Source organism: Mesorhizobium sp. Primo-A (assembly GCF_003997175.1).
Lineage (GTDB): Bacteria > Pseudomonadota > Alphaproteobacteria > Rhizobiales > Rhizobiaceae > Mesorhizobium > Mesorhizobium ciceri.
The window spans coordinates 1-51,274 of record NZ_RZTG01000026.1 but is presented as its reverse complement, the minus strand read 5'-3'; the positions used below and the strand labels follow the sequence as shown (position 1 = coordinate 51,274).

55 protein-coding genes and 2 pseudogenes are annotated in these 51,274 nt (G+C 61.1%); 32 read left to right on the top strand and 25 right to left on the bottom strand.

The genetic code is table 11. The features are described from left to right. On the bottom strand, positions 1 to 430 hold a 430-nt coding region (locus tag EOC83_RS31030; RefSeq protein ID WP_164762430.1), incomplete at its 3' end, for an alpha/beta hydrolase. Between the two features lie 147 nt (positions 431 to 577). Then, on the bottom strand, positions 578 to 1,348 hold the full coding sequence (locus EOC83_RS31025) for an alpha/beta hydrolase (protein WP_063170717.1): 771 nt from the start codon (positions 1,346 to 1,348) through the stop codon (positions 578 to 580). Between the two features lie 213 nt (positions 1,349 to 1,561). On the opposite strand from EOC83_RS31025, the gene EOC83_RS31020 reads away from it, so the two are divergent. The 14 genes from EOC83_RS31020 to EOC83_RS30955 all read left to right on the top strand — a co-directional run bounded on the left by EOC83_RS31020 (position 1,562) and on the right by EOC83_RS30955 (position 15,233). Beyond that, positions 1,562 to 2,524, top strand: coding sequence for an AraC family transcriptional regulator (locus EOC83_RS31020; RefSeq protein ID WP_063170889.1), 963 nt, complete (start codon positions 1,562 to 1,564; stop codon positions 2,522 to 2,524). A gap of 248 nt (positions 2,525 to 2,772) precedes the next feature. Beyond that, positions 2,773 to 4,770, top strand: coding sequence for a conjugal transfer protein TraG (locus EOC83_RS31015; protein WP_063170716.1), 1,998 nt, complete (start codon positions 2,773 to 2,775; stop codon positions 4,768 to 4,770). A gap of 53 nt (positions 4,771 to 4,823) precedes the next feature. Continuing rightward, on the top strand, positions 4,824 to 5,222 hold the full coding sequence (locus EOC83_RS31010; RefSeq protein ID WP_063170888.1) for a hypothetical protein: 399 nt from the start codon (positions 4,824 to 4,826) through the stop codon (positions 5,220 to 5,222). 213 nt (positions 5,223 to 5,435) lie between these two features. Further along, entirely contained in the window at positions 5,436 to 6,434 is a 999-nt protein-coding gene (trbB, locus tag EOC83_RS31005) for a P-type conjugative transfer ATPase TrbB (RefSeq protein WP_127274084.1), read from the top strand. Further along, a complete protein-coding gene (locus tag EOC83_RS31000) occupies positions 6,397 to 6,747 on the top strand; it encodes a TrbC/VirB2 family protein (protein ID WP_063170714.1) in 351 nt (116 codons plus the stop codon). Before trbB ends, EOC83_RS31000 begins: the two co-directional genes overlap by 38 nt. After that, positions 6,747 to 7,010 (top strand): VirB3 family type IV secretion system protein, encoded by a 264-nt coding sequence (locus EOC83_RS30995; RefSeq protein WP_063170713.1) that lies wholly within the window; start codon positions 6,747 to 6,749, stop codon positions 7,008 to 7,010. Before EOC83_RS31000 ends, EOC83_RS30995 begins: the two co-directional genes overlap by 1 nt. Positions 7,011 to 7,020: 10 nt before the next feature. Then, entirely contained in the window at positions 7,021 to 9,567 is a 2,547-nt protein-coding gene (gene trbE / locus EOC83_RS30990; RefSeq protein WP_063170712.1) for a conjugal transfer protein TrbE, read from the top strand. A 32-nt stretch (positions 9,568 to 9,599) separates the two neighbouring features. After that, on the top strand, positions 9,600 to 10,313 hold the full coding sequence (gene trbJ, locus EOC83_RS30985) for a P-type conjugative transfer protein TrbJ (protein WP_063170887.1): 714 nt from the start codon (positions 9,600 to 9,602) through the stop codon (positions 10,311 to 10,313). 8 nt (positions 10,314 to 10,321) lie between these two features. After that, a complete protein-coding gene (trbK-alt, locus tag EOC83_RS30980; RefSeq protein WP_082826777.1) occupies positions 10,322 to 10,687 on the top strand; it encodes a putative entry exclusion protein TrbK-alt in 366 nt (121 codons plus the stop codon). Further along, a complete protein-coding gene (trbL, locus tag EOC83_RS30975; RefSeq protein WP_063170711.1) occupies positions 10,684 to 12,051 on the top strand; it encodes a P-type conjugative transfer protein TrbL in 1,368 nt (455 codons plus the stop codon). The genes trbK-alt and trbL overlap by 4 nt, the downstream gene beginning before the upstream one ends. Further along, positions 12,048 to 12,734 (top strand): conjugal transfer protein TrbF, encoded by a 687-nt coding sequence (gene trbF, locus EOC83_RS30970; protein WP_063170710.1) that lies wholly within the window; start codon positions 12,048 to 12,050, stop codon positions 12,732 to 12,734. The genes trbL and trbF overlap by 4 nt, the downstream gene beginning before the upstream one ends. Then, positions 12,731 to 13,798 (top strand): P-type conjugative transfer protein TrbG, encoded by a 1,068-nt coding sequence (gene trbG / locus EOC83_RS30965; RefSeq protein ID WP_063170709.1) that lies wholly within the window; start codon positions 12,731 to 12,733, stop codon positions 13,796 to 13,798. The genes trbF and trbG overlap by 4 nt, the downstream gene beginning before the upstream one ends. Beyond that, complete coding sequence (locus EOC83_RS30960) at positions 13,795 to 15,009, top strand: TrbI/VirB10 family protein (RefSeq protein WP_063170708.1); 1,215 nt, start codon at positions 13,795 to 13,797, stop codon at positions 15,007 to 15,009. Before trbG ends, EOC83_RS30960 begins: the two co-directional genes overlap by 4 nt. After that, a complete protein-coding gene (locus tag EOC83_RS30955; RefSeq protein WP_063170707.1) occupies positions 15,006 to 15,233 on the top strand; it encodes a DUF2274 domain-containing protein in 228 nt (75 codons plus the stop codon). The genes EOC83_RS30960 and EOC83_RS30955 overlap by 4 nt, the downstream gene beginning before the upstream one ends. Here the strand turns inward: EOC83_RS30955 and EOC83_RS30950 are convergent. The 5 genes from EOC83_RS30950 to hisC form a co-directional block, all read right to left on the bottom strand. Next, positions 15,225 to 15,644 carry a LysR family transcriptional regulator gene (locus EOC83_RS30950; RefSeq protein ID WP_063170706.1) on the bottom strand — a complete coding sequence of 140 codons (420 nt, stop codon included), beginning with the start codon at positions 15,642 to 15,644 and terminating at the stop codon, positions 15,225 to 15,227. The genes EOC83_RS30955 and EOC83_RS30950 overlap by 9 nt on opposite strands. A gap of 121 nt (positions 15,645 to 15,765) precedes the next feature. After that, positions 15,766 to 16,374: an acyl-homoserine-lactone synthase gene (locus EOC83_RS30945; protein ID WP_063170705.1), complete on the bottom strand. Its 609-nt coding sequence runs from the start codon at positions 16,372 to 16,374 to the stop codon at positions 15,766 to 15,768. 74 nt (positions 16,375 to 16,448) lie between these two features. After that, complete coding sequence (locus EOC83_RS30940; protein ID WP_063170704.1) at positions 16,449 to 17,186, bottom strand: LuxR family transcriptional regulator; 738 nt, start codon at positions 17,184 to 17,186, stop codon at positions 16,449 to 16,451. Positions 17,187 to 17,241: 55 nt separating this feature from the next. After that, positions 17,242 to 18,012 carry a TetR/AcrR family transcriptional regulator gene (locus EOC83_RS30935; RefSeq protein WP_063170703.1) on the bottom strand — a complete coding sequence of 257 codons (771 nt, stop codon included), beginning with the start codon at positions 18,010 to 18,012 and terminating at the stop codon, positions 17,242 to 17,244. Positions 18,013 to 18,030: 18 nt separating this feature from the next. Beyond that, on the bottom strand, positions 18,031 to 19,146 hold the full coding sequence (gene hisC / locus EOC83_RS30930) for a histidinol-phosphate transaminase (RefSeq protein WP_063170702.1): 1,116 nt from the start codon (positions 19,144 to 19,146) through the stop codon (positions 18,031 to 18,033). A 341-nt stretch (positions 19,147 to 19,487) separates the two neighbouring features. Here hisC and EOC83_RS30925 point away from each other — a divergent pair, with 341 nt between their 5' ends. From EOC83_RS30925 to EOC83_RS30885, 9 genes are all read left to right on the top strand, one after another. After that, positions 19,488 to 20,672 (top strand): serine hydrolase domain-containing protein, encoded by a 1,185-nt coding sequence (locus EOC83_RS30925; protein ID WP_063170701.1) that lies wholly within the window; start codon positions 19,488 to 19,490, stop codon positions 20,670 to 20,672. 53 nt (positions 20,673 to 20,725) lie between these two features. Beyond that, positions 20,726 to 22,312 carry an ABC transporter substrate-binding protein gene (locus EOC83_RS30920; RefSeq protein WP_063170700.1) on the top strand — a complete coding sequence of 529 codons (1,587 nt, stop codon included), beginning with the start codon at positions 20,726 to 20,728 and terminating at the stop codon, positions 22,310 to 22,312. A 12-nt stretch (positions 22,313 to 22,324) separates the two neighbouring features. Then, positions 22,325 to 23,251, top strand: coding sequence for an ABC transporter permease (locus EOC83_RS30915; RefSeq protein ID WP_063170699.1), 927 nt, complete (start codon positions 22,325 to 22,327; stop codon positions 23,249 to 23,251). Continuing rightward, positions 23,248 to 24,099, top strand: a complete 852-nt coding sequence (locus EOC83_RS30910; protein WP_063170698.1) for an ABC transporter permease — start codon at positions 23,248 to 23,250, stop codon at positions 24,097 to 24,099. Before EOC83_RS30915 ends, EOC83_RS30910 begins: the two co-directional genes overlap by 4 nt. Continuing rightward, positions 24,096 to 25,055, top strand: coding sequence for an ABC transporter ATP-binding protein (locus tag EOC83_RS30905; protein ID WP_063170697.1), 960 nt, complete (start codon positions 24,096 to 24,098; stop codon positions 25,053 to 25,055). Before EOC83_RS30910 ends, EOC83_RS30905 begins: the two co-directional genes overlap by 4 nt. Beyond that, positions 25,052 to 26,002 carry an ABC transporter ATP-binding protein gene (locus EOC83_RS30900; protein ID WP_063170696.1) on the top strand — a complete coding sequence of 317 codons (951 nt, stop codon included), beginning with the start codon at positions 25,052 to 25,054 and terminating at the stop codon, positions 26,000 to 26,002. The genes EOC83_RS30905 and EOC83_RS30900 overlap by 4 nt, the downstream gene beginning before the upstream one ends. A 21-nt stretch (positions 26,003 to 26,023) precedes the next feature. Then, entirely contained in the window at positions 26,024 to 26,740 is a 717-nt protein-coding gene (locus tag EOC83_RS30895) for a M15 family metallopeptidase (protein WP_063170695.1), read from the top strand. A 135-nt stretch (positions 26,741 to 26,875) separates the two neighbouring features. Continuing rightward, complete coding sequence (locus EOC83_RS30890) at positions 26,876 to 27,229, top strand: RidA family protein (protein WP_063170694.1); 354 nt, start codon at positions 26,876 to 26,878, stop codon at positions 27,227 to 27,229. Positions 27,230 to 27,236: 7 nt separating this feature from the next. Further along, positions 27,237 to 28,475: an FAD-dependent oxidoreductase gene (locus EOC83_RS30885; RefSeq protein ID WP_063170886.1), complete on the top strand. Its 1,239-nt coding sequence runs from the start codon at positions 27,237 to 27,239 to the stop codon at positions 28,473 to 28,475. Between the two features lie 161 nt (positions 28,476 to 28,636). On the opposite strand, the gene EOC83_RS30880 is transcribed toward EOC83_RS30885, so the two are convergent. Together EOC83_RS30880 and EOC83_RS30875 are read right to left on the bottom strand one after the other, a co-directional pair. Continuing rightward, on the bottom strand, positions 28,637 to 29,776 hold the full coding sequence (locus EOC83_RS30880) for an NAD(P)/FAD-dependent oxidoreductase (protein ID WP_063170693.1): 1,140 nt from the start codon (positions 29,774 to 29,776) through the stop codon (positions 28,637 to 28,639). 322 nt (positions 29,777 to 30,098) lie between these two features. Then, on the bottom strand, positions 30,099 to 30,683 hold the full coding sequence (locus EOC83_RS30875) for an amino acid synthesis family protein (RefSeq protein ID WP_063170692.1): 585 nt from the start codon (positions 30,681 to 30,683) through the stop codon (positions 30,099 to 30,101). Positions 30,684 to 30,881: 198 nt separating this feature from the next. Here EOC83_RS30875 and EOC83_RS30870 point away from each other — a divergent pair, with 198 nt between their 5' ends. From EOC83_RS30870 to EOC83_RS30830, 9 genes are all read left to right on the top strand, one after another. Next, complete coding sequence (locus EOC83_RS30870) at positions 30,882 to 32,687, top strand: helix-turn-helix domain-containing protein (RefSeq protein ID WP_063170691.1); 1,806 nt, start codon at positions 30,882 to 30,884, stop codon at positions 32,685 to 32,687. A gap of 191 nt (positions 32,688 to 32,878) precedes the next feature. Continuing rightward, positions 32,879 to 33,871: a flavin reductase gene (locus EOC83_RS30865; protein WP_027161918.1), complete on the top strand. Its 993-nt coding sequence runs from the start codon at positions 32,879 to 32,881 to the stop codon at positions 33,869 to 33,871. Then, positions 33,868 to 35,379 carry an aldehyde dehydrogenase gene (locus EOC83_RS30860; protein WP_063170690.1) on the top strand — a complete coding sequence of 504 codons (1,512 nt, stop codon included), beginning with the start codon at positions 33,868 to 33,870 and terminating at the stop codon, positions 35,377 to 35,379. Before EOC83_RS30865 ends, EOC83_RS30860 begins: the two co-directional genes overlap by 4 nt. Before the next feature lie 39 nt (positions 35,380 to 35,418). Next, a complete protein-coding gene (locus EOC83_RS30855) occupies positions 35,419 to 36,492 on the top strand; it encodes an LLM class flavin-dependent oxidoreductase (protein WP_063170689.1) in 1,074 nt (357 codons plus the stop codon). Beyond that, on the top strand, positions 36,492 to 37,322 hold the full coding sequence (locus tag EOC83_RS30850; protein ID WP_063170688.1) for an alpha/beta hydrolase: 831 nt from the start codon (positions 36,492 to 36,494) through the stop codon (positions 37,320 to 37,322). The genes EOC83_RS30855 and EOC83_RS30850 overlap by 1 nt, the downstream gene beginning before the upstream one ends. Continuing rightward, positions 37,315 to 37,701: a carboxymuconolactone decarboxylase family protein gene (locus EOC83_RS30845; RefSeq protein WP_063170687.1), complete on the top strand. Its 387-nt coding sequence runs from the start codon at positions 37,315 to 37,317 to the stop codon at positions 37,699 to 37,701. The genes EOC83_RS30850 and EOC83_RS30845 overlap by 8 nt, the downstream gene beginning before the upstream one ends. Positions 37,702 to 37,832: 131 nt before the next feature. Beyond that, positions 37,833 to 38,666, top strand: a complete 834-nt coding sequence (locus EOC83_RS30840) for a transporter substrate-binding domain-containing protein (RefSeq protein WP_063170686.1) — start codon at positions 37,833 to 37,835, stop codon at positions 38,664 to 38,666. 59 nt (positions 38,667 to 38,725) lie between these two features. Then, entirely contained in the window at positions 38,726 to 39,700 is a 975-nt protein-coding gene (locus EOC83_RS30835) for an amino acid ABC transporter permease (protein WP_013525195.1), read from the top strand. Continuing rightward, on the top strand, positions 39,697 to 40,440 hold the full coding sequence (locus EOC83_RS30830) for an amino acid ABC transporter ATP-binding protein (RefSeq protein WP_063170685.1): 744 nt from the start codon (positions 39,697 to 39,699) through the stop codon (positions 40,438 to 40,440). The genes EOC83_RS30835 and EOC83_RS30830 overlap by 4 nt, the downstream gene beginning before the upstream one ends. Before the next feature lie 150 nt (positions 40,441 to 40,590). Here EOC83_RS30830 and EOC83_RS32945 read toward each other — a convergent pair whose 3' ends face one another. From EOC83_RS32945 to EOC83_RS30760, 16 genes and pseudogenes are all read right to left on the bottom strand, one after another. Then, positions 40,591 to 40,854, bottom strand: coding sequence for a hypothetical protein (locus EOC83_RS32945; RefSeq protein ID WP_063170684.1), 264 nt, complete (start codon positions 40,852 to 40,854; stop codon positions 40,591 to 40,593). A gap of 40 nt (positions 40,855 to 40,894) precedes the next feature. Beyond that, entirely contained in the window at positions 40,895 to 41,023 is a 129-nt protein-coding gene (locus EOC83_RS33645) for a hypothetical protein (RefSeq protein ID WP_275955654.1), read from the bottom strand. Positions 41,024 to 41,098: 75 nt separating this feature from the next. Then, positions 41,099 to 41,314, bottom strand: a pseudogene (locus tag EOC83_RS30820) (IS1 family transposase); the annotation flags it as partial. Positions 41,315 to 41,436: 122 nt separating this feature from the next. Further along, a complete protein-coding gene (locus tag EOC83_RS30815) occupies positions 41,437 to 42,243 on the bottom strand; it encodes a hypothetical protein (protein ID WP_244514473.1) in 807 nt (268 codons plus the stop codon). A gap of 342 nt (positions 42,244 to 42,585) precedes the next feature. Further along, positions 42,586 to 43,074 carry an SRPBCC family protein gene (locus EOC83_RS30805; RefSeq protein WP_013525198.1) on the bottom strand — a complete coding sequence of 163 codons (489 nt, stop codon included), beginning with the start codon at positions 43,072 to 43,074 and terminating at the stop codon, positions 42,586 to 42,588. After that, positions 43,071 to 43,388, bottom strand: a complete 318-nt coding sequence (locus EOC83_RS30800) for a metalloregulator ArsR/SmtB family transcription factor (RefSeq protein WP_063170682.1) — start codon at positions 43,386 to 43,388, stop codon at positions 43,071 to 43,073. The genes EOC83_RS30805 and EOC83_RS30800 overlap by 4 nt, the downstream gene beginning before the upstream one ends. Positions 43,389 to 43,588: 200 nt before the next feature. Next, positions 43,589 to 44,797: a glycosyltransferase family 9 protein gene (locus EOC83_RS30795; protein ID WP_063170681.1), complete on the bottom strand. Its 1,209-nt coding sequence runs from the start codon at positions 44,795 to 44,797 to the stop codon at positions 43,589 to 43,591. 181 nt (positions 44,798 to 44,978) lie between these two features. Continuing rightward, on the bottom strand, positions 44,979 to 45,512 hold the full coding sequence (locus EOC83_RS30790) for a hypothetical protein (RefSeq protein WP_245441853.1): 534 nt from the start codon (positions 45,510 to 45,512) through the stop codon (positions 44,979 to 44,981). 20 nt (positions 45,513 to 45,532) lie between these two features. Beyond that, complete coding sequence (locus tag EOC83_RS30785) at positions 45,533 to 46,420, bottom strand: hypothetical protein (RefSeq protein ID WP_245441852.1); 888 nt, start codon at positions 46,418 to 46,420, stop codon at positions 45,533 to 45,535. Between the two features lie 36 nt (positions 46,421 to 46,456). Beyond that, the gene (locus tag EOC83_RS33445) at positions 46,457 to 47,218 is read right to left on the bottom strand and encodes a response regulator (protein ID WP_164774409.1); all 762 of its coding nucleotides are present in this window, start codon (positions 47,216 to 47,218) and stop codon (positions 46,457 to 46,459) included. 161 nt (positions 47,219 to 47,379) lie between these two features. Continuing rightward, positions 47,380 to 47,877 carry a histidine kinase dimerization/phospho-acceptor domain-containing protein gene (locus EOC83_RS33640; RefSeq protein WP_063170678.1) on the bottom strand — a complete coding sequence of 166 codons (498 nt, stop codon included), beginning with the start codon at positions 47,875 to 47,877 and terminating at the stop codon, positions 47,380 to 47,382. Then, positions 47,873 to 47,959: pseudogene (locus EOC83_RS33635) on the bottom strand (hypothetical protein); the annotation flags it as partial. The pseudogene EOC83_RS33635 and the gene EOC83_RS33640, both read right to left, overlap by 5 nt. Beyond that, on the bottom strand, positions 47,959 to 49,044 hold the full coding sequence (ugpC, locus tag EOC83_RS30775; RefSeq protein ID WP_063170677.1) for a sn-glycerol-3-phosphate ABC transporter ATP-binding protein UgpC: 1,086 nt from the start codon (positions 49,042 to 49,044) through the stop codon (positions 47,959 to 47,961). The pseudogene EOC83_RS33635 and the gene ugpC, both read right to left, overlap by 1 nt. Before the next feature lie 11 nt (positions 49,045 to 49,055). Beyond that, on the bottom strand, positions 49,056 to 49,988 hold the full coding sequence (locus EOC83_RS30770) for a 3-keto-5-aminohexanoate cleavage protein (RefSeq protein ID WP_063170676.1): 933 nt from the start codon (positions 49,986 to 49,988) through the stop codon (positions 49,056 to 49,058). Between the two features lie 29 nt (positions 49,989 to 50,017). Further along, positions 50,018 to 50,668, bottom strand: a complete 651-nt coding sequence (locus EOC83_RS30765) for a carbohydrate ABC transporter permease (RefSeq protein WP_245441368.1) — start codon at positions 50,666 to 50,668, stop codon at positions 50,018 to 50,020. A 195-nt stretch (positions 50,669 to 50,863) separates the two neighbouring features. Then, positions 50,864 to 51,274: sugar ABC transporter permease (locus tag EOC83_RS30760; protein ID WP_164762429.1), on the bottom strand; the 411-nt coding region annotated here is incomplete at its 5' end.

The window sequence follows — 51,274 nt, the reverse complement described above, 5'->3', positions numbered from 1 at the left end:
CTCCGCCTCTCGGAGCCGTGCCGACGAGGATGAGCTTGCGCACCAGCCGTCCGTGCTCGGCAGCGATCTGCTGGGCGACGCAGCCGCCGAGGGAAAAGCCAAGAAGGTCGACTTCGGAGAGGCCGAGCAGTTTGATAAAGGCGACCGCGTCTCGGGCCATCGCTTCGATATTGTCCGGCGTTTGTCCTGTCGAGCGGCCGACCCCGGCGTTGTCGAAAGCGATCACCGGTCGATCGGCGGCCAAGACATTCACGACGGCGGGGTCCCAGGCGTCGATGTTGCCCGAGAAATGCTGCAGGAGAACCAGCGCCGTTCCGGTCGATGGGCCGAGGCGGCGATAGGCGAAGCGGATTCCGCTGCCTTCGATGTAAAGGGTGGGTGCCGTTTCGAGCGTGGCGGCGTCCTGGCTCGGGGTGTCGAACTCAGTCATGTCATCCTCCGGATGCTTGGCATTAGAAATCGAGTGGGTGCAACTGGTGCGGTTTCAGCCAGGTCTGAGCCGTTCGCGGCTCAAGGCATGCCGTAGTTCGCCCAGCACGCGCGGCGCTCCCGGCACGAAGTGCCGGGAGCGGTATCGTCACTTCACGAGCGCGGCCTTTTCAATCACCGCGGCGACTTCCTTCGCGTGGACGACGAGGGAGGAATGGCTCCCGGCGACCTCCGTCGTCTCAGCCTTCATCCTGTTGGCGAAGATCTTCTGGACCTCGGGTGCGATGACCTTGTCCTTGGTGCTGATCACATAGAATGTCGGCTTGTCGTGCCAAGCTGCCTTGTCGACGGGAGCCTCGAACGCGGTGTGGTTCAACGGGAGCTGATGGTTTGCCAAGGACTCGGCGATCTCCGGAGGAAGGTCGGCCGCGACTGCCGAAGGAAACACTTTGGGATCGATGTAGAGGTTGCCCTTTTCGTCGGGATGAATCGCCGCGGCGCCTTCGGTTGCCGGGCCGCTCTTGGCTAAGCTCGCCAGAGATTCTCCCACGTCAGGCGCGAATGCGGAGACGTAGACGAGCGCCGAGACGTTGGGATCGTCACCTGCCTGCGTGATAACCACACCGCCCCAGGAGTGGCCAACGAGAACGGTCTTGCCGTTCTGTTTGGCGAGCGCCTGTTTGGTGGCCTCGACGTCCGCCGCCAGGGAGGTGAGCGGGTTTTCGACGAGCGTTACATTGTAGCCCTTCTTCGTGAGGATATCGGCAACCGGCTTCCAGCTCGTCTGGTCGACGAAAGCGCCGTGGACGAGCACGATATTGTGGGCCGGCCCCTTGGGCAGCTGAGCTGATTGGGCGGGGGCGGCAACTGCTGCTCCGGCCATGAGGACGGTGGCGACGGTGAGTAAAAGATTTCGCATTGGTTGCTCCTGTTGAGATGACGGACGACGCGGGTCCGGGGAAGGGCAGGCGTGTCGGCAACAGCCGCGGTTCTCCCATCTGCCGTTCGGGTGATGGTTGCCGCGCGAACCGTTGGCTCGACTTGCGATCAACTAGTACGTGGAGCATTTGGACGTTAGGCCTCAATCGTCCGAATATTGTGTCTGACCGTCCGCCGTACTACCATCGGGACGATGGACATCCTCGCTGAAGTGCTCGATCGCGTTCGCCTGGGCGGAACCTTGCTGTTCCACTTCGAGCTCGGCCATCCCTGGAATCTTGCGTTGGCAAAGCGCCCCTACGCCCTGTTCCACTATCTCAGCCGTGGCTCGGCCACCCTCGCGCTCGAAAGTGGACGAGAATTCCACATGACCGAGGGCGACTTTGTTGTCGTCACGCGTGGCGAGCCCCATGTGATCTACTCGGACAGCCGGATCGAACCGTTACCGATTCTCCATATCGATCGACTGGACGGGCGTCTTGGGCTCATTCGTCACGGAGGCGGCGAGCAGCCGCACGCGACGATGATTTGTGGCAATTTCACTGTGGCACGGCCCTCGCGCGGTAGTGTTTTGGAGTTGCTTCCGCCACTGCTTCTCCTCAAGCCGACGGAAGACGGAGGATGGCTCGAGGCGATTCTGCAACGCATGGTGAGCGAGGCGGCGCACGCGCGTCCCGGACAAGGCGTTGCACTGTCACGACTGACAGAAGTGCTCTTCGTCGAGGTGTTGCGAAGCTGGATCAAGTCTCTCGGCCCCGGGGAAGGCGGTTGGCTGGGGGCGATGGCGGACCCGCACATAGGACCGGCACTTCAGTTGATCCATGAACGACCGGACCGACCTTGGACGCTTGGCGACGTCGGGCAAAGCGTGGGGCTTGGTCGGTCGGCGTTTTCGGCTCGCTTCACCAAGCTCGTTGGAGAGCCGATGTATCGTTATCTGATCGCACGCCGAATGTCGGAGGCCGCATTTCTTCTCGAAACAAGCGACGAGGGGATTGCACGGATTGCGAGTCGCGTCGGCTACGAGACCGCAGCCGCGTTTTCGAAGCTGTTTCATCGACATCATGGCCTATCGCCTGGCCGTTATCGAGCAGTTCGGCGGTCTGACGGTGGCCGAAGGCGAGGGGGCGTTTCGGAAGCAGAAGTCGCCGATTGACCTCGACCACGCTGGCTTATGGAAGGTCTGGCGACAGTCATTCCGGAACTCCCACCATGGCGAATTCCGATATCAAGCGGCACAGCCGTGTCTGCTCAGCCAGTTCTCGATCAGCAGAAACAGCACTGCAACGAACAAGTCCGTGTAGGTCGGACTACCCGGCGGTTCCGTAAACTGTCTTGTGTTCTTGCGTATGCGGAAATTCGATATTTCTGTGGGCGCCCCAAGCCTCAGCAAAGAGACGATAAATGCCGGCGACCAGGATATTGTGGGGGCAACTCGTTGCCGTGCTTCTGATCGTGCTGGTCACTACTTGGGGCGCGACGCAGTGGACCGCATGGCGGCTTGGATTCCAGCCGCAGCTCGGGGATCCATGGCTCGAGCTTGCCGGCCATTCCATCTATCCGCCGCCGGCCTTTTTCTGGTGGTGGTTTTTCTACGATGCGTATGCGCCAGAGATTTTTCTGGAGGGTGCGCTGATCGCGGCGAGCGGCAGCTTTATCGCGATCGCAGTGGCCATCGGTATGTCGGTGTGGCGGGCACGGGAGGCGAAGAATGCCGCCACATATGGTTCTGCACGCTGGGCGACCAGCAAGGAGATCAAAGCCGCTGGGATAGTCGGTCCGGACGGGGTGGTGCTGGGAAAGCTAGAGGGCGACTATCTCCGCCACGACGGCCCAGAACACGTTCTGTGCTTCGCGCCGACCCGAAGCGGCAAGGGTGTTGGCCTTGTCGTCCCGTCTCTGCTGACTTGGCCAGGTTCGGGGATAGTTCACGATATCAAGGGCGAGAACTGGGAGCTGACGGCCGGATGGCGCGCTCGCTTTGGCCGTGTCCTGCTGTTCGATCCAACCAATGCGTCCTCTGCCGCCTACAACCCTTTGCTGGAAGTGAGACGCGGCGAATGGGAGGTCCGCGACGTGCAGAACGTTGCCGATGTCCTGGTCGATCCCGAAGGCTCGCTGGAACGCAGAAACCATTGGGAGAAGACCAGCCACGCGCTGCTGGTCGGTGCCATCCTGCACGTTCTCTATGCCGAAACGGACAAGACGCTTGCCGGAGTTGCGAATTTCCTTTCCGATCCCCAAAGGCCGATCGAGATGACACTGCGCACCATGATGGTGACGCGGCATTTGGGGGAGGGCGGGCCGCATCCGGTGGTGGCCTCGGCAGCTCGCGAACTGCTCAACAAGTCGGAGAATGAACGCTCCGGCGTGCTCTCGACAGCAATGAGCTTTCTGGGTCTCTACCGCGATCCGGTGGTGGCGAAGGTGACGTCCCGCTGCGACTGGCGTATCGCCGATCTGGTCGAGGACGAGCGGGCAGCGACACTCTATCTGGTCGTGCCGCCCTCCGACATCAGCCGTACCAAGCCGCTCATCCGGCTCGTGCTGAACCAGATCGGGCGAAGGCTGACGGAAGACCTTCATGCGAAGGATCGACGGCATCGTCTGCTTATGATGCTCGACGAGTTTCCGGCGCTCGGCCGGCTCGATTTCTTCGAGTCGGCCCTCGCTTTCATGGCGGGCTACGGCATCAAGTCCTTCTTGATTGCACAGTCGCTCAACCAGATCGAAAAAGCGTACGGTCCGAATAACTCCATCCTCGACAACTGCCATGTGCGGGTGAGCTTTGCCACCAACGACGAGCGCACGGCCAAACGCGTCTCCGATTCGCTGGGAACGGGAACCGAGATGCGGGCCATGAAAAACTATGCCGGTCACAGATTGTCGCCCTGGCTCGGGCATCTGATGGTCTCGCGGCAGGAAACGGCGCGTGCGCTGATGACGCCCGGCGAGATCATGCAACTACCACCGAGCGATGCCATCGTCATGGTTTCGGGCCTGTTCCCGATCCGGGCCAAGAAAGCACGCTATTTTGCCGATCCACGTCTCGCAGGGCGCGTCCTGCCGCCACCGAACCCTGAAACGGCCTCAGGACCACCGCGCCCGGATGACTGGACCGGCGCTACAGTCCCTCCGGTGCCGAAACGCAATCCTCTGCAATCCGGGCTCTCTGCGGACCCGCAGGACGGGGATCCGGAAAATGGCGGCATCCGCCGTCAGCCTGAGCTCCCGGAACACGAGGATATCGCGCCGGAACCGCAGGCACAGCTCAATGAAGAGTTCGATCTGGACTGGGACGAATCCGATGATGACACGGTGCGTCGGCGGGCGGCCGATCAGGCTATGCGGCGCGCTGCACGGCAGGCCACCCTCGATCCTGATGACGGCATCGGGCTTTGAACGTGAAGGATGCCAAGAAGAGAAGGCTTTCGGCCTATCTCGATCCTGACGTCATGAACGCGCTTGCCGACTACTCGGCACGCCGCGATGTGTCGCTGTCGCTGATCGCCGAGGCCGCGATCGCCTCGTTCCTTTCACCGGATGCCGAGGAGCGGAAGGAGGCGGCAATCACCCGTCGTCTCGATCAGATCGACCGGCGTGTGCAGCGTGTCGAGCGCGATGTCGGCATCGCCATCGAGACACTGGCTCTGTTCGTGCGCTTCTGGCTCAACTCGACCCCGGCATTGCCCGAATCCGCGCAGGCGGAAGCCCGTGCGAAAGGCCTGCAGCGGTATGACGCGTTCGTTGACGCGCTTGGCCGCAGGCTGAGCAAGGGACCAAAGTTCAGACAGGAAATCGCTGATGAAGTCCCGGCGTCACCAACCGGCGCGGATGATTCCCCGTCGCGGTAGATGGCAGCGCCAGGCCGCGAGATCGCCGTACCGCATTCGGCAAGTCTCTGCACGCCGCGCTACGCTCACCGATTTTGCCTGTTGCAAGGTCGGTATTCATGCCTCTTCTAATCATCCCCGACCGCGGCACGAACAGGCTCGCCGCAGCGAACGGGGACCATCGTGGCAGGCAATCATCATTCTGGCAGGGAAGCGGTGTCGCGCGGCGCGCGCATGCTGCGCACGGCGCTTGGACCGGCCATCGCCCGCTTCCTTGAGGATCCCGAGATCGTTGAGGTGATGCTGAACCCGGATGGACGCATCTGGGTCGACCGGCTGGGCAAAGGGCTCTGCGCCTCCGATGAACTGCTGGTCCCGGCCGACGGCGAGCGCATCATCCGCGTGGTGGCCCACCATGTCGGAGCGGAAGTGCATGCGGGTGCGCCGCGCGTATCGGCCGAACTGCCGGAGACAGGCGAACGTTTCGAGGGGCTGCTGCCGCCGGTCGTCATGGCGCCGACCTTCGCCATCAGGAAGCCGGCGGTCGCCGTATTTGCCCTCGGGGATTACGTCACTGCGGGGATCATGACCGTGGGCCAGGCCGACGTGCTGCGGCTTGCCGTCGAAAAAAGGAAAAATGTTCTGGTCGCCGGTGGAACGTCGACTGGCAAAACGACGCTGGTCAATGCGCTGCTGGCCGAGGTTGCCAGAACCACCGACCGCGTGGTCCTGATCGAGGATACGCGCGAACTGCAATGTGCCGCGCCCAACCTGGTGGCGCTGCGCACCAGGGATGGTGTCGCCTCGCTGTCCGACCTGGTCAAGTCCTCACTGCGGCTTCGGCCCGACCGTATCCCGATCGGTGAGGTTCGCGGCGCGGAAGCGCTCGATCTGCTGAAGGCCTGGGGCACCGGCCATCCAGGCGGCATCGGCACCATTCACGCTGGTTCTGCTACTGGCGCATTGCTGCGGCTCGAGCAACTTGTGCAGGAGGCCGTGGTCACGGTCCCGCGCGCGCTGATTGCGGAGACCATCGACCTCATTGCTGTCCTCGCTGGCCGGGGTGCTGCCCGCCGTCTCGTCGAGATCGCGTGGGTCGAAGGTCTTGATCCCGCCACCGGTGATTATCGCACGCTCGAAGCCAGGCTTGAGAGTGCCACAGCCACAGATCCCCAGTCCCCATTGGAGCTTCAGAATGAACCCGATCCGCTTCACTTCGTCATCTATCCCTAAGCCTGTTGTGCTGGTTACGCGTGTCGCAGTGGCGGCTGCCATCGTGGCCATGAGGATTGTGCCTGCCCACGCCGCAGGCTCGTCCATGCCGTGGGAACAACCCCTTCAGCAGATCCTCGAATCTGTCGAGGGGCCGGTCGCCAAGATCGTGGCGGTGATCATCATCATCGTCACCGGCCTGTCGCTCGCCTTCGGCGACACGTCCGGGGGCTTCAGACGCCTGATCCAGATCGTGTTCGGCCTGTCGATCGCTTTCGCGGCGAGTTCTTTCTTCCTGTCGTTCTTCTCTTTCGGCGGCGGAGCGCTGATCTGATGGAGGAGGAAGTGCGCGGCTTTTTCGCACCGGTGCATCTTGCCCTCACCGAGCCGATCCTGCTCGGCGGCGCGCCGCGCGCGGTTGCCATCGCTAACGGCACGCTCGCCGGTGCGGTCGGGCTTGGTCTGCGTCTTTGGATTGCAGGTCTCGCCATCTGGGCGATCGGTCATTTCGCCGCCGTCTGGGCGGCCAAGCGCGACGCGCAGTTCGTCGACGTCGTTCGCCGGCACCTTCGCTATCCCGCGCATTTCGGCTGCTGAGGGTTTGTGAATGATGAATCTCGCCGAATACCGCAGACGCCCGTCCAGCCTCGCCGACTATCTTCCCTGGGCAGCACTGCTTGCACCAGGCGTGGTGCTCAACAAGGATGGCAGCTTCCAGAGAACCGCCCGGTTCCGCGGTCCCGATCTGGATTCTGCCACGCCGGCGGAACTCGTCGGCACAACCGCTCGGCTGAACGGCGCTCTCCGCCGTCTAGGCTCGGGGTGGGCGATCTTCATCGAAGCGCAGCGCAACCCCGCTGCCACATATCCGGACAGCCGGTTTCCGGATTCCGCATCGGCGCTTCTCGACATCGAACGGCGCGAGCAGTTCGAAAGTGCCAACGGCCGGGGATCGTTGCAGTGGAGCCGTCAACCAAACGGAGAGCTGTTCGAGAGCAGCTATTTTCTCAGCTTCGTTTGGCTTCCGCCGGCCGAGGATGTCTCGCGGATGGAGAACTGGCTTTACGAAGGCCGGGAAAAGACCGGCGTCGATCCACGGGAACTGCTAAAGAGCTTCGTCGACCGTACTGACCGTGTGCTGGATCTGGTCGAAGGCTTTGTTCCGGAAGCTGCATGGCTCGATGACGGCGAGACACTGACCTACCTGCACTCGACGGTCTCGACCAGGCGTCATCGTGTCCGTGTTCCGGAAACACCGATGCATCTCGACGCACTTCTGGTCGACCAGCCGCTTGCCGGTGGACTGGAGCCGCGACTGGGCGACACACATCTGCGCACGCTGACCATCATCGGGTTCCCGACTACCACCTTTCCGGGGATCCTCGACGATCTCAATGCGCTTGCCTTCCCCTACCGCTGGTCTACGCGGGCGATCCTGCTCGACAAGACCGATGCGACCAGGCTGCTGACGAAGATCCGCCGCCAGTGGTTTGCAAAGCGGAAGTCCGTCGCCGCGATCCTCAAGGAGGTGATGACCAATGAGGCATCCGTGCTCGTAGACACAGACGCGGCCAACAAGGCAGCCGATGCGGACGCGGCCTTGCAGGACCTCGGCTCCGACCAGATCGGCCAGGCTTACGTCACGGCCACACTGACGGTGTGGGATGCCGACCCGTCGATCGCGGACGAGAAACTCCGGCTGGTTGAGAAAGTGATCCAGGGGAAGGATTTCACGTGCATCGCCGAGAGGGTCAACGCCATCGAAGCCTGGCTCGGCAGCATTCCCGGTCACGTCTACGCCAACGTCCGCCAGCCGCCGCTATCTACCTTGAATCTCGCTCACATGATCCCCCTCTCGGCAGTCTGGGCGGGACCCGTCGAGGATGACCATTTTCGCGCGCCGCCGCTGTTCTTCGCCAGGACAGAAGGCGCAACGCCGTTTCGTTTCAGCCTCCATGTCGGCGATGTCGGTCACACCCTCGTCGTAGGCCCGACCGGGGCCGGCAAGTCGGTACTCCTGGCACTTATGGCGCTGCAGTTCCGGCGCTACGGGAACAACCAGATCTTTGCCTTCGATTTTGGTGGCTCGATCCGCGCCGCCATGCTCGCCATGGGCGGCGACTGGCACAATCTCGGCAGCAGTGCGTCGAGTGGCCAGGGAGCGGAAGATCCGCTTGCCCTTTTGACCTTGGCAGATCTGTCGGACGACATCGACGCAGTTTCGCTCCAGCCGCTTGGCCGTATTCACCACGTTCCGGAGCGTGCCTGGGCAGCCGACTGGCTCGTCGACATTCTTCTGCGCGAAGGCGTCCCGGTCACGCCGGACGTAAAGGAACATCTCTGGTCAGCGCTGACGTCACTGGCCAGCGCACCTGTTCAGGAGCGGACGCTCACTGGCCTGACGGTGCTCCTCCAGTCCTCGTCGCTGAAGCAGGCCTTGCAGCCCTATTGCGTCGGCGGTCCCTATGGCCGGCTGCTCGATGCCGAACAGGAACGCCTGGGCGACAAATCCGTACAGGCGTTCGAGACCGAAGGGTTGATCGGCACCGGTGCGGCTCCGGCCGTGCTTGCCTATCTCTTCCACCGCGTCGAGCAGAGAATGGATGGCCGACCGACACTGCTGATCATCGACGAAGGCTGGTTGGCGCTCGACGATGGCGGGTTCGCCGATCAATTGCGTGAATGGTTGAAGACGCTGAGGAAGAAGAATGCTTCCGTTATCTTTGCCACGCAATCACTCTCCGACATTGACGGCAGCAGGATCGCGCCAGCCATTGTCGAAAGCTGCCCGACGCGGCTGTTCCTGCCGAACGAACGCGCCATCGAGCCGCAGATCACCCAGATTTATCGGCGCTTCGGTCTCAACGATCGCCAGATCGAGATCGTCGCACACGCGACGCCGAAGCGCGACTACTACTGCCAGTCCCGGCGCGGCAACCGGCTGTTCGAGCTGAGCCTCGGTCCGATTGCGTTGGCGCTCTGCGCTGCGTCCTCGAAGTCGGACCAGGCGGCGATCGACCAGATCATTGCCGAGAGAGGCACAGATCAGTTCCTCAAGGCCTGGCTTGCCGATCGCGGACTCTCGTGGGCGGCCCACCTCATCCCCGATCTCACCAATGTCATCGACCATTCCGCGAAGGAGGTTTCCTCATGATGTCTATTCCTGCACGTTGCCGCATCCGGCGCATGGCCGCCGCCGGCGCATTGGTTGCCGCTGTTGCACTGTCATCGGTGCCGGCATTCGCATTCATCGTGTTCGATCCCAGGAATTACGCCGAAAACCTGCTTTCGGCCTCGCGGGCCCTTGAGCAAATTCAAAACCAGGTCACCTCGCTTCAGAACGAGGCGCAGATGCTGATCAACCAGGCGAAGAACCTCACTTCGCTGCCAACCTCCATGCTTGACCAGATCGAGGGCAATTTCTCGCAGATGAAGAGCCTGCTCGGCGAAGCCAACAAGCTCGCCTACAACGTCCAGGACATCGACAGTCAGTTTACGTCCGCTTATGAGAATTTTGGCACCGACCTTTCGAGCCAGCAGCTTGTCGATGGCGCGCGTGAGCGCTGGCGGACATCGGTGTCGGCTTTCGAGCACTCATTGAAGGCCGGTGCTGTTGCCGTGGACAATATCGACGGGACGCAGCAGCAAACCAGCGCGCTCGTCGACGCCAGCCAATCGGCGGTCGGCGTGCTGCAGGCAACGCAAGCCGGCAACCAGCTTCTCGCCGTGCAGGCAAGACAGGTCGCCGACCTCACCGCAATGCTGGCGGCGCAGGGCAGGGCTGCTGCGCTGGAGCAGGCAAGGACGGCCGCTGCACAGGAGCAGGCGCGAGAACAGTTCAGCCGCTTCATGACGGGCAGCAGATACACCGCGTCATCCGTCAAAATGTTCCACGACTGAGGCGGGTCATGGATCTCAAGATCGCCGCCCGGATAACAGCCGTTATTGCACTTGGCGCCGCCATGACCGCCGCCTTTATGGCGTTGCGCGGCAACGGCTCGCAGGACGTGTCCTCCCCGCGTTCTGAGTATCCGGGCGGCGAGCCGGCCAGCGTTGAACTCGAGCGATGCCGGGCAGTTGGCATGGCTGCAATTGCAGACGAGGCCTGCAGGAAGGCTTGGGCCGAGAACCGCCGGCGTTTCCTGCGGCCATCCCGACCCGTGGCACCATACGCCGCTCCACCGATCGAGAAGGATCAGAGCCGGCTGCAGCCGCTGACCCCTTCGACCCCGGCCGATACCCAAGATACCCGTTCGAACACGGTGGCGCCATGAACGACACGGGCGTAATCGACCGCTTCCTGGAAACCTTTACCCGCTATATCGATTCCGGATTCGGCCTGCTCGGCGGCGAAGTGGCATTTCTCACCTCCACGCTGATCGTCATCGACATCACGCTTGCCGGCCTTTTCTGGGCATGGGGCGCTGACGAGGACATGCTGCATCGGCTGGTGAAGAAGACGCTCTATATCGGCTTCTTCGCCTTCATCATCGGCAACTTCAATCGCCTCGCCGGCATCGTCTTCGAGAGTTTCTCGGGGCTTGGACTGAAGGCAGGAGGATCAGCGCTCTCGGGCCCCGCACTCCTGCAGCCGGGCCGCGTCGCGCAGGTCGGCATCGATGCCGGCAATCCGATCCTCGAAGCCGCCAGCCAGCTGATGGGCTACGTCTCGTTCTTCGAAAATTTTGTCCAGATCGCAGTGCTTATGACCGCCTGGGCGATCGTGCTGATCGCGTTCTTCATTCTGGCCGTCCAGATCTTTGTCACGCTCATTGAGTTCAAGCTGACGACACTGGCAGGCTTCGTGCTGATCCCGTTTGCGCTGTTCAGCCGGACAGCCTTCCTCGCCGAGAAAGTCCTCGGCAACATCGTCGCGTCCGGCGTGAAGATCCTCGTCCTCGCTGTCATCGTCGGCATCGGCTCGGGTCTCTTCGGCGAGTTCACTCGCGGTTTCGGCGCCGAACAGCCAACAATCACGGATGCGCTGTCGCTGGTGCTGGGCGCACTGTCTCTGATGGGGCTGTCGATCTTCGGCCCCGGCATTGCAACGGGCCTTGTTTCCGGAGCCCCGCAGCTTGGTGCGGGTGCCGCTGTGGGGACGAGCCTCGCCGCCGCGGGTCTTGGCGTCGCCGGCGCCATGGGTGCCCGTGCCGGATTCGGCAGCGCAGCGGGTGCGGTCAGTGCTGGGGGGCGGATGTCGGCTGTCGCTGCCCGTGGCGGCGCGCATCTTGCCGGCAGTACTTCGACGGCTTTCGGCCTCGCCGCCGCAACGTCCGGACAGAGCGGCGCGGGCTCGATCGCCGCCGGTCTTGCTGGGGTCGCCAGGGCCGGCGTTGGCGCTGCTGCCCAGCCGGTGAGACAGGCAACGTCGCGCGCGGCTTCGGCCCTGTCTTCCAGCCAGCAGGCTGGCCGCTCGGCCGCATGGAGTGCGACCGGTGGAGAGCAGCCATCGGGAGCTGCTTCAGGGCGAACTTCAGGCGGCGAAGCCAGTGCGGGATCCCCGCCGGAATGGGCCACCCGCATGAAGCGCGGCCAGGCCATGAGCCATGGCGCCAGCACGGCCGCACATTCGGTCCGATCGGGCGATCACGGCGGCGGCTCGATGAATGTTTCCCTCAGTCAGGACGAGCGCCGATGAACCTCTTCAGACGACCTTCCGTTCGTTACGGAAAAACACCGCTGCCCGAGACGCCCTACCAGCGTGCAGCACAGGTCTGGGACGAGCGCATAGGCTCGGCTCGTGTGCAGGCGAAGAACTGGCGGGTGATGGCCTTCGGCTCGCTCGTCCTGGCGGCTGGTTTCGCCGCAGCACTGGTCTGGCAATCCACACGCGGAACCGTGGTTCCCTGGATCGTTCAGGTCGATAAACTTGGCGAGGCCCAGGCGGTCGCTCCAGCTGTTGCCGACTATCGGCCGACCGATCCGCAGATCGCATGGCATCTCGCTCGGTTCATCGAGCAGATTAGAAGCGTGCCGGACGATCCGGTCATTGTCCGCCAGAACTGGTTGCGCGCCTATGACTACACCACCGACCGCGGCGCTGTATCTCTCAACGATTACGCCCGGGTGAACGATCCCTTCGCCAAGGTCGGCAAAGTCCAGATCGCAATCGAGGTCTCCAGCGTCATCCGCGCCTCGCAGGATTCGTTCCGCGTCGCCTGGATCGAACGCCGCTATGAGAACGGCAGTCTGACCAGCACCGAGCGTTGGACTGCCATCCTCACAATCATCATCCAGCCACCCCGCGATGCCGACCGGCTGAAGGCCAATCCACTCGGCGTCTACATCAATGCCATCAACTGGTCGAAGGAGCTTTCATGATGGGTGCGGCACGAACCCGCGATACGACGAGGCAGACTGCCCGCAACATCCCAAAGGCCCATCTTCTGGCCGTGGCATTGCTATCTGCGACGGCGCTCGCCGGCTGCGCCTCCAAAAAATACATTCCGCCGGAGGTCCAATATGACGATGCTGCTATGCCTGCCGTGAAGAAGATCGATCCACCTGGTCCGATTAAGGTGGTGGAACTGCCGAAACCTCTTCCGCTTCCCGGCCAGTTGAAACCAGTCGACACCGGAAAGGCGAAGGCAGAACTGACCGACCCTAAACAGCGGATCAGTCAGGCCAATGAGGCGGCACGAATGCAGCCCGTCCGCAACGGCTTTATCAACGCCATCCAGCTCTATCCCTGGAGCGAAGGCGCGCTCTATCAGATCTATGCCGCACCCGGACAGGTCACCGACATCGCCCTGCAGCCGGGAGAGCAGCTGGTCGGCTCGGGCCCCGTTGCCGCCGGCGACACCGTGCGCTGGATCATTGGCGATACCCAGAGTGGGGCAGGGGAACGGCAACAGGTCCATATTCTCATCAAGCCGACGCGCCCCGACCTCCAGACCAACCTTGTCATCAACAGCGACCGTCGCACCTATCATCTCGAGCTGCGATCGACCGAAAAGACCTATATGGCCTCGGTATCATGGCAGTATCCGCAGGATGAGTTGATCGCGCTGCGGCGCCAGAACGCACAGGCGTCCGCAGCACAGCCAGTCGCTGCCGGCGTCGACATCCAGAAACTCAATTTCCGCTATCGCATCGAGGGTGACGCCGCACCCTGGAGGCCGCTGCGCGCCTTCGACGATGGCGCGAAGGTCTACATCGAGTTTCCGTCTGGCATTGGCCAGGGCGAGATGCCGCCGCTCTTCGTCATCGGCCCGTCAGGGGGCTCCGAGCTGGTCAACTACCGCGCCCGGCAGAATTACTACGTCGTCGACCGCCTCTTTGCCGCTGCCGAACTAAGACTCGGCGGCAAGACGAGCGAGAGGCGCGTCCGCATCGTGCGCACCGATGGGAGCCGGCCCCGGCATAGCGCAGGATTGTTCAGATGAGCGACCCAACGAATGGCTTGAACCGGGACATCCGCGCTGAACTGCGTCTGCGGCCCGAACCTGCCAAGGTGGCGCGGCTTTCGCGCAAGGTGCTCATCGGCTTGGGAGGTGTTGCCAGCATCGCGGTCCTTGGCAGCCTGATCTGGGCGCTCGACACCAGGCGTCGTGCCAACGACCAACCTTCCGAGCTCTTCACCACGGAAAACCGCTCGACCGCCGACGGCCTGCAGACCTTGCCGAGGGACTACGCCGGCGTCCCAAAACTCGGGCCCGCGCTGCCTGGCGATCTCGGCCGACCGATCCTGCGCGCGCAAGAGCAGGGCAGGTCCGTCATTGCGCCCGACATCAGCACGCCTCGCATCGATCCGGAAGAACAGCGCCGCCTGGCCGAGATCGAGGCCGCGCGCGTCGCAAAGCTCTTCACGGAAACCAACGCGCGGACAGCTCCGTCGCGACAGGGTACCGGCGCTGGAACCGCCATCGCGGACACCAGGTCCGATTTGACGCCGCCGGCCGAACCGACGGAGCCTGATGCAGGCTCCACTCAAGATACGCAGGACCGCAAACTCGACTTCGTCAACGCCAAACCGGACCGCCGTACGGTTAGTCCCGATCGGCTGGCGGCGAAGGCCTCGCCCTATGTCGTCCAAGCTGGCACCGTCATACCCGCCGCTCTCACTACCGGCATCCGTTCCGACCTTCCCGGCCAGATCACCGCTCAGGTCACTGAGAATGTCTACGACAGCCCATCGGGGGTATATCTCCTGATCCCCCAGGGCGCAAAACTGATTGGTCAATATGACAGCCAGGTCGCCTTCGGTCAGTCTCGCGTACTCCTGGTCTGGAACCGGCTCATCATGCCGGACGGCACCTCGATCGTGCTGGAGCGCCAGCCGGGCGCGGATGCGCAAGGGTTCTCCGGGCTGGAGGACGAGGTCGACCATCACTGGGGCCAGTTGTTCAAGGCCGCCGCACTCTCGACCCTACTCGGTGTTGGGACGTCGCTTGGTTCCAGCGACGACGAGGGTGACCTCGCCAAGGCGATCCGCGAGAGTGCGCAGGATTCGGCCTCCAATGTCGGTCAGCAGATCGTGCGCAATCAGCTCAACGTCCAGCCGACACTCACCGTCCGGCCGGGGTTCCCAGTCCGTGTCATCGTCAATCGCGACCTTGTCCTGGCGCCTTACGGCGTGCCGAAGGAACCGTCATGAGCAAGCTGAAACTCTCTGCAATTCCGGATGATCGGCCAGTCAAGATTACGGTCGAGTTGCCTGCCGCCGTTCATCGCGATCTTGTCGCCTACGCCGAAGTGCTGGGCAGCGAGACGGGCCAGACGATCGCCGATCCCGTAAAGCTGATTGCGCCGATGCTGGTGCGGTTCATGGCGACGGACCGCGCGTTCAGCCGGGCCCGGCGCGACACGAAATCAGGATAAGCGGGTCGTGGCGCGCTTCGTTTCCACGAAACGCAGGGCGACGTCGGGCCTGCTGCGAATGAAGTCGGCAACCGCATCGAGAAGCTCGGTAGCATGCACCGCCATTTCAAAGCCGCCCGGCAGCATGCCGGCCTGTTCTCTTCGGTCCGTTTCCTCCATGGCGAGTGTGCCGTCGAGATCAGTCAGAACGCGGCGAAGATCGCGTAAGAGTCGTGCGCCGGCCAAGGTCGGTCGGACTCCGCCTGCGTGGCGTTCGAAAAGAATTGTTCCCACCGCGTGCTCAAGGCTACGGATGCGCCGGCTCAGTGCAGAATGGTGGATTCCCATGCGTCGGGAGGCGCCGAGGAAACTGCCTTCCTCGGATACGATGAGTGCGCATTCGAGCGTGATGAGTTGGACGCGTCGCCGCATGGCGCTTCCTCCACCTGGAACTGTTTGTGGCCCCCACCCACGCACGGGAACTGTCCAGTCGCCCGCCTATCTGCCCCATTGAAGTACCTGCTCAAAGCCCGCTCGGTTTGGGCGCGAGCGTTCAGTTCTCAATCGCACCAGTCGGCGGGCTCGCCTTCCGCGTTTCATACAATCGGGCGAGTGTGCGTTCATCGAAGCTCGCCGTCACCGCCACTGTCTCTTCACCGCCTATGATCTTCGGCAACCCCAGCGGCGTCACCCTGAAATGCAGTTGGACCAGGCGCAGCAGCCAGAGAGGGTTCATCTCGATGATGATCGTATCGATGCTTCTGTCCAGGCCCCACTCGACGATGCCTGACAAAAGCGCATTCGCCACCGGGCTCAGCATTCTTCCCCGTTCTCGGTACTGCGGCTCGACGCAGTAGCGCGTCCATTCCCAGATGTTTTCGCCCACTGGGCGTTGGCCTTCGCAAAGCTCCGACAGGACCTCCGAGAGCAAGTGGGGGCGGGTCGAAGGCAGCATGCGCTGGTAGCCGACAACGCGCTCCTCAGCCGTAAAGAGCATGTGGACTGCGTGCTCATTGTCGAACCGGTCGATTTCACGACCATCTGCGCGTCGCAGATCCGTCCAGCCCTTTTCTTCGACAAAGACCTTGTGGCGAAGGCGGAACGCCTGTTCCAGCTCCGCCTGATATTCTTCTGAATTCTGCGATGTAACCACAAGAAGCATCTCGGTTATCCTCCAGTTTGGAGGTCAACCAATGGTCGCTTCCTGTAGAAGGCGGCATCACGCGATTGCGTGAGCTAGGCGATCAGACCGTGACGAAAGGCTTCCGCGACAGCATGCACTGTGCTTGCTACTCCGAGCCTCTCGCGCGCCGCCCGCAGGTGAGTGTCTGCCGTGTTGCGACTGACAGCGAGACGGTCAGCGATCTCATCGACAGTCAAGCCTTCCGCTGCCCAGCGCAGAACGTCCCTTTGTCTCGGAGATAAACGTGCCGGCCGGATATTGCGTTTTGCATCAGTGATAACAGCCGCGCAGCCGAAAGCGTAAGCTGCAACCAACTGAAAGGCGAGACGGTCGTGGGGATCCGGATCCAGCTTTTCTCCCGCGACGGAAAACCCGACCGGCTGCCCATCCAATGTGGCAAACGGGACTGTCAAACCCTCGCATAATCTGAAGTCGGTTGCCTCGTCCATGATCCGGCGGCCGAAAGGACAGACCTTGCATAGGTTATCGATCTCGCTCCAGAGGAAGGGCGTGCTGCCCCGGTTCACAAGTTGAATCGTTGGATCGCGATATAGGTAGCCCTTTGAAAAATATCGCTCGGACCATTGTTCTGGCCAGGCATGCAGAATGACATGCGAAGCTTGATCATGTTTCAGGGCTTGGGGTGGGGGAATTAGTCCTGCCAGAAGATTGGTCGCGCCAATGCGTCCGGCGTAACCAAGGATGTGTCGGCATATTTCCTGTTGAGATGAGCTCTTACCGACATTGTTCAGAAGCTCGTACGTGTCGTCGATGCGTTTAAACCATGCCATATGTACTCCTGCGTCCAGTACTAGGCCGGGACGCGCGCTGCGCCCGTATATCTGGTCATCTATCCGTGGTCTGCTCGCCAGCGTCCTTATCCCTGTTTCGGCCAGGTTTGGCCTGCGCCTCCAGTCCCAGGATCAGGGTTTCGATCAGGAAGTCGTAACCATCCTCGAGCGGGGCGACGTTCCCGCTTTTCCAGCGCATCACGAACGACCGGTTGTACATTTGCGGCAGGTATCGCGTAACCAACGGAAACCGCGCTGGGTCAAGCGCATCAAGGCCTGCGTTGAATGTTTCGACCCATTCCGAGTCTTCGGTAGCGCCGTCTGCGGCGAGTTCCATCGTGATATAGCCTTCCAGGGCGCCAACCACTGAATTGAAGGCATTGATCAAAGCCTGATCCTCGAATCCGGCTTGGGTGAGCGCAGTCAGAATGATCTCGACCCAAGGTGCATTCGGCGCGCCGTTGGAGCGGATATGCGGACCGAGCAGGGGGGCGGCCCTGGGGTGCTCGTGGACGCGCGCGCGAAACCGGCGGAATAGAAGCCGGATCGTGTCGCGCCAATCGTCCGGCAGATCAGAGGGTGTCATCAGGCTTGCAATCAGCGCGCCCGAAATTTCGGCAAGCAGATCCGACTTGGCGCCGCCCGCATGCCAGTACAGGGCGGCCGGATAGACGTTGAGCCGGCGGGCGAGAGCGCGGACTGAGAATCCGGCTATTCCTTCGTCGTCGATCAGGGTAATGGCGGCCTCCACGACGCGCTCCCGCGTCAAGCCGATAGCGCCTGCTCTACCGACCGAGCGCTTCTTGGTGGAAGACTGTGTGTTCAAGGCAGCTTTCCGTCGCCACTATGCGAGGCCGAGGATGTGCCCGAGTTCTGTCGCAAATCGTTCATTGTCCCCTGCTGTCCCGATGCTCACCCGCAGAAAGTGACGATAGCCGGCCTCCATCCATGGCTTGACGACTATGCCTTTTTTGATCAGGGCGCTAGCCACAGGGGCAGCTTGGGTCGCCAAGTCGAGGAACAGGAAGTTGGTCTGGGACGGGACAACGCGGACACCCAATCCGGCCAGGCGATCGGCGAGGATGTTTCGGTCGTGCCGTATCTTGGCCGTGGTCTGCAGCATCCATGCTTCGTCCTGGAGCGCGGCAATGGCGGCAGCCTGCGCGGCCGCGTTGACGTTGAACGGGGTCATGCATGAACGCATCACCCTGGCAATGCCTTCATCCGAGGCGATGCCGTAGCCCGCACGCAAGCCAGCGAGACCATAGGCCTTGGAGAAGGTGCGTAGCACAACCCAGGAAAGATCCGAGCGACCGCTCAGCACCTGCAGGCCATCCGGATAGCTGGAGTCGATCATCTCGAAATAGGCTTCATCCAACACGAACAATGTCGTGGGATGCACCGCGTCAAGCAGCCGGTCGAGTGCCCTGCGCGACAAGGCCCGCCCCACCGGATTGGAAGGCGATGAGACGAAAACGATCTTTGGTCTGCGTGTGAGCTCATCCGCCAACCCGTCCACGTCATAATCGAGTGCTGGTGTCATCGGCACCTTGAGCACTTGTGCACCGGCCGCCATGGGCTCGATCTCGTGCAAGCCGAAGCACGGTGAGACGGTCAAGACCGAATCACCCTTTTGCAGATACGCGCGGCAAAGTGCTGCAATCAACTCCTCCGACCCATTGCCGCAGACGATCTGATCAGAGGAGGTGCCGAGCTTTTCCGAAAGCACGTGCCGCAGCGCAGCCGACGCCGGGTCGCTGTAGCGCGATGGGACAAGTGATGCCAGGGCGGCGGACACTGCCGGCGATGAACCGTAAGGATTCTCGTTGCTTGCCAATGCCGCAATGTCTTGCAGGCCACTGACCCGCCGCGCGGCAACTGCCGATATTCCAGCGTTGTAAACGGGAAGAGAGGCGATTTCCTGCCGAGGGCAGATGGCGTCGTTCGGAAATGACTGCATGATCCTACCTTCACCTTTTTCTCGCTATTCGCGTCGGTTGCCGCCCGCCAGGGAGGAGGCCAATCCGGGCAAAAAATGTCGTTGACACGGCAAAGGTATATACATAATGTTTTTATTGTCCACTGAACAATAAATGTCAAAGCGGCGGACACTGAGACACTGCACCGACCATCGTAGGTGGCTTCGATGGGCACATGCAGTGTGGGAAAGGGATGGAACAATTCGCACCGGGCGACTTGGTCGCCAGAGTGCCGGCGGATAGGCGTGCAACCTGGTTCGTATCAGCGAAGGCCTCGTGCGCAGGCCGCAAATCCGAAAATGTCCAGGAAGGGAAATCCATTATGATCTCGACCCGACGTTCGTTGCTCAAGATGGGTTTGGCGGGGCTGCTTGTTCCCCAGGGGCGCGTTGCATCCGCAGACGAGAAGAAGGGGCAGTCGTTCGAAGCCTGGCGACACGATTTCGAAGCCTCCCTTCCAGCACGCATGGCGGCCGCCAAGGTCTCAGGAGCCGCCGTCGCCATCGCCTCCAGAGACAGCGCGACGCGCTACACCGCGGCCTTCGGGTTTGCCGATCTGGCGCAAAACCGCAAATTGACCGCGGACACGCCAATGCATTTGGCTTCGGTCAGCAAACTGGTCACCGCCACGGCCCTGGTCCAGTTGTTTGAGCGGAAGGGCTACGATTTGCACGATGACATCAACAAGTTCATCGACTTTCGGATCAAGAACCCTCGCCACCCGAGCTTGCCGATCACGCCGCATCAGCTGATCACGCACACATCCAGTATCTCGGATAAAGGCTACGACGATCTGGACGTGGCCACCGACGGAGATCCGACGCAAAGCCTGAAGGGCTTTCTAAAGGACTATCTTGTTGAGGGTGGCGCATACTATTCGCCTACCACGTCGTTTTTCCCAGCCAAGCCAGGCAATCGATGGAGCTACTGCAATGTCGGGGTGGCGTTGGCAGGTTATGCGGTCCAGTGCATCAGCAAGCAGAGCTTTTCCGCGTATACCCAGAAGAACATATTCGAACCGCTGGGTGTTCGAAATGCGCATTGGTATCTGAAAGAGTTTGCACCAAACGTTCTCGCCAAGCCTTATGAATATGTGAAAGGCGCGTTCAACGAGCTGCCGCAGGAGGGATATCCTGATGTCCCGTCTGGAATGCTTCGTTGCTCGGTAGCCGACCTCACAAAAATCCTGCGTGGCATGCTTGGCGGAATAACCGGCCAGTGCGCGATTTTGTCGCCACGCGCAGTAGCCGCCATGTTGCACGACCAGGTCGATCCGGAACTGGTTTCGTACCAGGGGCTGGGCTGGGTTTCTGAGCCGATCAACGGGCACGATTTCGTCGGGCATTCCGGCAGCGACGTGGGCGCCTCCAACATGGTGGTCCTGACGCGGGATCAAACCCATGCGGTCGCCGTGCTGATGAACATCGAGGGCACCAAGAAGACCGGCGATTTCAGGGCCTCGGTGATCGAAGACCTCGTCGTAGGGGCCAAGCTTGCGAGATGGTGAGGCAGCTAACCACTCAGGAATGCCGTCAAAAAAACTAAAAAAGGGGAGAGAATATGAATAGACGCGAGTTTCTGATCTCGGCATCTGGTCTGTCGCTGGCCGCAGGGGTTGGAGTGCTGTCTCCTCCTGCGCATGCCTCGCAGGACGAGCTTGTGCTGGTGCTTGGCAGCAGCAGCAATGGCTGCCCCAACTACGACCCGATCCGCGGCACCTATCTCAATCTTGGAGCCTATTTGATCTACGACAGGCTGATCGAGATGGATGCCGATCAGTCCTACCATCCGCATCTCGCGCAATCTTGGGAAAATTCCCCGGACGGGATGAGCTGGAGCTTCACATTGCGTCAGGGCGTCAAGTTCCACGATGGCGAGCCCTTCAACGCGCACACGATCCCGTGGTGGATCTCGAAATACGCGGGCACCGAGAATCAGTTCATGGTCGACGCCATCGACCACGTCGAGATCATCGATGACCATGCGTTCCGGTTCATCATGAAGCGGCCAGAGCCAAATCTCATCTATTATTTGGCGAACGTGTTCATGGGAATCCCGAGCCCGAAGTCCTATGACGCAGTGAGTGACGGCTACGGCGTGACGGAAGCTGTGGGAACCGGGCCTTTCAAGCTTGAGAGCTTCGTCATCAGCCAGGAAACCGTGCTAGTCAGCAATGACGATTATGCCTGGCCCAATCCGCTCTCCGAAAATCAGGGGCCGCCAAGCATCAAGCGTCTGACACTGCGCGAGATTCCGGATGCTTCGACAGCCTTCCTGGAACTGAAGACCGGCGGGGTTGGCATGCTGCTTGGCCTGCCTACCGAATTTCTCCCTCAGTTGCAGGCTGAAAAGAGCATCAAGTTCCGGACCCTGCCCGGCATCGGCGTCACCACAATCAAGTTCAACGTTCGCAAGGAGCCGTTCACCGACATCAAGATTCGTCAGGCGACAGCCCTGGCTGTTGATCAAGCTGCCATCCTCCAAGGCGTCTACAACGGCATCGGAACAGAGTCGCACCAATTTCTTATCGCCTCGCTCGCGGAATCGCGGGTCGGCAAGGATTTTGAGATCCACTACGATGCGGAAAAAGCCAACCATCTGCTCGACGAGGCCGGATGGGTTCGCGACGACGATGGCGTCCGTCACAAGGCCGGGGCACCGCTGGCGGTCAGCCTCTGGACGAGAGGCGAGACCGAATACAAGCGGATTGCCGAAATTGTGCAGGCTCAGCTCAAGGCGGTTGGCATGGCGGTCGATATCGCTGTGTTCGATAAAGCCTCGCTGGATGATCAACTCAAAAAGGGCGAACACCAGTTTGTCGTCAATCACTACGATTGGAACAATGCGGACGAACTCGATTGGGAGTTCAGCGCAAAACGCATTCCCTTCCCAAACGTATCGATGTGGGACGATCCGCGCTCAGAGGAGCTCAACGAAATCGCAATGCACAAGTCCAAGACCTGGGACGAGCGTGTCGCTAATTTCAAAAAACTGCATGAATATATCCTTAGCCAGTTCGTCTTCATACCCATCCACGAGGCCGCGCAGAATATAGCCTACAACAGCGACATGCTGTCGGTTCCCGAAGCCATCCGTGGGGCGGAGATCATGCAGCAGACGGTTCTCGACCTGAAAGCGGTCGGGTAGGCGACCTGGTCCATGGCCGCATATCTCCTGAAGCGGACGCTGTTGCTCCTGCCCATTTTTGTGGTTGTCTCGGCTCTTGTCTTTATGGTCGTCCACTTCGTCCCGGGCGATCCCATCAACAATCTGGTGCGGGCCGGCTCTTCGCCGGCTCAGCGCGCGCAACTGGTTGTCAAATACGGCTTGGATCGCAGCCTGATCGAGCAATATCTGCTGTGGATGTTCCACCTTCTGCAAGGTGATCTTGGCACCTCGATCCTTCAAGCTCGGCCGGTGCGCGATCTCATCTTGCAAAACCTGCCATACAGCCTCCAGCTCGGCGTGGCGGCGCTTGTCCTTTCTTCATTGGTCGGGATTGTCGCCGGTGCGCTCGCTGCCAGCTATCAAGGCACGCGGATCGACGAGGCGATAGGCGCATTGAGCTTGCTTGGTGCGACCCTGCCAAGTTTTCTGCTTGGCCTGCTCCTGATCCTTGTCTTCGCTGTCTGGCTTGGCTGGGTTCCCGTTTCCGGCGTGCGGTCCTGGACTTCGTTGATCCTGCCGGTCCTTGCCACCAGCCTTGGTGGCATTGCCCTGGTGGCGCGCATCACCAGGATCGCGATGGTCGAGACGGCCAGCCAGGACTTCGTAACCCTGCTGTACGCCAAAGGGCTGTCTCCGTGGCGTATCCAGATCCGGCATGTTCTGCGCCATGCCATGCTGCCTGTCGTGACCATTCTGGGGCTGCGTATTGGCTGGATCATCGGCGGCGCCGTGACGACCGAATATGTATTCGCTCGCCCCGGTTTGGGCAGCCTGCTGATCCGCGCGCTGAACCAGCGTGACTATCCGCTGGTTCAAGGCTGTCTGCTGATGCTTGCGATGGCTGTCATCCTGGGCACCCTCATGGGCGACGTCGCTCAAGCCTTCATTGACCCTCGCCAGCGGAGATCCCAGTCGTGACCCGCAAACGATACACCGCGTTTGTGTCCGCATTTGCCACGCCAAAAGGGTGTGTCGCGGGCGTTTATCTGCTGCTTTTGATTAGCGCGGCGCTTCTCGCCCCATGGTTGGCGCCCTATGGCGATTCCCAGCAGAACCTCTCCATCATGAACCAGCAGCCATCGACGAGCCATCTGCTGGGGACCGATGAGTTGGGCCGCGACGTGCTGTCGCGTGTGATCTTCGGCGCTCGCACTTCGCTCACCGTCAGTTCCACGGCGATTGGCCTGTCGCTGCTCCTGGGATTATTCCTCGGTGCCGCGTGTGGATATTTCGGTGGAGCCCTGGACCGGATCGTGATGGTGGCAGTCGATCTTACCTGGTCGTTTCCGGAGATACTGATAGCCTTGATGCTGGTCGCCGTCGTCGGGCCGGGACTCGGCGGCGTCGTCTGCGCGGTGGCGATTGCCTACCTTGCACAATTCACCCGGCTGACGCGCACCCAGGTGATCTCGCTCACCGGCGAAACCTATATCGAAGCCACCCGAAATCTCGGCGCCACGCACTTTCGTATCCTGTTTTCCCACCTTCTGCCCAATGTGCTTGCTCCCGTGCTGGTCGCCGCCATCCTTGCCACGGGCGATGCCATCATCCTCGAAGCCACTTTCGGCTTCTTTGGCCTGGGCGCGCAGCCGCCAACGCCGAGTTGGGGCGCCATGATGAGTTCCGGGACGGCGCAGCTCTTCATCGCCCCATGGGTGATTCTGTTTCCGGGATTTGCCGTGGCCATGACGGTCATCTTCCTGAACCTGTTTGGCGACGCTCTGATTGGGGCGCTCAATGTCCGATCCAAACCAAAGGGCGCATGAAAATGCTTCTTGCTGTGGAACGACTGCAGATCGGTTTCGGCGCCTTCTCGCCTGTCGATGATGTCACCTTCGGTATCGATCGTGGCGAGATTCTCGGCGTGGTCGGCGAGTCGGGGTCTGGCAAGTCGCTGTCGGCGACAGCGATCATGGGCCTGTTGCCACGCATCGGTGCGAGGATCAGCTCAGGTCGCATGGCGTTTGACGGCATCGATCTGGTGGGCCTGCCGGAAAAGCGCATGCGCCGGCTGCGTGGCGGAAAGATTGCGTTGATAACGCAGAACCCGATGACGTCGCTCGATCCGATGATACGGGTCGGCCCCCAGATCGACCAGTCATCGCGCCTTCATCTTAAGGTCGACCGTAAGGCCGCCCGCGCACGAAGTCTGGCTCTCATGACGGACATGCAGATACCCAATCCCGCTGTCGTCTACGATCTCTATCCCTTTCAGCTCTCCGGCGGCATGAAGCAGCGCATTGTCATCGCAATGGCGCTAGCCGGCGAGCCGCAGCTTCTGATTGCGGATGAACCGACCACCGCGCTCGACGTCACCGTGCAGGCGCAAATCATCAAGATCCTCGTGGATCTCGTAAAGCAGCGCGGATTGGCGCTGATCCTCATAACGCACGACATGGGCATCGTGGCACACGCTTGCGATCGGGTGGCTGTCATGTATTGCGGGCGGATAGTTGAGTCCGGTGCGGTGGAGCGGATCTTTGAAAATCCTCGCCATCCCTACACAAAAGCCCTGATCCGCTGCATTCCTCGCCTCGGCATGGTGCGAGGTAGCCTTAGCGCCATCCCAGGAACGGTACCGAACGCCGCGGCTTATCCGACTGGCTGCCGTTTTCGTCCGCGTTGTCCGGTTGCTGTCGTCCGCTGCCAGACCGAAATTCCCAAACTGCACGGTGATTGCGAAGGCCATGGTACCGCCTGCCATCTGGTGACAGCAGCATGAGCAAGCTTCTATCCGTGAAGGACCTCAGCTGCCGGTTTACGAACACGGCCCTGTTTCGAAAGCCGCGCGTCTTCCGCGCCGTCAGCGATGTCTCCTTCGAAATTCAACGCGGCGAGATCGTCGGGGTCGTCGGTGAATCGGGATGTGGCAAATCCACCTTGGCCCGCCTGGTGCTTCGGCTGATCGAGGCCAGCGCGGGAGAGGTCCGTTTCGACGGGCAAGACATCGCCCAGCTGTCGGCGGGGAATTTGCGGCGGTTGCGCCGTCACATGCAACTGGTGTTCCAGGATCCATATTCGGCGATCGATCCTCGTTTTTCGATAAGAGATGCGTTGCTTGAGCCTTTCCGCATCCAGGGCGTGAAGCCAGATTCGGCGGAGGCAACCGTGACCTCGCTGCTGGATATGGTTGGCCTCAGTGGTGCTGTCGCCAACAGCTATCCCCACCAGTTGTCAGGCGGACAGAAACAGCGGGTCGGCATTGCCCGTGCTCTCGCGCTCAAGCCGTCCCTTGTTGTGCTTGATGAGCCGACAGCGTCTCTGGACGTCTCGGTACAGGCGCAGATCATCGCGCTGTTGGACCAACTGCGTGGCGAGTTGAACCTTACCTATCTCTTCATTTCCCACGACCTCGGACTGGTCAGCTATTTCTGCCATCGCGTCCTTGTCATGTATCTGGGCCGTGTGGTCGAGGTGATGGCGAGCAACGCCAAGCCTTGCCACCCCTACACGCAGGCCCTGTTCGACAGCACATACGAGCCCGACCCCAAGCAACGACGCAAGGTCGCCCGGCTTTCGGGTGAAGTCCCCAGTGGCTATGATATCCCGCCCGGCTGTTCATTCGCAGCACGCTGTCCACGCGCCACTGACCTGTGCCGCCAATTATTGCCGCCCCTGATGACTATCGCCAGCGGACAGCAAGCCGCCTGTCACCATCCCTTGATCTAGAATTGCGAGGAGCAAAATTACATGAACACGCAGGACGCCTGCTATGCTGCCCTTGAGCGGCATTTCCTGACATACACGGAATTGGCCGCAGTGCCGGTGGAGGACAATGACGAGCCCCTGATTGCGATCGGCCCCGAGTTCTCAGGCAAAGTCCTCGCCGTAGACAGTACGATGAAAGTACACACGGGAGACCAGATCTTCGTCCGGTCGCGTGTGGTTCCGATGCTGGATGTGGCGCAACGCGCGCTCCGCGAAATCGCACAAGATTACGACCTGGAGGTTGTCTGTGGCTATCGGCATCTCGATGTGCAGCGCCAGCAATTCCAGGATCAGATCCAGCACGTGCAGCAAAGAACTCCCTCCCTGTCTGGTGAAGCGCTGAAGGAGGCGGCTCACCGTTTCTCGGCCGTACCGGAGGTAGCAGGGCACCCGACCGGCGGCGCGGTCGACGTCCGGATCATTCAATCGAACGGTCAGGCGCTCGCTATGGGCACTGAACTGGGCGAGGATTGCCCGGACACCTACGTCTTTTCGCCATTCATCAAGAGAGAGCACTGGCGCAATCGACAGACGCTCAGGTTCTGCATGCTTCGCGCCGGCTTTGCGCCATTTGACGGCGAATGGTGGCATTTCTCATTCGGGGACCGTGAATGGGCGCGCTATTTCGACAAGGACAGAGCGATCTACAGCCAGCTCAGTTTCTCCATGGATAAGGGCGCGGAGACGACCTCTCGTTGATTGCCGCTGGAACTGGAAGCCTGCTCGCCTCGGAGCGGGCTCCATCCTGTATTAACGTCCTGCGACGGCAGAACCTGTTTGCTCGCTAGCGAACCCAAAAGAGCGCCGCCGCGCCGATCCTTCCAAGGACCTGTCATGACCGCTTCCACACTGCCGTTCTCAAACCTTCGCCGTGCCGGCGATACAGTCTACCTCTCGGGCGAACTCGGCTTCGATGACACTGGAAAAATCTCCGGCGACATTGTGCAGCAAACCCAAAACGTTCTGCGGCGGATCGAGGCCACCCTTGGCACTAGTGGATTATCGCGACGCGATATCCTCTCCTGTACCTGCTACCTGGTGCGCAAGGACGATTTCTCCGCCTTCAACCAGGTGTATCGCGCTTTCTTCAGTCACCATCCGCTGCCGGTCCGTGTCACTGTGGTTAGCGAGTTGGTCATCGACGCGCTGATTGAAATAGCTGTCATCGCGCAGGACTGTAGCGTTTGACTTGCCGATGAGTGAGTTTGCGATCCTCGGCGCCGGCATCGTCGGTGTGACGACAGCACTTGCCCTGCAAGAAGGCGGGCATGAGGTCATCATCATTGACCGTCGGCAACCGGGCAGGGAGGCAAGCTACGGAAACGCCGGGATTGTCCAGCTCGAAGTGATGGAGCCCTATGCATTTCCGCGGGCCGCGCTTGATGTACTGCGTCTGGCACTCGGGTTGGGCAACGACGTCAGGTACCAGCTGGCGGCTCTGCCCTCCGCGGCACTGCCACTCGCGCTCTACTATCTCAACTCTGCCCCGATAAGATATCGGACAATTTCCCATATCTATAGGCAGTTGATTGGCCACTGCGCCGCGGACCACGACAAGCTGATTGCCGGAGCCGGCGCAGAACACTTGTTCGTCAGACGCGGCTACATCCAGATGCATCGCGAGGCCCGTGAGCTCGATACGGACGCCGCGCAGGCGGAACGCTACAGAAAGGACTTTGGTGTTCAGTCGCGCATCTTGACCAATCAGGCGTTGAGAGGTGAGGAGCCCTGCCTGAAGAGGGATTTCGCGGGTGCCGTGCATTGGCAACAAAGCAGAAGTTGTGTTGATCCGGGCGGGCTCGTCGCGACGTATGCAGCGCTTTTTCGCCGCCGCGGCGGCACCCTGCTGGAAGAAGAAGTGCGGTCACTGACGCAGCCTGCTTCCGGCTGGCACGTCCACTTGCGGAACGGGCGACGCCTGGCCACTGAAAACATCGTCATTGCGCTCGGTGCCTGGTCGCCATCCCTCCTCAGGCCGTTGGGCGTTTCCATGCCCATGATACGCAAGCGGGGCTACCACAGGCACTACAAAGCCGATCGCCTTCCAGGCAGGCCGTTGTTCGATGTTGCCGCCGCGGCCCTCTATTGCCCCATGAGTCAAGGGCTTCGACTGACCACGGGCGCCGAGATTGCCCGCTTCGCGTCGACCAAGACGCCTTGGCAACTGGCCCGAGCCGAACGTATGGCGCGCGAGGTGATCGATTTCGGTGAAGCCGTCGAGCCTGAGCCCTGGGCAGGTTGGCGGCCATGCATGCCAGACATGCTTCCGGTAGTTGGCGCCGTTCCCAAAATCCCCGGCCTCTGGTGCAATTTTGGTCACGGCCATCAGGGATTTACCCTTGGACCCACAAGCGCCCGGCTATTCTCGGAACTGGCGGGCGGCAGGGCCGAAGATCAGGTGACTCAGGCTGTATCCCCTGTGCGATATCTCTGAACAACGGGGTAGCGGTTGCGCCGGATACCGCTTAGATCGAGCCCGCTTCGCATTGGACCTCCTTCCAGATTCCGCCGGTATCACCGCGGAGCCCAGATGTGCTCCTGGGCCTCCGACCGGTCGTGTTGTCGGGGACTTCAACGAGTCACGCCCCAGTGCGATTACTTCGCCGATGCCTGCATCGCACTGAACAGATCGACCACGCTTTGCGGTGCGGTGTCGTCAAAAAACCGCTTTAGGTTCTGCTCGGTTTCTTGGGCCACCTTGCCGCTTCGTGGGAAGAGTCTCTTTTCGTAGACAGTGAGTGCGGCTTCGATCTCATCAGGATAGGCAAGGAGCGCCTGGGCAAGCTCCGCGCCATCAAGCATGGCGAGGTTCGCGCCTTCGCCAGAGAATGGGGACATCAGATGCGCGGCATCGCCGAGTAAAGTTGCGCCTGGCACCCGGCTCCAGCGATGACTAACCGGGAGCGCATAGATCGGTCGAAGCACTGGATCGGTGTCGCAGTCCGTGATGAGGGCAGTCAGCTGCGGAGCCCATCCTTCGAATTGCCCGGCGATATGAGCCAACCCAGCTTCAGCGTCACTGAAATCGATCGAAGCGATCCAGTCTTCCGGTTTGTTCAAGGCGACGTAGACATGCAGACTTCCGTCGGCATTGCGATGCGCCAGGATACCTTTGCCGGGCGCAACGGCCATCAGCGTGCCGCTGCCGATCGCCTCTGCGCTCGCCTTGTGGCGCGTGTCGCCATCGAAAAGGAATGTCTCGACGAAACACGTTCCCGTGTAGGCCGGCTTTGAATCAGAAAGCAGTGGACGGACCTTCGACCACGCGCCATCGGCCCCAATGACAAGGTCGCAGGTCACCTTTGAGCCGTCCATGAAGGTGATCTCATGGCGATTGTCCTCGGTAGCTGCCACGGACGTGACCTTATGGTCCCAATGGATCATATCGGCCGGGATCGAATCGATGAGCATCTTGCGAAGCTCGCCCCGGTCCACTTCAGGACGCTCGCCGCTGTGGCTGCCCGGCCTGTCGAACAAGATATGACAGTCCTTGTCGACAATCCGTTTTGCATCTTCGCCAGGACGGACGAGCTGAAGAAACGAGTCAAACAGACCTGCGGATTTGAGGGCGAGCTGACCGTTGTATGCGTGAATGTCGAGAAGTCCCCCCTGCGCTCTCGATGCAGAGGAGGCGTCGGCTTCATAGACCGTGGCTGAAACGCCATGGACATGAAGAACGCGGGCAAGCGTGAGGCCACCAAGGCCCGCACCAATGATTGCAATATGATTTCGCATTTTTAGCGCTCCAATGCATCCGTCGGAATGACGGTTGCCATGAGCCCGACTTCTCGTCGGGCGGTTGCTCTCGGAGACGCTGGCCGAACCGTGCTGTGCACAGTTGACGTGTACTCACCTGCCTGACGAAGGTGACAATGGTCAGGCAGTTGTTTTTCGCGACGGAGCCTAGAATAGGTCGGCTCCTTGCACGAAACAAGGTCCCCCTTCCCAGGAGCCACCCCGCTTTGTAGAAGGCCTTTCGCAGCCAATGTCCCGCAATGGCGCGCTTGAAAGACAGGACAAAGGCTGGCCGGTTTACGACCTGACACGACTCCGATTATCAGGAGGAGCCGTTTTCCGCGTCCATTTCCGCTATATCCTGGAACCTGTCGGCAATCCTGGCGTGAACGCGTCCGCCGTTGGCTGCACCAATGGCAACCAGCACTTCATCGGCACCCGGTGCATCGGCGATCTGGAAGTTCGCGGTGATGAAATGCGAGCGCCTCCCGTTCTCGCTCTTGTGCATCATTGGCAGTGACAACAACGCCCCCGCGGCGTTTCTGGTGTTGCAGAATTCGAGATAGGTGGAGCCGCCGACGGCATCGCGGAACAGATTGCCAAAGCGCAGCGTGTGGATCAGCGCCGAGGCGTGTTCGATTTCGCCATTGATACCGACGGCCGCGGCCTTGCCGTAGGATTCGATCTCGGCCGGCGGCATCAAGGCGGTCAGCCGCTGCGTAAGTTCGGCGCCGAGCCTGGGAGCGATGTCGATGATCTCGGGGCGAAGGTTTTCGACGAAGCCCCGTCCCATCCACGGGTTCTTCAACACGGCGGCGACGACGATCGATGTGACCGGTTTACCAGCGACCTTGCCGCCCTCGATCAGAACCTCGTCGATGAAGGTGCAGACTTTCCTGATTTCCATTCGCGCCAACGGTCCTTCCTGCCCAAACTCGAAAGGGCCAGGCTAGGAAGGCGCGCACCACGCGTCTTCCTCTGCTTCCGAGGAAAAACCGGATGTCTCGCTCTCGGAAGACGTGTAGCTTCACTCGGCCGCGAATTGCTTATATCGGCGCTCGCAGTGCCAACAGGAACAGATCGGTCAGCCGGAACAGTCGCACCAGTGAACCATCAGTCGCAAATCCTGTCGTTACGCGACGCCGCCAGCCTGATCAACTCAGGCGGCGATCTCAGCACGGTGTTGCGTGATCTGGTGTTGGCCGCCTGCCGGCATGCCGGATGGACGATGGGGTCGATCATGAGCATCGACGCACCGCATGGCCATGCTTACGTGATCGTTCGCCATGACCCGACCTTGATCCAGCGGTCGCTCCCCGACCGCTGGGAACTCGCCACCAGTCCGTCGATCGTCGCCCTGCAACGCAACGAGGCCGTCTATATCAGGGATGCCCGGGTCTCGGAGGAGTTTCCTGGCTATCGCATAGAGGCTTTCGAACGCGACTACCGCAGCGTTCTGGTAATGCCGATGAGTTGCGTCGACGAGGCCGGAAGGCCGATGGTGCTCAGCGTCATCTCGCGAGAGATCATGGACGTCAGCGCCGACGATCTCGCCTTCATCGGGATGATCGTCCATCTCGGTGAAATCGCTGTCGAGAAACAGCACAAGCTGCGCGAGGAGAAGCGTGCATCGGAACGGCTCCAGCAGGCGCTCCAGGCACACACGTCGCTGCTGCAGCAGGCCCTGGCCGAAAGCTCGATGCCTTCGCTTGCAGGCAGGATCGCAGCGCTTGTGCCCAACCCCGTCGTCGTGGTCGATTTCACCGCCAACCTGATCGTCGCCAGCCGCTCACCGAGCGAGAAGCATTTCGACGACGCGGCCTGGCAGCTTGCCGCCAGCACCAGCCTGCACCGGCAGATCATGAAGGTCGCGCGGTCGGCGGTGGATCAGCCGCACAGCGAGGCTCATACGTTCTTCCTCGACGACGGCACGCGCCGTCTGCGTCTCACCGCGAAGATCGAACCGTTGAGCGTTGATGCCGAGGCTGTCGGGGCAATGGTCATCTTCACCATGCAGGAGCCCTTCAGCCAGCTCGACCTGCTTCTGCTCGACAGCGCCAAATTCGCGCTCAGCGTCCAGATGATGCGCAGCTTCATCCGCTTCCGATTCGAGACACGCACGCTGACGGAGTTGTTCATGGAGGTGGTCGAGCATCGCTGGCACGACCCCGCAGATGTAATGCAGCGGGCGCAGCGGCTTGGCGTAGGGCTGGCATCACCAAAGCAGATGATCCTCATCGACCTGCCTGAAGCCGCCCAAAGCAGCGCCGGACGTCTGGTCGATCCGCATCATGCGGTGATCCGGTTGCTGCAGCAGAACTCGGTCGCGGCTGACATCATCGTCGTCGACAATGGCCTCGTCTGCCTGATCCCGGCTGAGCTGGGCGAAGACAGGGACCGTGTCGCCAAGCTGCTGCGCAAGGTTGCCGAGGAACTGGGGCGCCAATTCGGCCAGGAACCTTTCGTCGTTCTTTCCGGTCTCTGCACCAAACTTGCGGACTATCCCCCGGCATGGGATCGCTGCCGGCGCATGATCCGCATCGGACGCTCGTTCGGCCGGACCGGCGTCTTTGCCAGCCAGGATTTCGGCCCGCTGCCGATGCTGATCGCGGCCGCCGAGGTGGAGGATGTGCGGAGCTTCGTGCAGGACAGTGTCGGCGCCATCGCCGATCACGATCGCCAGCACGGCACCCCCTATATGGAGACGTTGTTCTCGTATCTGCGCGAAGGCTGCCGCAGCCAGGCCTGCGCTGATGCGATGGGGCTGCACGTGACCACCTTGCGGTACCGGCTGGCGCGCATCCAGGAGCTGTTCGGTGTCGATCTCGATACCCCTGAGCGGCGCTTTGCTTTCGAGCTCGCCATCCGCTTGCGCGAGGTCATCGACAACCGCGCTTCGGTCGAAAGATAGCATCGTTCCAGCCTCCGCCGTGCGGACTGTTTCCAGCCCGGGACTCTTCCCTGCTGCTTGCGTTGTTGTCCGCGATCCTTGCTCGCAAACACAGCAGCCTCTCTGCTTGCTGTTCCTATCAACAGGAGGAAGAACGGCTGCAGGTCAGCGGCTAACGTCTCGCGCAATACGAAGAGGGAACACGAGGCCAGATGCTGACGACCCCACAGCCAACGATCGATCCGATTGCACTGAGAAGGGCATTCGGAACCTTCGTGACCGGCGTCACAGTCATCACCACCCGCGACGCCGATGGCACGCCGCGCGGCATGACGGCCAACTCCTTCACGTCGGTCTCGCTTGATCCGCCGCTGCTTCTGGTTTGCGTCGGCAAGGCCGCTGCCAGCTATGCCGCGTTCAACGCGTCCGACTCCTTCGCGGTCAACCTTTTGCATGAGGGGCAGACTGACGTCTCGGCGGTCTTCGCCTCGAAGGCGCACGACAAGTTCGGCTCGATCAGCCATGACCGTGTCCACACCGGGGCGCCGATCCTCAACGAATGCCTGACCTGGTTCGACTGCACCGTGCACAACCGCGTCGATGCCGGCGACCATGTCGTTCTCATCGGCGCCGTGCAGGCGTTTGGCACCAGTCCGTCGGCACCGCTCGGCTTTTGCCGCGGACGCTATGCCTCGGTGAAGGATCCACTGCCACCGGGCTGGCTTGCTTCCCACTCGATGATCGTCGGCTATTTGATCGAAGCCGAAGGCAACATCCTGTTGCGCGCCAACGGCAAGGGCGGCTGGGTGCTGCCCAGCGCCAAGAGCCGCAAGGCGGAAAACGAACTCAAGCTCGAAGGCGGCGACGCACTGACGCTGCTTCCGGATGAGACGTTTCTTTATTCCGTCTTCGATGTCGCCGACAGCGATCCCGGCTACCTCATCTATCGCGCCCGTCTCTCCGGCGCTTCCGCCGCCCTCACATTGCCCGCGGGATTCAAGTTCTTTCCGCTGGCGGACCTTCCCTACGAAGACATTCCGGCGCGCGAAATCCGCGCGCTGCTGCGCCGCTACAGCCGCGAGCGGCACGACGAGCGCTTCAGCATCTACATGGATTCGGGCGATGGCGGGCGTCTCGCCAGCATTGATGGCGGTTCGAAGCCATGGATGCAAAGCCCCAAGGACGCCGAACAGGAACAGCCATGAAGACGTCAGTCAAATCGCTCGAGAATTCCCGCCAGCAGCTGTTCATCGGCGGCGGTTTCGTCGCACCGAAAGGCGGGCAATATATTCCAAGCTACGATCCAACGACCGCCAGGTCCTGGTATGAGCTGGCCGAGGCCGACGCATCCGATGTCGATGCCGCAGTCGCTTCAGCGCGGGCAGCCTTTGCCGATCCGGCCTGGCGCCGCATGACCCAGACCGACCGCGGCAAGCTCGTCTATCGCCTGGCGGAGCTGGTGCTCGAACATTCCGACGAGCTGGCGCTGATCGAGACACGCGACAATGGCAAGCTGCTCAAGGAAATGCGGGCGCAGATGCGCGCCATACCGGATTCCTACAGCTATTTCGCCGGAATGGCCGACAAGCTGCTGGGCGACACCATCCCCGTCAACAAGCTTGACATGCTGAACTTCAACATGCGCGAGCCGCTTGGCGTCATCGGCATGATCACGCCGTGGAACTCGCCGCTGATGCTGCTCACCGGCACCTTGGCGCCTTGCCTTGCCATCGGTAACACCGTTGTCATCAAGCCGTCCGAACACGCCACCGCCTCGACGCTGGCGCTGGCCGAACTGATCATGGAAGCCGGCTTCCCCGCCGGCGTCGTCAATGTCGTGACCGGCACCGGCACCAGCGCCGGCGACGCGCTGACGCGTCATCCCGACATCGCCAAGATCGTCTTCACTGGCAGCACGGCCACCGGCCGGCGGATCGCCACCAACGCGGCCGCAAACCTGGTTTCGTGCCAGATGGAGCTTGGCGGGAAATCACCTCAGGTCGTCTTTGCCGACGTCGACTTCGACCATGCCGTCAACGGCGTCGTCTCCGGCATCTTCGCGGCCGCCGGCCAGAGCTGCGTTGCCGGATCGCGCTGCTTCGTCGAGGCCAGTATCTATGACCGTTTCGTCGACGCGCTGGTCGAGCGCGCCAGGCGGGTCAGGGTGGGCCACCCCCTGAATGACGATACCGACATGGGTCCGCTGGCGCTGTCGGCACAACTTGCCAAAGTTGAAAGCTACGTCGCCTCGGGCGTCCATCAGGGGGCGAGGATCGCGGCCGGTGGCCGCAGACCGCAATCGGCCGCGCTCGCGGAAGGCTGGTATTTCGAGCCGACCGTCATGGTCGACGCCCGCAACGACATGGACTTCATGCAGGAGGAAATCTTCGGTCCGGTCGTCGGCGTCATCCCCTTCTCGTCGGAAGAGGAGATGACCGCGCTCGCCAATGACACGCGCTACGGACTGTCCTCCGGCATCTGGACCAAGGACATCGACCGCGCGCTGCGCTTTGCCCGCAATGTCGATGCCGGAACCGTCTGGATCAACACCTATCGCGCCTCGTCGTTCATGTCGGCCAATGGCGGCTTCAAGGAAAGCGGCTATGGCCGCAGGGGAGGCTTCGACGTGATGGAGGAGTTCTCGCGGCTGAAGAACATCATGATCGATTATTCCGGGCTCATGCAGGACCCATTCGTCATCCGCCTGCGCTGAGCATCACCCACACCGACCACAAAGGACGGGACAACAGAAATGAAATTTGCAGTGTCGCTGACCATGGAGCGCTTCTCGCCCGACATGCCGATGTCGAAGGTGAAGAGCAATCTGCTCGAGCTGGCGCAGATGGCCGACGCGGGCGGCTTCGAGACGCTGTGGACGGCAGAGCATCATACGATCGAGTGCACCATCTCGCCCAATCCGTTGATGACCCTGACCTGGCTGGCGCAGCACACGCAGCAGATCCGGCTTGGCACCTCGACGCTGGTGGCGCCGTACTGGAGCCCGATCCGGCTGGCTGGCGAAGCCGCCCTTTGCGATCACCTGACCGGCGGCAGGCTGGAGTTCGGCATAGCCCGTGGCTCCTATCAATACGAGTTCGACCGCATGGCCGGCGGCATGCCGCAGCAGGAGGGTGTCGCCTATCTCAAGGAACTGGTGCCGGCAGTGAAGAAACTGTGGGCCGATGATTATGCGCATGACGGCCACTATTGGAAGTTTCCGCTGGCCGCGGGCGTGCCCAAGCCATTGCAGACGCCGCATCCGCCGATCTGGGTGGCGGCACGTGACCCCGGCACATTCGACTGGGCCGTAGGCATCGGTGCCAACATCCTGTCGACGCCGCTTTCAGCGCCCGCGGCCGAGATTGCCGTGCTCGGCGAAAAATTTCGCAAGGCGGTCGCCGACCATCCGGAAGTGCCGCGCCCACGCCTGATGATGCAACGCCGCACCTGCATCTACGATCGCCCGGAGGACTGGGAAGTCGCGGTCCGCCACGCCATCGACTACGGGCGCTCCTTCGAGAACCTCTTCCAGAACATCGGCACGGTAAAGAACGGTTTCCCCGAGGCTGTGCCTTATGAAAGCGTCAAGGGCAAGGACAACTACAATCCCGAGAGCATCCGCAAGAACCTGATGTTCGGCACGCCCGACGAGATCATCGAGAAGCTTGAGGACTACGAGGCCGCCGGCGTCGACCAGTACTGCCTGGGGCTGACCTTCAACCTACCGTTCGAGCTGCAGAAGAAGACGATCCGGCTGTTCGTCGACGAGGTCATGCCGCACTTCGCGGCACGCAATCGCACCAGGGCTGTCGTTGTGGGGCACTGATGGCGATGGCGACCGGTTTCTTCGTCCACGGCGATGTGGCGCTCAACTATCGTGTCGACGGGAACGGGCCACAGAAGCTGGTCTGCATCCATGGCGTCGGCTCCTATCTGGAAGCGTGGCGCGGCGTCGTCGCTCGCCTGCCGGATCAGTTCACCGTGCTCACATTTGATCTGCGTGGCCATGGCGGGTCGGCGCGCATCAAGGGACGCTACGAGATTGATGACTTCGTCGGCGATACGCTGGCGCTGGCCGATCATGCTGGCTTTGCGCGCTTTCATCTTGCCGGCTTCTCGCTGGGCGGCCTTATAGCCCAGCGCCTGGCACTGACCCATCCCGATCGGCTTCAAAAGCTGGTGCTGCTGGCGACCGTCGCCGGGCGCTTGCCGGAAGAACGGCAGGCGGTTCTGCGTCGTCTCGCCGCTTTGACCGCCAGCCAGCCGAGTGCGCACCATGCCGCGTCGCTCTCGCGGTGGCTGACCGAGGAGTTTCAGGAGCGCAACCCGGATGTGATCGCCGAGCTGCATCGGCGCGACGCCGAGAACGATCCTGCGTGCTACGCCGCCGCTTACCGGGTTCTGGCCGAGACAGATTTCGGCGGCATCCTCGACCAGATCAGGTCGCCGACACTGATCGTGACGGGGGAGGACGACCAGGGATCCAACCCGCGCATGGCGCGTCATATGCACGACCAGATCCGCGGCTCGCGGCTCGAGATCCTGCCGGGGTTGCGGCATTCGATCCTGATCGAAGCGCCCGGGTCGGTCGCTGGCCTGATAGCGGATTTCCTGGATGACCACTCACGACGGGCAGGGGCGACCAGCCATGGATAGCAAATTGCAGAAAGCCGGCGAGGCAGTCCGCCGCAAAGTACTGGGCGACGACTATGTCGACCGCGCAATCGGCAATGCCGACGACTTCTCCAGGCCCCTCCAGGACATGCTCAACGAGTATTGCTGGGGCACATGCTGGACTGACGCCGCGCTCGATCTCAAGCAGCGCAGCCTGCTCAATCTCGGCATGCTTGCGGCACTGGGGCGCATGCATGAATTCGGCGTGCATTTTCGAGGTGCGATGCGCAACGGGCTTGGCGACGACGAGCTGCGGGCGGCCCTGATCCAGATCGCGGTCTATTGCGGCGTTCCGGCAGGTGTCGAGGCCTTCCGTGTCGCGCGTGCGGTGCGCGACGAAGCCAAGGCCGACACGCCATGACAAGCGTTTCGCGACCGTCGGCTTACCTTCGTTCCGAGCAATCGGCGCGGCAAACCTCCTCTGCCTCGCCGGAAGACGGCGACGGCAGTCTCATTTCTAAATTAGCAACAACAACAAGGGGAACGGTGCACATGAAAACATCTCTGAAATTGGCGACATTGGCGGCTTCGCTTGCCCTGACATTGACGACGCTTCCGGCTCAGGCCGGCGCGGTGCTGGACCGTGTCGTGGCGGCCGGAACTCTCAAGGTCGCAACTGACGCCAACTGGGCGCCGCAGTCCTTCCTCAATGCCAGCAACGAGCTGGACGGCTTCGACATCGATGTCGCCAAGGAGATCGGCAAGCGCATCGGCGTCAAGGTCGAGTTCGTGACGCCGGGCTGGGACATCATCACCGCCGGCAACTGGGTCGGCCGCTGGGACATGCATGTCGGCTCGATGACGCCGACGAAGAAGCGCGCCGAGATCTTCGATTTTCCCGCTGTGTACTACTACACGCCAGCAGCGGTTGCGGTTCACAAGGACAGCAAGGCCAAATCGTTGAGCGATCTGGATGGCAAGGTTGTCGGCGCGACGACGACATCGACCTTCGAAGCCTATGCCAAGAAGGATCTGACGCTCGACGCGGCCGGTGCGCCGCCATTCGAATACAAGCTCAACCCGAAGGAAGTGCACTCCTACGAGAACTCCACCACCGCTTTCGACGATCTGCGGGTCGGTGACGGCGTTCGGCTCGATGCCGTCGTCTCGTCGCAGCCCAGCATCGTCGATGCCGTGAAAGCCGGTTATCCGATCAGGCAGATCGGCGATCCGGTGTTTTATGAGCCCCTGGCTGTCGCAATCGAACACGGTGACCCGGAATTCTCGGCCAGGATCGCCGATGCCGTGAAGGCCATGAAAGGCGACGGAACGCTGAGCACGCTCTCCAGGAAATGGTACGGGGTCGACTACTCGGTCGTAAAGTAGTTCCGACGTTCGCTGGCGGCTCGCCTGTGCGGGCCGCCGACCATTCGAAGGGACAGGCTATGCTCTACCCCGATACCGTCGAAGCTGAAGTCCTCGTGCACAAGCCGTGGTTTGTGGCGACGATGTTCGGCGTCGTCTTTGCGATCTTCCTCGCTTTCAACCTGACGTCGACGAGCTTCGGCGAATTGATGCGCCCGGTCATCGGCGAACCGTCGCAGAGCGGCCTCTATGGTCGGTTTGCCATCGCCTTCGTGATCGCGCTTCTGTTCGTCCTCAATGTCGTCCTGATCGGCTTCGCCTCGCTGCGTGTCCAGATCGCCATCGTCTGGTTCGAACTGCTGCTGCTCTTCCTGGCCTTCTTCGCGACCTTTCATCTCAGCCTGCCCTTCATCCGGGAAAAGCTGCCATTCCTGATTTCCCAGGGCGTGGTGACCACGCTCTACGTCTCGGCCATCTCCATCATCATCGCCTCCCTGATCGCCATACTGGGTGCCGTAGCCAAGCTGTCCACCAACGGCTTCGCCTACGCCATCGCAAGCTTCTACACTTCGTTCTTTCGCGGCCTGCCGCTCCTGATGCAGGTTTATCTGATCTATCTCGGCCTGCCGCAACTGGGCTTCGTGGTCGGTGCGGTTCCCGCCGGCATCCTGGCGCTCTCGCTGTGCTACGGCGCCTACATGACCGAAATTTTCCGATCGGGAATCCAGAGCATCGACCGTGGTCAATGGGAAGCATCGCGCTCGATGGGTTTTGGCTTTTCGTTGACCATGCGCCGGATCATACTGCCGCAGGCGCTTCCGGTCATCATTCCGCCGACCGGCAACCAGTTCATTTCCATGCTCAAGGACAGTTCGCTGGTCTCGGTCATCGGCGTCTGGGAACTGATGTTCCTTGCCCGCACGCTGGGTCAGAAGACCTTCCAGCACATGGAGATGCTGATTTCGGCGTCTCTCATCTACTGGATGCTGTCGATCTGCCTCGAGCTGATCCAGTCCCGCATCGAACGACACTATGCCAGGAGCAAGGTGCGATGAGCGCTCAAGCCATCATTGAAGCCAGAGCCGTCTCCAAATGGTACGGCCAGTTCCATGCCCTGAAGGACATCAATCTGACGGTCCACAAAGGCGAACGCATCGTCATCTGTGGTCCGTCCGGCTCCGGAAAGTCGACACTGATCCGCTGCTTCAATCGCCTCGAATCGCATCAGGAGGGCGACATCGCCGTCAACGGCATCCATCTTCACCCAAAGATGAAGAACGTCGCCGACGTGCGCAGCAATGTCGGCATGGTGTTCCAGCACTTCAACCTGTTTCCGCATCTGACCGTGCTGATGAACTGCATGGCCGGGCCGATGTGGGTCAAGGGCGTTTCCGCCGCCGAGGCACGCAAGACCGCGCTGCAGTTCCTGGAGCGCGTGCGCATTCCCGAACAGGCGAACAAATTCCCGGTCCAGCTGTCGGGCGGCCAGCAGCAGCGCGTCGCCATTGCGCGAAGCCTGTGCATGAAGCCGGCGGTAATGCTGTTCGATGAGCCGACATCGGCACTCGACCCGGAAATGGTGTCGGAAGTGCTCGATACGATGACCGGGCTAGCGCGCGACGGCATGACTATGGTTTGCGTCACTCATGAAATGGGCTTTGCACGGGCGGTGGCCGACCGCGTCATCTTCATGGATGCCGGCCAGATAGTCGAGGAAGGCAAGCCGGACAGCTTCTTCGGCAATCCTCAGCACGATCGCACCAAGCTGTTTCTCAGCCAGATACTGAAGCACTGATACGCACATTTTGCCAAGCCAATGGCGGTGAGGGTAGTGGGTCAGTTATTCAGCGATAATGCGGACGGTCTCTGCTATGGTGGAGCGCAAGTCTCCACCCGTGCCGCCGCTCGCATCTGAAAGCGTCGGGCGCTTTCAACAGCAAGATGGTTAGGCTCCCACTCGCTGATCGGGATAAGGCTCGTTGCGGATTAGCTCGAACGTCGCTTTTACCACAAACAGCGGCGCGGTTGTACCGGCATGAACTTGCAATGCGACTTGGCGGAATGTGCCGTTCGGCATCTGGTCCTTGGCTATTTCGAGCAACGCCCTTGCTGCCTCATCTTCGGCAGAAGCTAGGGTTGGAAGGTCTGTGCCTTCCGTGTCCGGGTATGAGGTTCCATTGTCGACTAGATCGAAGAAGAAGCGGGCCATTTAGCCCTAATCGCGAACCCTCAGAAATGTTTCATTGCTACTACATCTCAATCAGGGCGTAGGCCACGCCGAAGATTGCAAGCGTTGCAGCCGCAAAAAACGCCCAGCCTTTTAAGGCGGCGCGCACATCCTCTGGCTTCGCGCCCTTCTGATTATCGTATTCGTCCATAGTAAAGACCCTGGTTCATCGGTCTGTCTTGATACCAACATCAATCGGCAGTGGGCAACCCTTCGGTGGGGTCTGTCAGGCGAACGCGCGCTTCTTATAGGAGCCGCGCACCGCCGGCTTCTCGGATTCCTTCGCTTCGATCAGGGCCACGATATCGCCAAACTCCCAAAGTTTGCCAGTCACGCCAGCGGCCATTGCCGGGGTCAGCCGCAAGGTCGCATGGATACGGCCAAAATTGTAGTACATGAAGTGAAGCGCCACGGCGTTGGCGTGAGCCTCCACCTTTTTGGAACTGGCGCCGGTGACGAGAAATGTGGCGCTGAGCCTGACTCCTGCTCGGCCTATCGCCGTGTCAGGCGGCCCTGCTTGCTGCGCCGTCGTTCGAATAGGCGGGGAAGTCCGTGTACCCCACTTCACCGTTGCGGGTGTAATAGACGGACCGGTCCGCCACAGCCAATGGCCAGCTGGCGCGGCCTGGGCATGCTCGACGTCATTGAAGCCGCCGCACCATATGAACGCGCCGGGGAACAACGCTCGCGCCTTGGCGAGCATGTCATGGTCGAGATGGCGCGCCTCGAACGTGACCGATTCCATGTTGCCGTCGGGCAGCAGCTCATAGAGCAGATGGACATAGGCCACGCCGCGGCGCCCGAGCTGCTCGACGATGTACAGGAACGTCTCCTCGACGAGGCGATCAGCGGGCATCGAACCATATACTTGCCGAACGGTGAAAGGCGAACCCCCACGCGTCCCGGGCCGAATTCCGCCACGACCGCGTCGACGACTTCCATCAGGAAGCGCGTACGATCTTCCATGCTGCCGCCGCCATAGCAGTCTGTGCGGGTGTTGAGCACCGAGTTCATGAACTGCTCGATCAGATAGCCATTGGCGGCATGGATCTCGATTCCGTCAAACCCGACCTCCCGGGCATTGGCGGCGGCTTTGGCGAAGGTTCCCACCATGGCCGTCACTTCCTCGGTGCTGAGCGGCCTCGGCATCTCTGCCGCCATGAAGCGCAACCGGCCGTCCGGGCCATGGGCGAATACCTCTGAGCCGACGGCCTGTTCCGCGGTCACACCCACTGGCGCCTGGCCGTTCGGCAGAAGCGAGGAATGCGCCAGTCGGCCGACATGCCACAGCTGCATGAAGATGGTGCCGCCCTGACGATGAACCTCTTCGGTCACCGGGCGCCAGGCCTGCTTTTGGGCTTCGGAGTGAATCCCGGGAATCCGCGCGTAGCCGTGGCTGGACGTGATCCACGTCGTTGACTTCGGAGATGATCAGGCCGGCGCTACCGCGCTGACCGTAATATTTGACGGTCAGTTCGTTCGGGAGGTCGCCATCTGTCGGAAGGGCGCCCTCGGAGGTAGAGCCGGTTGTCGTCGTCTGCAGGGATTACCGGTCCCGCCAGCCCTCCCGCAAATCCTTTGGACGAACCCGAGTAGATTGCCAACGCGACCGAGAATGTTTAACCAATAGGCTTCCATGTTGTCTCCGCTCACCGGAACCGCAATGGACCCAAACTGTGCTTGCGAGCGACGTTCTCAAATCCCGGCACGGCGTCAGGGCGCCCGACCGGTGAAAAGATCGTGGAACCGCTGCAGGTACAGCGGCCAGCCTTGATCGCTATCGACCCCACCGCGCACGCTCTCCCAGCCTTCGCCGTGGCGCTCGAAATTCCTGTGCTCGATCTCAACCCTGGTCCGGTTCTCCGTCTCCGCCGTGAACCGGACTTCCCATTCGCTGGTCTTGTTCAGGTCGGTCTCAATCTGCCACCGCGGGTTGATATCCCAACTCAGAACCAGCCGGCTCGGCGGATCGTAAGTCAATACACGAGCCCAGCGACACTCGCTGCCGTCGACGCCGCGATCGTAAACGTGCCCCCCAACCCAGGCTTCAAAGATCGTCTCAGCAATGGGCACTTTGAGAAGATTGTGCTCGCGAGGTTTGAACCTGCCGAAATCCTCGGTGAAGACCTTGAAGGCACGCGCCATAGATGCCTCGACGACGACGGAGTGCCTTACAGGCTCGGTAGCAGGATGCTTGCTCATACCTGGTCCTTCTTTGGAGGCTCGACGGCTAGTTTGTAGCCCGCCAGGGTCTTGCTCCAGAACTGATCGACTTCCGCGCGCAGACTTGCCAGGCCGCCGGGATCGATACGATATATGCTTTCCTTGCCCGAGCGCGTGTCGGCAACAAGCCCGGCCTCCTTGAGTACCTTCAGGTGCTGAGAGACCGCTGGTCTGGTTACAGGCAGCGCACGAGCAAGTCCGCTGACCGAACAAGGCTGTTCGAGCAACAGTTCGAAGATCGTTCGTCTCGTCGAATCTCCGAGCGCAGTCCAGTAGTTCGCGTTAGTGGCCACTAACGCGAACTTAAATCGACGGGCCTTCCATGTCAACCTTGGAGTAGTCGACGGGCGGCCCGTTGACTCTGATTAAGCCGCCTTGGCGGCCCCGTCTCGTCGCGCCTCCCGGGCGAGCCGCGGCGCATGCAAAAGCGCGAGCCGATGAGAGCGTTGCAGGACGATCTTGCCAAGGACCCGGACAGCCGATGCCGAGGTCATTACTGCAACCGGCTCCGATCCTGAGCCGATGGGAGGATCAGCGCGTCGCCGCCGGGAGAAGGTGAATTGACGGATGCATTCCCCTGTTGTCTCACCGCCTCTATCAACTCATGTGTTGCTTGAGCGACCTTGGCAACGGGCAATCGGTGCACGCAGTAGACGCCGCCCGGGTTGTTGGGTTTGCACAAATGGGGAGCAACACACTGGCAAGGCAATGGCGGCTCAACCGTGCGGTAAGGCACGCCAACTGGCCCCCAGACATCTGGGGGAGTGAGCCCGTAGAGGCCCACAACTGGAGTTCCGACCGATGCGGCCAAGTGCATTGGGCCGCTCTCGTTTCCCAGGAAGATAAACGCGTCCGCAAGCAATGCTGTTAGTGTCTCAAGCGAGGCTTTGCCAACAACGCTTGCCAACGGGGAGACCGCCACATTCAGGATACGTTGCGCGATTGCGCTCTCGTCAGGTCCGCCAATCAGCAGTGACCGCAGGCCCGTCGTTTCATAAACTTCATCGATCACTGCGGCGAACCGTTCAGGTTGCCAGCACCGCCCTTCGAACCTTGGTCCGGCGTGCACCGCGACGAAAGCTTTTGCATTCAGATTGCTCTGAGCCAGAATCTGGGTCGAAGCGCCTCGTCCGATGGATGTGGGCTCAAGCCTCGGTGTCACTTCACTCGACGTTATCCCGAGCGCTCTCAGCGGCGAAAGATATCGGTACAGGTAATGCGCGCCTCCCTGGCCGAAGGTTTCAGCAAATATATTGGCAGGCTGACTTTCCCAAGATTTTAGAGGCACTTCGGGGGGATCGTATCCGACGCGCATTGGGGCGCCGATCAGCTTGTGTAGCATCCTCGATGTCTTCGAGTCGGTCAGATCGATGGTGAGATCGAATTTTCGGCGGCGGAGCTCAGCGACCAAGCTTGAATATTCCTTCAAGCGCCTGGTTAGGCTTCTACCACCACCTCGAGGGTCGAATCCGATGGCTATGTCTGCGATACCCTGGCTGACCACCAAGTCTCGCAGGCCAGGAGCGCAAAGCATGGCCATGATGGCGTGTGGGTAGGCGACGCGCAGATTTCGCATAAGCGCCGAGGTCAGAATGACGTCCCCGATGTACTTTGCCTGGATAACCAGAATGGATTTGACAGCCAGCCGATCAGCCATCGAGATATTCAGCACGTCAAAACGATGGGGCAGGATGTTGGTCATTGGGCGCGCACACACGTCCAAGAGAGCTCATGTGCCGCTTGTGGTGATCGATGGATCGGCAGCCTTGGAACCTCCGACCCATGCACCTCTCGTTTGTTCCACAAACAAAAAGGCAATCCCACGCAGCGCTCGCTGCCTGGGAGGAGCGGAACCGGGGCCTGTCGGTCTGCGGATGCCGTGGTCATGGCGTCTGTCCCTGCCAAAGCGGCAATCCGCTTTCTCTGGCGAAGTCTCTATCTTCCGCGTAGATGGGCTCGCCTCTTCTCGCCACCCGCCGAAGCAAATCCGCATCTTCGTCGGCATGATATCGGAAGGCGTTTCGGCTATCGTATCCATGCCCGGCCTGAGACAGGGAAAACCCGCTGACCACAACCGGAGCGAAGCCGGCGAAACGCGCAAGCATGACAGCGAAAGCCCCCGTGGAGATGTTCCGGTGCCAGCCGCGGGATACGTGAAATTTGCCGCTAAGCCGCCAGACGATGTTGGCAAGCTGCCACCTGGTAAGCGCCTGCAAGGTCTCGTAACGATAATCGAAGGTGCGACAGCCGGCTTTCAGCTTGTCCTCCACGTCAGGCCAGATCGGGACGATCAGATGCTTTGCCTGCCGCCCTTTTAGCAAGTCACGCTTGTAGAAGTCCTGCTCACCTTGGCCAACCAGAATGCCGCGACGCATCAGCGCCATATCAGGAGCGGCGAGGCCAAAGGTTTCCGCCAAAATCTGGGAAGCGTTGACGGTTATAAGCGCCCAACCGGCATCATGTCCGTACGGGAGGCGAAAATTCGGCGCCGATCCCATGACCAAGGCGGGACCCGTGAGCCTAGGCAAGCGGAGGATGGGCTTTGAGAGCACGGGCAAGAGATCCGAAAGCGGAGGTTTAATGCGGGGATCTGAACCGCATTTTCCTCAACCGCACGCAGAATGCTTTCTTCTCGGCTCCACAATTCGTCCCATTGTGTGGCGCCCGACCAACCGGCAAACCAGGGACCGCCGAGCGTGTAGTGCGCCAGCGACACCTCGGCGGGGTCGAGTTCGGAAGCCGACGCCCCTACGAGGTAGTTCCATGCCAGAGGCAACTCCCCGATCTCATGATCCTCGAGCCATTTGAAGGCGTGGAGGTCACGTCCGGGCCACGTATTAAGCATTTCGTTCGTCAGTCGTTTGTTGGCGGGATGATCTAGATTCCACAAAACGACCGACGACCAGTTCTTGCGCCGATAGAACGTCTGCGTTTGTCCGTCCATCTTGACGGCTTCAGACTCGCGTTGCCGGTGCTTAACCGCCATGATCGCGTAGGAAGGATCGACCAGGTCGAGCAGCTTGACGGGATCCTGCAGAAAAAGAACGTCACAATCGCAGAACATGGCCCAGCCGCCTTGCCGCATAAACGGAACGGCAAAGCGCGATATGGCAAACTCGGTCGCCATCGGTGCCTCGGAGATCGGGCACCAGAGCCTACCGTCACGTACCTCCATCGGTCGCTTCATGATTCCTTGGGCTTCAAGGTCTTTGAGCACCAGTGGGTGGATCTGCAACGGCGTGCTTGTCCGGCGGAAGGCGCTCCATCGCGCCACCTCGAGGACTCGGGCTTCGCGTGGGTCGTACCCGATGTAGATTGGCATCATAGTGTAACTCTGCAGTTGGAAGTGAGTTTGCCCGAATTATGCAAGGTTGCGCGGCTGGCGGTAGACCCCAGGTAAATGGATCAACCCGCCGCGATGGCGATCGTGCAAGGCCAGAGCGCCACAGTCGGGATATTGTTGCAGTGAGGCCGGAGTCAAGCAACCGTGAGCGACGGTATTTCGTTTGGCTCGACGGAACATTGGCCGGGCCGGCGGCCCAATAAAGCGAACAGATGTTATCGCGCTCGCTAGCTCCTTTTCCGTGAATGGCTTGCTGAGAATCTTGATCTCGGGAGTGCCAGGGAGTTCGGCGTAGCCTGTTGCTACAATGACGGGGACGCTCGGCCACTTGTCTTTAATCGCCTTCGACAGCTGTAGGCCAGTCGTCTTCGGCATCGCGTAGTCCGTTATAACGGGGTCGAACCGGTGCTCCTCCAACAGCGCAAGGAAGGCGGCCGCAGAATGCGCCTTCGCAACGGTATGGCCGAGATCCTCGAGCATCGCAGCGGTATTCAACAGGACCAGGGCGTCCCCATCATCCACCGCCAGAATTCGCAGAGACACCGCCTCGATGACTTCCTCGGTCAGAACATCCGGCCCGCGCGCGACTTCTGAGCTCGCGGTTGCGATCGGCAGCCATAGTTCCGCTGTGGTTCCGGTTCCCCTGGAGCTCTTGAGCACTAGGCACCCGCCCATTTGCTCTGTCATCCCATGCACCATGGACAGACCGAGACCCGTACCTTTGCCAGCGCCTTTTGTGGTGAAAACGGTTCCGTCGCCCTTCGTCCATTCCTTCGCCACTGTCGGCTGCCGAGAGGCAGACATAATGGCCGGGAGCCAAGCCAGCACCATTGCTTTCGCCGACCTGTTCCATCCGGGCGGAAATGATGATCGGCCCACCATCAGGCATGGCGTCACTGGCGTTGACACACAGGTTGAGCAAGGCAAGTTCGATCTGACTTTCATCGATCATTACATGATCGAGCGAGAGCGGAAATTTCGTTTCTATGATCGCCCTTGAGCCAAGCGACCGCTCCAGCAATTCTCTCATTCCCTGGATTTAGGCCAATTAGGTCGACAGGCTTTGGATCGAGTTGCTGCCGCCAGGCAAAAGCCAGCATGCGCTGCGTCAAGGACGCTCCCCGTCGCGCCCCGAGCACCGCGTTGTCGAGAAGACGCAGCAATTGTGGATCGTCGGGAAGTCGTTTGCGGAGCAGCTCGAGACTTCCCAAAATCGCCATCAGCAAATTGTTGAAATCGTGGGCGACGCCGCCCGTTAGCTTGCCGATCGCATCCATTTTCTCCTGCGCCTTCTTCCGCTCCGTAATGTCGCGTGTGATCTTCGCGAACCCCAGGAGTTCGCCATCCTCGTGCCGAATGGGCGTCGATGACCACGTGGGACCAGAACGCAGTGCCGTCTTTGCGTATACGCCAGCCTTCGCGCTCAACTCGCCCTTCACGGGCGGCGATCTCCAGGGCACTTTGCGGACTGCCCCGCTCACGGTCCTTGAGAGTATAGAATTGCGAAAAGTGCTTGCCGATTAATTCATCTGCCGAATAACCCTTGATGCGTTCCGCACCCGCATAATGCGCTGACCCTTGGCGTTGAACAGATGCAACTGGGTGAGGTCCGGCGCCAGGAAAACCTTCTGGCCCGGCATCACGGAAATCCGCTCGCGCAGCAACGCGCTCAGCGTGTTGTTGCCGGCTTTGGCCATGACAAGGGTTTCCGCGCCGGTCGGCTCGACCACTTCGACCACCGCCGGCACGCCGCTGTCTGAGAGCTTGAGATGTTCGGGCCGGATGCCCCAGGCAAGCGCACTTTCGCCCTGTCCCAACGCAGGCAGCGGAAATACCGTGCCGTCGCTGGCGACAAAACCGTCCGTAGTGGTGCGGCCGTCCAGGATGTTCATCGACGGCGAGCCGATGAACTGGGCAACGAACAGATTGGCCGGCCGGTCGTAGAGATCGAGCGGGGCGCCGACCTGTTCGACGATGCCGCCATTCATGACGACGATCTTGTCGGCCATAGTCATGGCTTCGACCTGGTCGTGGGTGACGTAGACGATGGTGGTTCCCAGGCGCTGGTGCAGCGCCTTGATTTCGGCGCGCATCTGCACGCGCAGCTTGGCGTCGAGGTTGGAGAGTGGCTCGTCGAACAGAAAGACCTTCGGGTCGCGCACGATAGCGCGGCCCATGGCGACACGCTGGCGCTGCCCGCCGGAAAGCTGGCGCGGATAACGATCCAGCAAGTCCTGCAGTCCGAGGATCGTCGCGGCACGCGCAATCTTGGCGTCGATCTCGCTTTTATCGATCTTCTTCAGCGTCAGTGCGAAGGCCATGTTCTCACGCACCGTCATGTGCGGGTAGAGCGCATAGTTCTGGAAGACCATGGCGATATCGCGCGATTTCGGCGCGACATCGTTGATGATCTTGCCTTCGAGCGCGATCTCGCCGGCGCTGATGTCTTCCAGGCCGGCGATCATCCTGAGCAAGGTCGACTTGCCGCAACCGGACGGGCCAACCAGGATGACGAATTCGCCCGACGCGATGTCGACGGACACGCCGTGGATGACCTTCGCCTTGCCATAGGCCTTATCGACACCTGATATGGTGAGCGCACTCATTGGTATTTTCCTTAGAAAGAGACCTTGTCGCCGCCCTTGAGCTGCAAGATCTGCCGTGCCTCGTCAGGGGTGGCGACCGAAGCGCCAAGCCCTTCGATGATCTGGTGTACCTTGCGCACCTGCTCGGCATTGGATTTCGCCAGTTGGCCCTTGCCGATCCAGAGCGAGTCCTCCAGCCCGACGCGCACATTGCCGCCGAGCGCAATGGCCTGGGTGGCGATCGGCAGCTGGCTGCGGCCGGCGCCCAGCACCGACCAGTGGTAGTCCTGTCCAAACAGCCGGTCGGCGGTGCGCCTCATATGCGCGACATCTTCCGGATGGGTGCCGATGCCGCCCAATATGCCGAACACGCTCTGGACGAAGAACGGCGCCTTGACCAGGCCGCGCTCAACGAAATGGGCGAGCGTGTAGAGGTGGCCGATGTCGTAGCACTCGATCTCGAAACGCGTGCCGTTTTGCGCGCAGGTGCGCAGGATGTGCTCGATGTCGCCAAAGGTGTTGCGGAAGATGCGGTCGCGCGAGCCTTCGAGATAGGGGCGTTCCCAGTCATGCTCGAAGGTCTTGAAGCGCTCCAGCATTGGGTAGAGGCCGAAATTCATCGAGCCCATGTTGAGCGATGCAACTTCCGGCGCAAAGGTCGCCGCCGGCTTGACGCGCTCCTCGACGCTCATTGTCGCGGCGCCGCCTGTGGTGATGTTGATGACGCAGTCCGAGCGTTGCTTGATCACCTTCAGGAAGGGCGCAAACGCCTCGGTCGACTGGTCGGGCCGGCCGTCGGCGGGGTTGCGCGCATGCAGATGGACGATGGCAGCGCCGGCCTCGGCCGCGCCGATCGCGGCATCGGCAATCTCTTGGGCGCTCACCGGCAGATGTGGCGACATGGACGGCGTGTGGATCGAGCCGGTAACCGCGCAGGTGATGATGATCTTGTTCTGGTTCGCCACTTGAAATTCCTCGTCTATTTGACCGCAGTCTATTTCACCGCGCCTTGGGTGATGCCGGAGATGAACTGCTTCGACAGCACGATGTAGAGCAGCGTTATCGGCAGCGCCGCCAGAGTCAGCCCGGTGAACATCACGCCCCAGTCGGTGGTGAACTCGCCGACGAAGACGGTGAGGCCCTGCGGCAAGGTTTTGAGCTCGTCCGAGGTGATCAGCACCAGCGGGAAGAAGAAGTCGTTCCAGATCGGCACGGCGTTCTGGATGGCGACGATGACCAGGGCCGGGCGCGCCAACGGCAACATGATCGAGCGCATGATGCGAAATTCGCTGGCGCCGTCCATGCGTGCGGACTCTTCCAGTTCGCGCGGCAAGGTCCGGAGGAAGCCGGTCATGATGAACACCGCCGAAGGAATGCCCATGGCGACATAGACCAGCACCAGGCCGGCATAGCTGTCGACCAGCCCAAGCGAATCCAGCTGGATGAACAGCGGAATGATCGCCAGTTTCAGCGGCACCGTCATGCCGCTGAGGAAAAACATCAGCACCAGCGCGCTCAGCCTGAACTGGTAGCGGGCAATCGCATAGGCGGCCATGGTGCTGAACAGGAGGATCAGCGCCACCGCGGCCATGGTGATGCCGACGGAATTGGCGAGGTAGCGGACGAAATTGGTTTCGCTCCACACCCGCTCGGCATTGGCCAGCGAAAAGTGCGCCGGCAGGGCGAAGGGGCGAGCTGAAGATTTCGGCGTTGGTCTTGAACGACGACATCACCATGACGAACAGCGGATAGATCATGATGACGGCGTTGATCGCCAGCATCAGCTGGATGGCGCCATTCTTCAGCAACTCGGCGGGTTGCCCGGTGCGGGCTGTCGCGCTCACAGCTCGATCTCGCGACGGCGCAGGTAGCGAAGCGCGATTGCAGTGACGCCTGCAACGATGATGAACATCATCACGGCCAGCGCGCTGCCCTGGCCGAAATCCTGGATCCCGGTCGTCGTCGAACCGAAGGCGGTGCGGTAGAAATAGAGGCCGAGCACATCTGTCGCGCCGCCGGGCGAACCGGTGAGGCCAGCCATGACATAGGGGATTTCGAACCAGTTGAAGCTGCCGATGAAGGTCAGGATGGTGACGATGGTGACGCTCGGCGCAATCAGCGGCCAGATAATCCTGGTCATCAGCACATAGTCGCCGGCGCCGTCGAGACGGGCAGCCTCGATGACTTCCTTGCTGACGCGCTGCATGCCGGCCAGCAGCACCAGGGTGGGGAAGCCGAGCCAGTGCCAGAC

Bases quoted from the DNA above. Each gene is read 5' to 3' on its own strand.
- EOC83_RS30875 (WP_063170692.1), bottom strand. From the start codon at position 30,683: ATGGAAATCAGGAAAGTCTGCACCTTCATCGACGAGGTTCTGATCGAG.
- EOC83_RS31020 (WP_063170889.1), top strand. From the start codon at position 1,562: ATGGACATCCTCGCTGAAGTGCTCGATCGCGTTCGCCTGGGCGGAACC.
- EOC83_RS30890 (WP_063170694.1), top strand. From the start codon at position 26,876: ATGACCGCTTCCACACTGCCGTTCTCAAACCTTCGCCGTGCCGGCGAT.
- trbF (WP_063170710.1), top strand. From the start codon at position 12,048: ATGAACCTCTTCAGACGACCTTCCGTTCGTTACGGAAAAACACCGCTG.
- EOC83_RS30865 (WP_027161918.1), top strand. From the start codon at position 32,879: ATGCTGACGACCCCACAGCCAACGATCGATCCGATTGCACTGAGAAGG.
- trbL (WP_063170711.1), top strand. From the start codon at position 10,684: ATGAACGACACGGGCGTAATCGACCGCTTCCTGGAAACCTTTACCCGC.
- EOC83_RS30785 (WP_245441852.1), bottom strand. From the start codon at position 46,420: ATGATGCCAATCTACATCGGGTACGACCCACGCGAAGCCCGAGTCCTC.
- EOC83_RS33645 (WP_275955654.1), bottom strand. From the start codon at position 41,023: ATGGACGAATACGATAATCAGAAGGGCGCGAAGCCAGAGGATGTGCGC.
- trbE (WP_063170712.1), top strand. From the start codon at position 7,021: ATGATGAATCTCGCCGAATACCGCAGACGCCCGTCCAGCCTCGCCGAC.
- trbB (WP_127274084.1), top strand. From the start codon at position 5,436: ATGCTGCGCACGGCGCTTGGACCGGCCATCGCCCGCTTCCTTGAGGAT.
- EOC83_RS30955 (WP_063170707.1), top strand. From the start codon at position 15,006: ATGAGCAAGCTGAAACTCTCTGCAATTCCGGATGATCGGCCAGTCAAG.
- EOC83_RS30895 (WP_063170695.1), top strand. From the start codon at position 26,024: ATGAACACGCAGGACGCCTGCTATGCTGCCCTTGAGCGGCATTTCCTG.
- EOC83_RS30995 (WP_063170713.1), top strand. From the start codon at position 6,747: ATGGAGGAGGAAGTGCGCGGCTTTTTCGCACCGGTGCATCTTGCCCTC.
- trbG (WP_063170709.1), top strand. From the start codon at position 12,731: ATGATGGGTGCGGCACGAACCCGCGATACGACGAGGCAGACTGCCCGC.
- EOC83_RS30855 (WP_063170689.1), top strand. From the start codon at position 35,419: ATGAAATTTGCAGTGTCGCTGACCATGGAGCGCTTCTCGCCCGACATG.
- EOC83_RS30885 (WP_063170886.1), top strand. From the start codon at position 27,237: ATGAGTGAGTTTGCGATCCTCGGCGCCGGCATCGTCGGTGTGACGACA.
- EOC83_RS30920 (WP_063170700.1), top strand. From the start codon at position 20,726: ATGAATAGACGCGAGTTTCTGATCTCGGCATCTGGTCTGTCGCTGGCC.
- ugpC (WP_063170677.1), bottom strand. From the start codon at position 49,044: ATGAGTGCGCTCACCATATCAGGTGTCGATAAGGCCTATGGCAAGGCG.
- EOC83_RS31010 (WP_063170888.1), top strand. From the start codon at position 4,824: ATGAACGCGCTTGCCGACTACTCGGCACGCCGCGATGTGTCGCTGTCG.
- EOC83_RS30900 (WP_063170696.1), top strand. From the start codon at position 25,052: ATGAGCAAGCTTCTATCCGTGAAGGACCTCAGCTGCCGGTTTACGAAC.
- EOC83_RS30880 (WP_063170693.1), bottom strand. From the start codon at position 29,776: ATGCGAAATCATATTGCAATCATTGGTGCGGGCCTTGGTGGCCTCACG.
- EOC83_RS32945 (WP_063170684.1), bottom strand. From the start codon at position 40,854: ATGGCCCGCTTCTTCTTCGATCTAGTCGACAATGGAACCTCATACCCG.
- EOC83_RS30940 (WP_063170704.1), bottom strand. From the start codon at position 17,186: ATGGCATGGTTTAAACGCATCGACGACACGTACGAGCTTCTGAACAAT.
- EOC83_RS30835 (WP_013525195.1), top strand. From the start codon at position 38,726: ATGCTCTACCCCGATACCGTCGAAGCTGAAGTCCTCGTGCACAAGCCG.
- EOC83_RS31025 (WP_063170717.1), bottom strand. From the start codon at position 1,348: ATGCGAAATCTTTTACTCACCGTCGCCACCGTCCTCATGGCCGGAGCA.
- EOC83_RS30925 (WP_063170701.1), top strand. From the start codon at position 19,488: ATGATCTCGACCCGACGTTCGTTGCTCAAGATGGGTTTGGCGGGGCTG.
- EOC83_RS31015 (WP_063170716.1), top strand. From the start codon at position 2,773: ATGCCGGCGACCAGGATATTGTGGGGGCAACTCGTTGCCGTGCTTCTG.
- EOC83_RS30840 (WP_063170686.1), top strand. From the start codon at position 37,833: ATGAAAACATCTCTGAAATTGGCGACATTGGCGGCTTCGCTTGCCCTG.
- EOC83_RS30960 (WP_063170708.1), top strand. From the start codon at position 13,795: ATGAGCGACCCAACGAATGGCTTGAACCGGGACATCCGCGCTGAACTG.
- EOC83_RS30905 (WP_063170697.1), top strand. From the start codon at position 24,096: ATGAAAATGCTTCTTGCTGTGGAACGACTGCAGATCGGTTTCGGCGCC.
- EOC83_RS30950 (WP_063170706.1), bottom strand. From the start codon at position 15,644: ATGCGGCGACGCGTCCAACTCATCACGCTCGAATGCGCACTCATCGTA.
- EOC83_RS30845 (WP_063170687.1), top strand. From the start codon at position 37,315: ATGGATAGCAAATTGCAGAAAGCCGGCGAGGCAGTCCGCCGCAAAGTA.
- EOC83_RS30860 (WP_063170690.1), top strand. From the start codon at position 33,868: ATGAAGACGTCAGTCAAATCGCTCGAGAATTCCCGCCAGCAGCTGTTC.
- trbK-alt (WP_082826777.1), top strand. From the start codon at position 10,322: ATGGATCTCAAGATCGCCGCCCGGATAACAGCCGTTATTGCACTTGGC.
- trbJ (WP_063170887.1), top strand. From the start codon at position 9,600: ATGGCCGCCGCCGGCGCATTGGTTGCCGCTGTTGCACTGTCATCGGTG.
- hisC (WP_063170702.1), bottom strand. From the start codon at position 19,146: ATGCAGTCATTTCCGAACGACGCCATCTGCCCTCGGCAGGAAATCGCC.
- EOC83_RS31000 (WP_063170714.1), top strand. From the start codon at position 6,397: ATGAACCCGATCCGCTTCACTTCGTCATCTATCCCTAAGCCTGTTGTG.
- EOC83_RS30805 (WP_013525198.1), bottom strand. From the start codon at position 43,074: ATGAGCAAGCATCCTGCTACCGAGCCTGTAAGGCACTCCGTCGTCGTC.
- EOC83_RS30795 (WP_063170681.1), bottom strand. From the start codon at position 44,797: ATGACCAACATCCTGCCCCATCGTTTTGACGTGCTGAATATCTCGATG.
- EOC83_RS30850 (WP_063170688.1), top strand. From the start codon at position 36,492: ATGGCGATGGCGACCGGTTTCTTCGTCCACGGCGATGTGGCGCTCAAC.
- EOC83_RS30830 (WP_063170685.1), top strand. From the start codon at position 39,697: ATGAGCGCTCAAGCCATCATTGAAGCCAGAGCCGTCTCCAAATGGTAC.
- EOC83_RS30915 (WP_063170699.1), top strand. From the start codon at position 22,325: ATGGCCGCATATCTCCTGAAGCGGACGCTGTTGCTCCTGCCCATTTTT.
- EOC83_RS30945 (WP_063170705.1), bottom strand. From the start codon at position 16,374: ATGCTTCTTGTGGTTACATCGCAGAATTCAGAAGAATATCAGGCGGAG.